We start from the raw sequence: 57,099 nt of genomic DNA on the forward strand, positions 1-57,099 counted from the left end.
CCGCCTACTACAACCTGCTCACCCGGGCCCGGGAAGCGGCTGGGCTGCATCCCGGCCTGATGCTGCGTGCCCTGCTCACCGCCGCTCACACCCTCATCTACACCGCCGCGATCGCGGCCGCGGTGGCGGCGATGGCGTGGTTCACCACCCCGTTCCTGCTGCTGGCCGTGTTACCGGTGTGGGTAGTCTCGCGGCGCATCAACCGCGACTGGCACCACCTCATGGCCGGGCAAGCCGAATACCGGCGCACCACCATCCATTTGGAACAGATGCTCACCGGCCGCGACCAAGCCGCCGAGATCCGCGCCTTCGCCGCGGGCCCCGAACTCCTGCGGCGCTGGCGACACACCCGCACAGATCTGCTGGCCCACCAGACCCGCCTCAACCGCGTCAACGCCTACCGCACCCTGGTCGCCCACGGATCCAGCCAAGCCATCACCCTCGGGATGGTCGCCGTCCTGGGCGCCCTCGCCTACACCGGCACCCTGCCCCTGGCGACCGCCGCCACCGTGCTCGCCGCGATCCAGCTCCTGTCCGGGCAATTCACCGCGATCGGGAGCCTGCTGTCCACCGTTGGCAAAGGGCGACTGTTCATCGCCGACATCATCACCTTCACCCAAAACCCCAGCGCCACACCGCCACTGCCCCCACCCCGACCATTCGGCTCACTGACCGCCCGCGGCCTCGGATTCACCTACCCCGGCACCGATACCCCCGCCCTCACCGATATCGACCTGGACATCCACGCCGGACAGATCATCGCCCTGGTCGGCTACAACGGGTCCGGGAAAACCACCCTCACCAAAATCCTCGCCGGGCTCTACCCGCCCACCACCGGACAGCTGCACCGCGACGGAAAAGCGGTGACCGACACCGACTTACCCGCACTACGGGCCGCCGCCACCATCCTGCTGCAACACCACATCCACTACCCGCTCTCCGCCACCGACAACATCGCACTCGGCGACCCGCACCCCGACCCGGCCCGTGTCACCACCGCTGCCGCACACGCCGGTATCGCCGACCAACTCGCCGTCTTGAGTCACGGCTACCAGACACCGTTGAGCAAAGAACGCAGCCACGGCATCGACCTGTCCGGCGGGCAATGGCAGAAGATCGCCCTCGCCCGCGCCTTCTACCGCGACACCCCGCTGATCATCCTGGACGAACCCACCACCGCCCTGGACGCCCGCGCCGAAGCCGACCTCTACAACCACATCCGCGACCTGTTCACCGACCACACCATCGTGCTGGTCACCCACCGCATGGCCAGCGTCCGCCACGCCGACCGCATATACGTCCTCGACCACGGACACATCACCGAAACCGGTACCCACCAACAACTCCTGAACCAGCACGGTATCTACGCCGAACTCTTCAACCTCCAAGCAGCCCCCTACCACGACCACCAGCCGCAGACGATCCCCACGAGGCTCGACGGGTCGTCGATCGCTACGACCGGTACATGAGATTTCAGGCGATCGCCGTGTCGCGTGATTCGGTCTCGGTGGCTCAGTCGGATTGGACGGATACAGTGCCACCGCCGGTGTGCGCGTAAACTGCGCCGGAGAGGCCCTGGACGGTGATGGTCCCGCCGCCGTTCTCCAGATGCGTGGCGGTGGCCCGGGGGACCTCCACTCGGTAGGCCACCCCGCCGCAGTGGTCGAACCATCCGGTGGAGTCGCAACCGGTTGCCTGGAGGGTGAGCTCGCCGTCGCGCACGGAGCGCGTGGTGTGCGGCTTGTCGTTGGAGTAGGTGTAGGTCTCGACCACCTTGACCGTGTGCTGGTCGGTGGCGACGATATCGATGGCGCCGCCGCGGTTTTCGACGCGGACAGCGGTCACCGGATCCGCCACATCGTAGGTCTGGGAATCCGTCTTCCTGTCCAGTCCGGAGTAGCCGCCGGTCAGAGTGAACGCAGCGACAGCGGTAAGGCCGTCATGGGCTGAGGAGCGGGGCAAGACACATCAGTCGCTCGAGATCATGAAATGCTGTGTGCTGTACCGTATTTCGCCGTAGCCTTGTAGTGATCGTCATGGCCCGCGGTACGCCGACAGGTCTTGATCGGCGTTGCCGCCTCTCTGTTCCTGAGCGAAGGGTTGAGGATAATGGCTACCACTGTGGGGGATCTGCGTAATCGTAAGCTCACCAAACTGTTTCGGATTCTGGACGCGGATGGCGATGGCGCGGTGTCGGTAGGTGACTACGAGCTGTTCGGCGAGCGGCTGGCTAGAGTTTCCGGCCAGACCGACGCGGCCAGGATCGCCGAGATGAAGGCGACGCTGAAGATGATCTGGGACGAGTTCCAGTCGAAGGCGGACGGCGACCATGACGGCATCGTCAGCGAGAAGGAGTTCGTCGAATCGATTGTGCGGCCGCAAGTCGGCGATCCGATTCGGTTCGCGCAGTTCGTGGGGCTGACCTGTAATCTCTTGTTCGGCATCGCCGATACCGACCACAATGGACGGATCAGCAAGGCCGAACATACCCGGATAGGCACGGAGGTGCTGCGGCTGAGTGATGCCGAGGCGGCGAACTCCTTTGCGAAGCTGGACTTCTGGAAGAAGGGCTACCTGACGATGGATCAGTACGTCATCGCCTATACCCAATTTCTTACCAGCGATGTGTCCCTGTCGAACGGTAATTGGCTGTTCGGCGACTTCTGAAGCCATGTGTTCGGCACATCACGATCTCGCGGGCGATGTCGTTGATCGCGCGAAGATTATGCCAGGCCGCGTGGGCCGGTCCTTCATCGAATTCGGGCACGATCAGCGTGGGCGGATTATGCGAACCCGCTCTGCCCGGCCATCGATCGGTGGCGCGGCCGCGCGTGGGACGACGACTACCGGCACCGGGGAGTGCCGCGCGAGTTGCGCACCACGCGAGCCGAGCAGTATCCGGGCGAACGGGCCGGTCCGGCTCGAGCCGATGGTGAGAATCTCGTTGGGCCCCCAGTCCACATCCTCGAGGGCCTCGGCCGCGGTGCGCCCGAATCCGACGGTGGATTCGACGGTGTCGGGTGCGTCGGGCAATTCCGCGATTCGCCGGCATGCGGCCGCGGTCGCTCGGCCCATATCGGAAACCCATTGCGCGGCAACGGGTATGTCACCTTCTGTGCCGAGGCGCGTGGTGTAGGGCGGGGGAATCCGAATTGCGAAAGCGGCGAGCCGCAGCGGCGCGCCCAGCTGGGCGGCGAGCGCGGCCGCCGCGAGTACGGACTCGATTTGTCCGTCGGAACCGTCGTAAGCCGCGGTGACGCGGTCGACGCCCCTGCGGCCCTGTGATCGAAAACCCTTGGGTGCCAGCGCGACCGGTACCGGTGAGCCGTGGAGCAGGCGGGACGGCACGCCGCCGAACGCCACATGACCGAGTGCGCTCGCCGACGAGGAGCCGACCACGATCAGGTCGGCATGGTGCTCGACGGCCAGGCCGAGCAGGGCCGCCGATATCGAACGGTCCTCCCGGACAACGTAACTCGTATCGATGTCATCGGGCATCGCGGCCCGCGCCGCGTCGAGCGTTTCGCGGGCTCGGGCGGTGGCCCGCGGTTCGGCACGGGCCGTGCCCTGCACGGGGACGACGGCGCAGGCCACCACGGGCTCGCCCGCCGACCGGGCGAGCATGGCCGCGAGGTGCATGACGGCGTGGCTCGCTCCGTCGGGCTGGCAGCCGGCGATCACCGTCATACGTTCTCCTGGACTATGCGCCCGATCCGGTCGTCTCGGCGCAGACGCGAATGCTTGATGCCGTAGAGGCAGTACCACAGCAGCACGATGGCGACCCAGGCGAGAAATACGACGATGGTCACCGCCCGCAGATCCCTGATGATCCACAGACAACCGAGCACCGACAGGACCGGGGTCACGGGATAGCCGGGAACCTTGAAGGACCGCGGCAGCTCCGGCGCGGTGCGCCGGAGCACGATCACACCGATCGATACGACCAGGAACGCCACCAGCGTGCCGATACTGGTCAACTCGGCGAGGAAGGAGATCGGGATCAGTCCGCCGAACAGTGCGATGACCGCACAGACGATGACGGTGTTGCGGGCCGGAGTGAGGGTGCGCGGGTTCACCTTGCGGAACGCCGCGGGGATCAGTCCGTCGCGGGACATGGCGAACAGGATCCGGGTCTGACCGTAGATGACGACCAGGGTGACGCTGAAGATGGAGACCACCGCGCCCGCCGCCAGCACCGTCCCCGGCCAGGTCGCGCCGGTGACGCGTTCCAGGATCGCCGCCAATCCGGCCTCCTGACCCTGGAATTCCGATGGTGATTGCGCCCCGATGGCGACCGCCACCACCGCGATGTAGACACCCGTGACGGAGACGAGCGCGATGAGGATCGCCAGCGGCAGATTCCGATGTGGGTTCTGCACCTCTTCACCGGCGGTCGACACGGCATCCAGGCCGATATAGGAGAAGAAGACGATCCCGGCGGCCGACATGACACCGCCGAAGCCGTGCGGCGCGAAATTCGCGAAGTGATCGTTGTGCCAGCCCGCGATGCCGACGGCGACGAACAGGACCAGGATCGCCAGCTTGACGGTGACCATGGCGACATTGACCTTCGCGGATTCGCTGACCCCGCGGACGAGCAGAATTCCGCACAGCACGACGAGTACGACCGCGGGCAGGTTGACGACCCCGCCCTGTTCGGGCGCCTGCGATATCGCCTGCGGCAGCCGGAAGCCGAATACGTTGTACAGCAGTGCATTCAGATATTCCGACCAGCCGACCGCGACGGCCGCGGCGGACACCCCGTATTCGAGGAGCAGACACGCACCGACCGCCATCGCCGGCATTTCGCCGAGGGTGGCATAGGCGTAGGAATACGACGATCCCGACACCGGGACGGCTCCGGCGAGTTCCGCGTAGCAGATCGCGGTGAGCCCCGCGACGACACCCGCCACGGCGAACGAGACGATCGTCGCCGGCCCGGCGACGGGAACGGCCTGGGAGAGAACGAAGAAGATGCCGGTCCCGATGGTGGCGCCGATGCCGAACATCGACAGCTGGATCACGCCGATCGAACGCGACAGCGCATCGGCGCCGGACTCGTCCGCCATCTGCTCGATCGGCTTGCGCCGCAGCAGTTGCCGGATCAACGCGCTACCACGTTCGCGGGACGTGCCGTGCGACACGGCGGTCACGCATCCAGATCGAGCGGAGCGATCTCGTCGTAGACGTCGCCCGGGCCGGGATTGCCCTCGGCGGTGCGGCCTCCGAAGTGGTGCATCACGCCCCACACGGCGTTCAGGGCCGTCGTCACCGCTCCCTCGGCCCATCCGGCGGTCCAGGACACGTCGTCACCGGCCATGAAGAAGCCGCGATACGTCTCGGGCAGGCGATCCTGCATGAAATGGGTGTAGAGGCGACGTTGATAGCGATAGTGCCCGGGCAGGTTGGCCTTGAAGGCGCCCATGAAATTGCGTTCGGTCTCCCACGACAGCGTGACCGGGTCGGCGATGATGTGGCCGCGGATATCCACGCCGGGGTAGATCTCGCCCAGCGAATTCAGCATCAGTTCCATCCGCTCGTGGGCATCCAGCGGCAGAAGTTTGCGCGAGTCGTCCGCCCAGGTATAGGACAGGCAGATCAAGCCGGGCCGGTGGTCGCCGAAGTCGAGTAGATAGGTTCCGCGGCTGGTCCGGTCGGTGAGCGTCATGCTCATCACCTCGCGGCCGGTGCGCGGGTCGATATCCTTCCAGAACGGCCGGTCGACGAGGACGAAAACCTTCGACGAACCCATGTAGTGCGTGCGCTCGATGGCCGTCCAATGGTCGATCGGCAAAAGCCGCTCGTCGGTGCGAATCGTATTGAGCAGCATCCATCCTTGGGCGGTGAATACCGCGGCCGGGAAGGTGTCGATGCGGCCGGAGGTATCGGTGATGGTGATGGTGCCCGGATGGGTCCGGCGGATCGCGGCGACACCCGGATGCGGCGTCGCATCCGCGTGCAGAGACCGCACCGAACTGCCCGTGGGCCAGTGCGCCGCGTCGTCGACGGGCGTATCCCACAACCGTTCCGGAAGCCGTTGCGCTCCACCGTCGATGCCGCGATGGTGATCGTCGGCCGCGGTGCAGACGACCCGCAGGATTTCCAGAATCGAGCTCGGGAAGTCGGTGTCCCAGCCGCCGGTGCCGAAACCGACCTGCCCGAAGATCTCCCGTAGTGCGAACGGGAATGCCGTTGACTGGCACAGGAATCCGTAGAAAGTCACGTCGTCGTAGCGCCGGACCAGATCGTTCCACAGCGGCTTGATCCGACCGGCGTCACGAGCGCGAATCGCCGCGTCCAATTCGCGCGCATCGGCGTACTCGTCGAGCGTCCGTGTCCACGCCCGCGCGACCTCGCCGTAGATGCCGGGCAGTTCGTCGAGCGTAGGCGCATAGTGCTTGACACCTTTCAGTTCGACCACGGTGCTGGGCGTCGCGTCGGCGAGCGGATTCGGGAATGGCGTTGTCTTCAAACCCATCTCGTCGAGGTAGTGGAACAGTGTGGTCGAGGAGGGCGGGAACCGCATCGCGCCCATTTCGGCGGTGATCCCGGGATATCCCTCGAACGGCAGTGAGCGCATCCGCCCGCCGATCCGGTCGGCCTCGTACACGACGGGTCGCAATCCCATCCGCAGCAGTTCACGCGCGATGAGCGTGCCCGACAGTCCGGCGCCGATGACGGCGACTCGTTTGCCGTGCGCCTCGGGCGGCACGGAACCGATGCCGCGTGGATCGCGCACGTAATCGTCGTAGGCGAACGGAAAGTCGGGGCCGAACATGGTCAGCGGCGGCGACCCGGCTTGATCATGAATGCCCTCCGGACCGATCGGGACCGTCATGCGCTCCTCCTCGTCATCGGGCGGTCACCGCGCCGCCGCCGTACAGATCGCCGCGTCGATCACGCAGATGTGTATTGATCTCCCGGCCGGTCGCGAGTGCGGTCGGATCGATGTCGACGATGAGCAGTTCCTCACCCTCGCCGGCGCGGGCGAGGTCGACCCCGTCCGGGCCGACGGCACAGGTGAGCCCGCAGTAGCGCAGGTCGTCCTCGACGTCGCAGCGATTGACGTACGCGAGGAAGATCTGATTCTCGTATGCCCGGGCGGGCACCAGGATCGTGCTGACCACCTCGAACGGCCGCATCAGCGCGGTCGGCACGAACAGCACCTCGGTGCCCGCGTCCGCGTGCGCGCGCACCAGCTCGGGAAACTCGACGTCGTAGCAAATCGCGAGCCCACAGGTGAATCCGCGCAGATCGAATTGCGAGACGAGCCGGTCGCCGGGTATGAACAAGCCACGGTCCAGCTCGCCGTACAGATGAGTTTTGCGGTAGTGAGCCAGGATTTCTCCGCGTGGGCCGACGACCTGGACTGCGTTGTATATGCCGCCCGCCGTGAGTTCCGGAAAGCCGTATCCGATAGCGATTTTCGCGCGTACCGCGATCTCGGTGATCGCGGCGAGCAGTGGGCCGTCGGCAGGCTCGGCGCGCGCCGCGGACAGGGCGCCGATGTTGTATCCGGTGGCCGACATCTCCGGTGTGATGAGGATATTCGCGCCCCTGCCCGCGGCCTGGGTCGCCGAGGCTGTGATCGCCGCGACATTCACCGCGACATCGCCGGATATCGCGGGGCCTTGAAACAGTGCCGCGCGCATCATGGCGATATCGATGCGGCGTCGGCGGGTCGGGCACGCACGCATTTCATCCTCAGCAAGGTGGCAGCTATCTGTCAACGCGGTCGGCCGAATCGGGTCCGTATCGAAGCCGTACAAGCAGAGCCGGTGCCATTTCACGTAGATTTCACAGCGACGACCGAGAGACGACCCGTCCGCTGCTCTATGGGGATGGCGAGAAAGGCGGCAATGTGTCGGCAACAGGGCGATCTTCCGCTGTCGGACCGGTGGATGCGACCAGGGTTCCGCGCTATGCGGGCCCGGCGACCTTCGCCCGCCTCCCGCGTGCCGATGAGGTGTCGCGTCCCGATGTGCTGGTCGTGGGGGTGCCGTTCGACTCCGGGGTGAGTTATCGGCCGGGAGCGCGGTTCGGGCCCGGTCATATTCGCGGTGCGTCGACGCTGCTGCGGCCGTACAACCCGGCTCAGGATGTGCACCCCTTCGGTGAGCAGCAGGTGGCCGACGCCGGGGATATCGCCGTGAATCCCTTCGATATCACAGAGGCCATCGCCACGATCGCCGGAGCATCCGAGCGACTTGCCGAAGACGGGGCCGCACTGGTGACGCTCGGCGGCGATCACACGATCGCGCTGCCGATCCTGCGCACGATGCGCCGATTGCACGGGCCGATCGCGGTGCTGCACTTCGATGCCCACCTCGATACCTGGGACACCTACTTCGGGGCGCCCTACACCCACGGGACTCCGTTCCGGCGGGCGAGTGAGGAGGGGCTCCTCGACCTGGAACATTGCCAGCACATGGGTATTCGCGGCCCGCTCTATGCGGCCGAGGATCTCGAGGACGACAGGACGCTCGGCTTTCAGATCGTGCGAGCCGACGACTACGAGGTCGACGGAATTCGCGGCGCCGTCGACCGGATGCGCGCCCGACTCGGCGACGGACCGGTCTACGTGTCGATCGATATCGACGTCCTCGATCCCGCGCACGCACCTGGCACCGGTACTCCGGAGCCCGGTGGGCTCACCAGCCGGGAATTGCTCAACACCCTGCGAGGCCTGCGGGGGTTGAATGTCGTCGGCGCCGATGTGGTCGAGGTCGCCCCGGCCTATGACCACGCCGAGATCACCGGCGTCGCGGCGGCTCACGTTGCCTACGAACTGATTTCGATCCTGGCGGCGAACCGTCGCTGACTCGGTTCCCGATCCGGCCACCGCGCGTCGTCCACGGTCATCGGCATCGGCGCGCCGCGGTCCCGGTGTCGATCGCCACTGCGGCATTACGGTGCGGTTCCACACATTCCCGTAAAGCATCAGCGAGTCTGGTCGATGACCAGGCAAGACCCGTCTGGTATGCGTTCAGTCGGTGCCGTACGGTTTCCATGACGCGGTGTCCTCGGTGCAGGGTGTTTCCCATGACGGCCTAGGAAAAGGGTGCGGTCCTCATGAGCGACGGTCAAACAGGTGGTTTTTCCGGGCAACGCCCGCCGTTCGACGACAGTGTCTGGGACGCGGTTACCTCGGCGTTCGCGGACCGCCGGGGATTGCGCGTGGCGATCACTGCCAATGGCATCGGGTTTGTCCTGATCGCAGTGCAGGTGTGCGCGCTGAGCATGCCGTGGGCGGGTGGGAAGTCCGACTTCGAGCATGACGTCGTTTTTCTGTGCACGATTGCAGCCGCCTACTTCGTCGTCGCCGTGACTATCGCTGTTTATCGGGGCGAGCGGCGGGCCGCACGGGCGTTCGGCTGGGTGCATCGGCGGCGGGAGCCGACCGCGCGGGAGCGGGCGTTGACGCTGAATTTCGCCCGGGTAGAGGCTCTGGACGAAGTCGTCGGCTGGTTGATCGGCGCGCTTCTGTTCGGGGCCCTGTTCACTGTGCGGGGGTATCCGGTGCTGTATGGGGTGCGGGTCGGTATCGTCGTCGCGCTCGGCGGGCTCACCGTGGGCGCTGTGTCGTTTCTGCTGCTGGAAATGGTGGCCCGGCCGGTGTTGCAGGTGGTCTTGTCCGGCGAGGTCGCACCCGCCGGCGCCGTGCTCGGGCTGCGCCGCCGCCTGCTGCTGGGCTGGACACTCGGCGCCGGCATCCCCCTGGTGATGCTCGGGACCGCGGCGATCGGCGATGAGAATACCGGGCGGACCGGGCTGCCGGTATCGCTGGGCCTCATCGCGGCGGTGGGCATTCTGGTCGGTCTGGCGGTCACGTTCGCGATGGCGCGATCGCTGATCGAGCCACTGACCGATCTGCAGGCAGCGCAGCGACGGGTACAAGCGGGTGATCTTGCCGTGCAGGTGGCGGTGGACGACAGCGGCGAGCTCGGGCACTTGCAGGCCGGGTTCAACCATATGGTGGCGGGACTGCGGGAACGGAAACGACTCCACGATCTGTTCGATCGACACGTCGGGACCCAGGTCGCTCGCTTCGCGCTCGCCGAAGGTGCGCGCGTGGGTGGTGAGCGGCGGCAGGCCAGCGTGCTGTTCGTCGATGTGATCGGGTCGACCGCGATGGCGCAGCGGCTCGCGCCGGAAGCTGTGGTGACCGTCCTCAACGACGTCTTCGCCGCGGTCGTGCGGTGCGTCGGCGCGGAGGGTGGGTGGGTCAACAAGTTCGAGGGCGATGCCGCATTGTGTGTGTTCGGTCCGCCCGCGGAGCACACCGGACATGCGGCCGCCGTGTTGCGGGCCGCGCGGGCGTTGCGGTTCAAGTTGGTTGCGCTGGCCGAACGGCATCCGGGCCTGGACACCGCGATCGGGGTGTCGTCCGGAATGGTGGTGGCCGGCAATATCGGTGCCGAGGACCGCTATGAATACACCGTGATCGGCGACGCCGTCAACGAGGCCGCCCGCCTCACCGAACAGGCGAAGACCGTGCCGGAACGAGTTTTGGCCGGCGAGAACACAATCGCCGACGCCGCGGATGAATCCTCCTGGTGGCGGCCGTATGAAGCGATGAAACTGCGCGGCCGGTCGACTCCGACCGAGACCTTCGTTCCGATACCGGTCCAGGAATTGTCCTCGCGCGAGCCCGGTACTCGAACTACTCGGTTCAATGGCGCGCTGCCTCGAATCGGTTCGTCGGATCAGGGCTCGAATCCCATGCGGTGATCGGCTTCATTCGACGCGGCCATATGCCCAGTGCGACAACGGCTTCGCGTGGTTCGAAGGTTGCGTAGACCAGCCGACCGAGCCGCGGACGACGGCGAGGATCGTGTGACCGTTGCGCTGGGCATCCGAGAGTCGTTCCAGCAGAACGAGTCCCCATGCCCTCGCCCCAGCCGGTGCCGTCGGCGGCCTCGGCAAACGCCGCCGGATTCCCGGGGCGTGCCACCTCAACGCTTCGTATTCAGGCGCTGTTTGCCAGAGGGTTTTGCAGAGCTCCGGCAGGAGGAGATGCGGCGCCGGCCCGTCCGCCGAATACTATGGCGATGAGCTGTGTTCGGCCGTTCACGTTCAGCTTTCTGAAGATCGAGTGAACGTGATTCTTGACCGTCGCCTCTGCGATGCAGAGCGTTCGTGCGATCTGTCGGTTGGAGAGTCCCTCCGCGATCAGACCGAGCACCTGTCGTTCACGTTTGGTCAATCCCGTATCGAGTAGGTCGATTTCGATGCGAGGCCGAGGAGCTCTACGTTCGATTCTCGTGGGGCCGATTCGGTGTGGCATTCGAGTCAGTGGATCCTTTTCTTGACGACGCGCCGAGTGTTCGAGTCTCTTCATGGTATCCATCAACTTTTCCAGTTGGTGATATGCTTCCAAAGCTAATTCGCTCGTCCTTGTCCCGGTTTCGTGGGGATTGTGTGATGACATCATTTCGGCTCGCCTTCGTTCTAGGGTTACGAGGATTGACCATCTTGCGCTGATATGCAACTGTGATTGGAGATGTTGGCTGATACATCCTTATTGTGAAGTTTTTCTTCCTACCATTCCGAGTCCGGGTCATCCACGGCAGCGTCCGGCGTGGCCGTTGCCGCGGCGAGCTGGGCGCGCCGCACTCGGACGTAGTCCCGGACTGTGGAATACGACAGCTCGGTCGCGCCGTGCTCTGCTGTCAGATGCGCCAGGATGCGTCGCGCGGTGTGGCGGTGCCTGCGCGGAACCGCGGTGTCGGCCAGCAGCATCGCATCGATCGCCGTCTTGAACGGGTCCAACCGCGGCGCGCTGCGTACGGGGACTTTCCGCGGTGGGGGTTCGGCGGTGGCCAACGCTTGCCGCACCGTGCGCCTGTGCACCCCATAGCGGCGGGCCAGCTCGCGGATCGATGAGGCCTCGATCCTCGCATCACGCCGAATGGCAGCGAACAACTCCAACCGATTCTTCATCAGGACACCTTTCTGCCACTCGAAGTCCGCGAAATGGAATCGACCCCCGGGGCCGAATCAAACTGTCATGGTGGAGCCGGATAAGGCCGACACAATCGTTCTGTTGCCGTGCACGGCCCCGATTCCAAGGGCATCGCTGTGCGATGTGAGCCTATCCGAGTTCGAAGTATCCAGATGGTTTGCGATATGGAACTTTCGGTCTTGGCCGTTTTATGCATTGGATGACGGTGCGCCGATGATTAGGTTGCAAATCGTGAAAGCTCTTATACAAGGCGAGGGTGCGGTCGAGCGTGTCGAGTGGTGGGAGGCTCTTCGAGAGGTTCATCGGCAGACCAGTGCGGCCCACGCGGAGTATCAGCGCGCCTTGGCCGACGGTCAGGTTTGCTACCTGCGTGCCAGCGAGGAGACCCTCTGCCGCATGATCGCCGCGCTGCGTGGGGCGCCTACCGCCGGAGTTCGCTACGGCCACCATGATCAGTTCGATCGTGTCAGGGCCGATCGGATCCTGGAACACCTGGCGTCCGCATGGCAGGCGCAAGATCGGAGTGTTGCGGATCATCCTGTCCTGGAGGAGATTACGGCGGAGATCACGGTGAGTGACACGTCCCATCCGCAGCTGAGAGACCATACGATCGCCGGACACCGGGTGGTCCCTCTGGCGATGATGCTCGACTGGTTTCTGCGGGCGGCGGTTGCTGCCGATATCCGCCTCGCGGAGCGTGTCCTGGTGCTGGACGACGTCCAGGTGCTCGCCAAGGCCACCGTGCCGGATCTGGGCCAGGCGAGCCTGGTCGTCCGCACTCGCCGGACGGAGCGGGAGAACCTGCTGATCACCCTGATCGATCACGACGGCAGGCCGCACTGCCGGGCCACGGTCCACTCGGAGGCCGGGACGATGCCGAGGGCGCCGCACCTCGGTGGAAATCCCTCCGGGCCAATGCCACTCGACCGGGACAAGGCATATGCCAGCCCGGCGCTGTTCCACGGGCCACAGTTCCAGGCGATCGCCGAGGTCGACGGAATCACGGCGGAGACGGCCGTCGGCACGTTGCTCGGGGTGCACCGGCTCGGCTGGCCTGCCGAGCCGTGGCGCATCGATCCGGCCGCGGTGGACGGTGTATTCCAGCTCGCTGTGCTCTGGGCCGAACAGGCGCTCGGCGCGGCGACTCTGCCTATGTCGATTCGTGAATGCCGATTTTCCGCAGTCCCGCCGGCCGACGAGGTGTTGCGCTGTGTGGTGCGAGCCGTCGCTGTCGACGAGGTCGACGCGCGCTGCGACGCCGTTCTCACCCGGGCGGACGGTTCGACCGTCGCAGAGTTCTCCGGACTGCAACTTGTCGTGCGTCCCCCGTTGACCTGAGCCATCATTCGCTGTTTTGGAGGACAAGGATGTCGTCGTTTCCCGTTGTTCCACCGATTGCGATTGTCGGTCGTGGCTGTGTGCTGCCCGGTGCGTTGAGCCCATCTGCCCTGTGGGAGCTGGTGATTTCGGGGCGGTCGAGCCTGGCCCATGTCCCGGACGGTAGGTGGGGGGTTCGGCCCTCTTCGGTGCTCATGCCGGGTGTCGACTTCGCGTTTCACGATATCGGTGGTTATGTCACTGGTTTCGAGGAGTCTTTCGATCCAACGGGTTTCGCGGTGGCGCCGGAGGATCTGTTCGTTCTGGATCCGGCTGTGCGGTGGGTTTTGGATTCGGTGCGGCAGGCGCTGGGTGAGGCGGGCGACGGTGTGCCGGGACCTGAGCGGCGGGGTTTGGTGCTCGGTAACTCGACGTTGCCGAGTACGACGATGGCGCGTTTCGCTGAAAGTGTGTGGCTGGGTGGGTCTTTGCCTGATCCGCGTGGCCGGTTCTGGCCCGGTTCGACCGTGTATCTGGTGGCGCGTGGTCTCGGGTTGGGTGCGGGGGCGTTCGCGTTGGATGCTGCGTGTGCGTCGTCGTTGTATGCGGTGAAGTTGGCGTGCGACCGGTTGCATGACGGGAGTGCGGATTTGATGCTGGCCGGTGCGGTGAACAGTGCCGATGATCTTTTCGTGCATGTGGGGTTCACGTCGTTGGCGGCGTTGAGTCCTACCGGTAGATCGCGTCCGTTCGATCGGGATGCGGATGGTCTGGTGCCTGCGGAGGGTGCGGGGATCGTGGCGTTGATGCGGTTGCCGGACGCTATCGATCGTGGTGTGCCTGTTCTGGGTGTGATTCGGGGGATCGGGCTCGGTAACGATGGGCGTGGGGATGGGCTACTCGCGCCTAATCGGGCGGGGCAGGAGCGGGCGATGCGGCTGGCTTACGGTACGGCTGGGGTTGCTCCGGGGTCGGTGTCGTTGCTGGAATGTCATGCGACCGGGACGGTGGTCGGGGATTCGACCGAGGTGCTCAGTACCGCGAGTGTTTTCGCTGGGTCTGTTGATCTGCCGGTTGGGTCGGTGAAGGCGAATTTCGGTCATTTGGTCACGGTGGCGGGTGTGGCTGGTTTGTTGAAGGTGTTGGGGGCGATGGAGGCGGGTGTGCGGCCGTTGACTCCGGGAGTGGCGCAGCCCCTTTCGGTGTTGGATGGGACGTCGTTGCGGGTGTTGCGGGAGAACGAGTCGTGGGTGGGTTCGCGTCGGGCTGCGGTGAGTGCGTTCGGTTTCGGTGGGAACAATGCGCATTTGATCGTGGATTCCTGGACGCATGCTCCCGACGACCTGGCCGCCACGCCGCCGAGATCCCCCAGAGCACGTGCGACCACTGCACGTGCAACCGGGGCGCAGGAGGCCGGGCCACGAGAGTCCGGGGTGCAGGAGGCCGGGCCACGAGAGTCTCGGGTGCAGGGGACCGGGCCGCGGGAGTCCGGGGTGCAGGGGACCGGGCCGCGAGAGTCTGGGGCGCAGGTTGCGGTGGTGGCGATCGGTGCCCGGGTCGGAGACGGGCAGGATGCCGCCGATTTCACCAGGGCGGTGCTGACCGGTGTCGCGTGGGCGGGGACGAGGGAGAGCGTGGAGGTGGAACTCGATGGGCTGCGGTTCCCGCCCGCCGATCTCGGTGCGGCACAGGCTCAGCAACTGCTGGTGTTGGAGGCGGCTCGTGAGGCGGCCCGTGACGTCGAACTGCCGCCCGAACGGACTCTCGTCGTCATCGGTATGGGCTGTGATCCGGAAGTCTCGCGATACATCGTGCGCTGGCGGGTGCGTTCCGGTGTGCCGGGTATTGATCCGGGGCTGGCGGATTCGGTTGCCCCGCCGTTGGATGCTGCTGCGGTGCTGGGTTGCTTGGCGAACAATGTGGCGAATCGGATCAGTTGGCAGTTGGATCTGTCCGGTCCTAGTTTCGCTGTCTCGGCGGAGGAGGCGTCCGGGCAGGTGGCGCTTCAAGTGGCCGCCCAGGCCATCCGGGCTGGTACGGCGGATGCGGCTTTGGTTGGTGCGGTGGATCTTTCCGATGAGCCGGTGCATCGTGCGGCGATGGCCGGACTGGGTTTGGATCGAGAACCCGGGGACGCGGCTGTGGTGATCGCGTTGAAGAACCTCGACCATGCCCGTCGCGATGGGGACCCGGTGCTCGCGATACTCGATCCCGACATATCCGGGGAGCCCGGGGTGATGGTGGGTCCGGAGATCTCTGCTCTGTTCGGTTCCGCGCATGCCGCAAGTGGTTTGGTGTCGGTGGCCGCGGCGGTGCAGGCGTTGCATCATCGGGCCCGGCCTGTCCTCGGCGGTCCTGCCCGGCCGTGGCTCGAGGGTGTATCCGCGCACGTGTCGACCGATTCGATCGGCGCCTCTCCGATTGCGCCGGGGAGGCCGGGGCTTTCGAGCGTGGGCATGCGGGCGTCGACCGATCCTGTTGGCGCCGAGCCGGTTCGGACCGGGTTGCGTGCCGCGGATGTGGTGGGCTGGCTGGCCGAGCCGGTCCCGCGGCCGTTTGTGTTCTCCGGTCTCGGCCGCGCCGAGGTTCTCGATGCGCTCGAGTGTGGCCGCCAATCACGGTGCGGGCCAGCCCGTGTGGTTGTTCTTGCCGCGGACGCGGATCAGCTGATCGAGCGGGCGAGCCAGGCGGCTCGGTGGTTGCGCGGGGACGCGGCGAAACCGGACTGGGCGGTGTGGCGGGAGACGCCGGTCGCAGGGGAGATCGCGTTCGTCTATGCCGGTGGCGCGGCTGCGTATTCGGGTATGGGCCGGGAACTGAGTCTCGCGTTTCCGCGGTCGGTCGCCGAGTTGATCGCCCTGTGTCCGCCGCTGCCGGAGGCGATTTCGTGGGTGTATGACGGGTCGTCGCGGCCCAGTGATGCGGTGTTGCGGATCTGCGGCGCCGCCTATCTCAGCCATCTGCACACCCACCTGACCCGGGACGTTCTGGGCATCGACCCGCATGCGGCGCTGGGTTACTCGTCGGGGGAGAGCACGGCGCTGACCGCGCTGGGGGCGTGGCCGGACCTGACGGAGGTGATCCGCGGTCTGCGCGAATCTCCGTTGTTCACTACCGAACTCGCCGGAGGGTTCGACGCGGTGCGCCGGGTGTGGCGGCGTGCGGGTATTCCGGGTGAGCGCTGGGCGGGACATCTGGTCGCGGCGACTCCGGATCGGGTGCAGCAGGTCCTGGTGGATGAGCCGGCGGTGCATCTCATGGCGGTCAATTCGCCCATCTCCTGCGCTATCGGTGGTGAGGCCGCCGCCTGCGAGAGGGTGCTGACTCGGCTCGATCCGGAGTATGCGGTGGCGTTGGATTACGACCTCGCAGTGCATGCGCCGGTGTTGGCGGAGGTTGCCGAGCAGTGGCGTGATCTACATGTGCGGCAGACCACGCCGGTGCCGGATATCCGCTTCTACAGTTGTGGCCGCACAGACTGGTTCACCGTCGATGCGGACTCGGCCGCCGATGCGAGTGTGGCCCACGCATTGAACGGTGTGGACTTCCGTGGCACGGTCGAGCGTGCGTGGGCTGATGGTGTGCGGATCTTCATCGAGCATGGGCCGCGGGCGATGTGCAGTGAATGGATCGGTGAAACTCTGGGTGACCGAGAGCATCTCGCGGTGGCGTTGGATGGCACAGGTCGATCCGATATGGCTCACCTGTCTCGGGCTGTGGCCGAATTGCTTGCTGCCGGAGTCGATCTCGATGACTCCGCGCTCTATGAGCAGCTGGCCCTGTGTCTGTGGGAGGGCCGCGTGGGTGGGGGAAGGGTGTTGCGGTTCAATGCGCATCCGCCCGCCATCCAACTACCCGCACGCGCCGCAGAAGCGATTGCGCCACCGATGGTCGACAGGGCCATCGCTCAACCATCCCACCCGGCTCCCGAGCCACCCCATCGGGAGTCCATCGGGCCGATCGCTCGACAACTCGTCAACGCACTGACTGTCCACCATGACAGCGTCAACCGGGCCCACCGCGACTTCCTCGCTCTCCAAAACGAATTCCAACACAGGTTCCTCGCCCACCGGGAGGCAGCGACTCGGCTCCTTCGAGAAGGTCCGCGAAAGCCGTTGTCACACCAGGAATTCCACGGACCCGCCCTCGATCGTAAGCAGCTGGAGTATCTCGCCACCGGACCCGTCTCGACCGTATTCGGCCCCCTGTTCGCGGCCCAGGACACCCATCACCGACAGACCAGGATGCCCGCGCCGCCGATGCTGCTCGCCGATCGGGTCCTGCGGATCGACGCGATACCGGGCTCGATGGGTACCGGGACGATCTGGACCCAGACCGATGTGCGGCTCGACTCCTGGTATCTCGACCCGGCCGGTCGGATGCCCGCCGGAATCATGGTCGAAGCCGGCCAGGCCGATCTGCTGCTCATCAGCTGGCTCGGTGTGGACCTGCTGAACCCCGAGGAAAGGGCCTACCGGCTGCTCGGCATGGAGCCGACCTTTCACGGCACACCCCCTGTTCCCGGTGAGACGCTGACCTTCGAGATCACCATCGACGGCCATGCCGAGCTGAACGGGGTTCGGCTGTTCTTCTTCCATTACGACTGCCGGGTGGACGGCGAGCTGCGACTGAGTGTCCGCGATGGCCAAGCAGGCTTCTTCACCGATGAGGAGCTCCGCCAGTCCAGGGGCGTGCTGTGGAACCCCGCCGACCTCGCGGCACCGGCGGAGCCCTCTGATCCGCCCGCGGTTCACGATATGGGGCGGACGTTCGGGCCCGAGGAAATCACCGCGTTCTCCGCGGGTCGGCTGGCCGAGTGCTTCGGCCCGCAGTGGGCGAAAGCCGGTGCGCACGTGCGGACACCGCGGCTGATGCATCCGGATCTGCGACTGTTCCACTCCGTCCCCGATTTCGACCTCGACGGTGGGCCGCACGGCCGCGGTTATCTGCGTGCGGAGCTCCCGATCGCACCCGAGTGTTGGTTCTTCGAGGGCCATTTCACCAACGACCCCTGTATGCCGGGGACGCTGATGCTCGAGGGCTGCCTCCAGACGATGGCGTTCTATCTCACCGCCCTCGGCTACACACTCGATCGGGACGGCTGGCGATTCGAGATCGTCCCGGACCAGAGCTACCGGATGCGGTGCCGGGGTCAGGTCACCCCGGCCAGTCGCGTCCTGGTCTACGAGCTGTTCGTCAGCCGGATCACGGCCGATCCCTACCCCACGCTGATCGCCGACGTGCTCTGCAGCGTCGACGGATTGCAGGCATTTCACGTGGCGGACATGGGGTTTCGGCTGGTACCGGACTGGCCGCTGGACCACTGGCGACATCTGGGCCCGCCCGCCGTGCAGGCGACGGGCACGCCGGTTGCGCTGTCGCTGCTGGGTGGGCTGGCCGGGCACGAGGAGGCCAGGCCTGTCGCGGTGGCCGACGATGGACTGGAGCTCGGGTACGCGTCATTGCTGGCGTGTGCGTGGGGTCGTCCCGTCGAGATGATGGGTGCCAGGCTCTCGCATCTCGATGGAACGACCCGCACTGCGCGGCTGCCGGGACCGCCATATCACTTCATGACCCGGATCACCGAACTCGCGTGCACGCCTGGTGAATTGGCGGTCGGTAGCAGGGTGACCGTCGAGTACGACATTCCGGCCGCGGCATGGTTCTGGCCAGAAGGCGGCGGCCACACCATGCCGTTCTGCGTCCTGCAGGAGATAGCGCTGCAGCCCTGCGGTTGGCTGGCGCTGTACACCAGCAACCTGCCCTCGGGTGCGACCGAGCTCCTGTTCCGCAACCTCGACGGGCACGGCACCCTGGACGCAGCGATCACCCCGGGGACGAAGACGCTGCGAACCGAGGTCGAGCTGGTCGACGTCTCCCGGACCGACGATATGATCATCGATTCCTTCGAGGTCCGGGTCTTCGCCGACGATCGCCGAGTTGTCCAGTTGCACAGTGTGTTCGGGTTCTTCCCGCCAGAGGCCTTCGCGCGGCAACCCGGGCTGCCGACATCGGAGGAGGACATCGCCCGGCTGGCGCTGCCCAGCGCGACTTCGGTCGACCTGGACAGCCTTCTGGCCGGTCCGCCACGGCTGCCCGGTTCGATGCTGCTGATGCTGGATCGGATCACCGGGTATTGGCCGGACGGCGGCGCGGCCGGGCTGGGCCGAATGCGTGCGGAGAAGACAGTGCACCCCGACGACTGGTATTTCCGTGCGCATTTCTTCCAGGATCCGGTCCAGCCGGGATCGCTCGGCCTGGAAGCGATGCTGCAACTGTTGCAGTGCTACATGATTCGCCAGGGCATGGCCACCGGCCTGTCCGAACCGTGTTTCGAGACATGGTTGGACAGCCGCCCGGTGACCTGGAAGTTCCGGGGACAGGTCATTCCCGATGACGGCGTCGTCACGGTGGAGCTGGAGGTCGTCGACGCCGGGACCGATGATCGTGGCCCGTTCGCGATCGCGGATGCCTGGCTCTGGGTGGGGGATCGGCGGATCTATCACGCGGAGAGCCTCGGCGTGCGGATCGTCGCGAGCCCTCGCTCCGGGACGATGGGAATTCCGGTCGAGGAGGTACTCGACCCGCAGATCGACACCTGGCTCACCGATCACCGGCCGATCTGGACCGTTCCGGCGCTGCCCATGATGTCGATGGCCGATCGGATCGCCCACGCCGCAGCCGAATTCGCGGGCAGGCCCGTCGTCGGATTGCGCGATATCCGTGTGCGCGAATGGCTGGTGGTCGATCGGCCGGTGCGGTTGAGCACACGGGTGGTCGCGGCGCCCGGTGATGTCGATCGACTGGAGGTCGAACTCTGGTGTCGCCGGGCGGGATCCGCCGCCGCCGAGCGGGTCGCGACGGGAACGGCCCTCGTCGGCAGCCTCGCGCCGCTCCCGCCGCCGCTGCCTCCCCTGCCCGGACTGCGCAGCGCCGAGCTCCCCTATCAGCGGGGGCATGTGTTCCACGGGCCTGCTTTCCAGTATCTGACCGAGCTCCAGATGGGCACGTCGGGGGCGGCCGGTGTCCTGGACGCTGGTTTGGGTGGTGTTCCGCGTGGCTACCTGAACCAAGGCCTGCTGGACGCGGCGATCCACGTGATTCCGCATACCGACCTGTGGATGTGGTCCGAGCGGATCGCGCGCGGCCAGGTCGGTTTCCCGTATCGGATCGCCTTCGCCGACCTCTACGAGGTGCTGCCGGACACGGGCCGGCTTCGGGTGGATGCGCGGTTCGCTGGATTCGATGGCGGCAACGACATGCTGCCGATGTTCGATGTGCGGATCTGCGCGGGGGAGCGAGTGCTGGTGTGCTTCAGGCTGGTTGAGATGCTGTTGCCGATGGGGCCGTTGGCTCGGCCGACCGTCGAGGAGCGGACCGCGTTCCTGCGCGATCGCCGCCATGTTCCGGGCTTCGGGTTGTCGACGTTCGACGATGGGGCGACTCACCTCAGTCGCGAGGACGTCGAAAGCCTCGACTGGTTTCCGAACGCCGTCACAGACCTGTACGGTCTGCCGGCCGAATGCCAAGGCACGCAACGACTTCTCGAGGTCGCCGTGCGCGACCACGTGGCCCAACATGCGGCCGTCCATCCCAGCGAGGTCCTGCCGTCCGCGGATTTGCGGTCGGCGCAGATCGGAAATCGCCCCGGCGAGCGCTATCTGCTGCGGGCCGAAGTATCCACTGGCAGCGTGACCGTCCGCTTCATCCAAGCGCCGACGAGCGCATGAAATCACTGACAATTCTGGCGAAATAGCCACGCGCGAGCGGAGTGTCATCGCACGTAGCTCGAAATGCTTATTGAGACAAGGGAATACGGGCCCAGACACTGGATAGGCCCACGGAAACAAATCTGGAGGTCGATCGCATGACGACGAAAGCGAAATTCGAAGATGGTTACCTGGACAGGTACGACGCAGCCGCTGCGCCGGATCAGGTGCAACTCATACAGAAATGGATACTGACGGATTCGCAGGGGTTGTTCGCCGAACTCCGCGCGCATCGGCCGATCCTGGTGACACCCGCATTCACCTTGGTGACGAAGTTCGACGATGTGACCGAGGTGCTGTCGCGGGAAATGGTGTTCAACAGCCGGTACGACCCGGCCCTGTCCACTGCGCTGGGCGGGCGGCACATCCTGGGCACCGACGGGGACGTCATCAATTGGCGGGAGCGGTCGCTGCTGCAGGTGATGCTCGCGCCCGAGGACGTGCCCCGGCTCCGGGAGGCAGCGGGCCGTTTCGCCGACGAAGCCTTGGACGAGGCGATGCCTACCGGCCGCATCGATGTCGCGGGTGGGTTGAGCCGGAAGGTGATGATCCGAATATGCATGGAGTATCTGGGATTCCGGGGCGTCGACCCGCATGATCTGTCGCATTGGATACGGCCCATCCTGGCCGATATGGTGACCAATCTCGGCAATGATCCCGAGATGCGGAAGGAGACCGAACGTGTCGGTGGGGATTTGATGAGCAGCGTGCGGGATCTGGTGGCGCAGCGGCGTGCCGGGGCCACCGTTCCCCATCGCGATCTGCTCACCAGACTGCTGCGCAGCGATATCGGTTCCGGGCTCGACATGGATGACGAGCGGATCGCGATCAACATGGCGGGCATCCTGCTGGGCTATGTGGAGAACGGCATGGGATCCGCGACGCATCTGATGGAGCAGCTGTTGAAACATCCGGAGCTGCCGCTGCGGGACGCTGCGGAAGACCCGCACCGATTCGACCCGTACGTGTGGGAGGCGTTGCGGCTCAACCCCTTCTTCAAGATGCTCTCCCGCAGGTGCGTGGACGATTACACCGTGGCGGCCGGAACACCGCGGGAGACCACGATCCCGGCTGGCACCATCGTGCTGGCGGCGCTCGAATCGGCGATGTCCGACGAGGATCAGGTGCCCGAGCCGACCGCCTTCCGGTTGGATCGGCCCGCCCATGTCCTGCGTCTGCATTTCGGCATCGGCCATCACGACTGTGTCGGCTGGCGGCTCGGCCAGGCGTCGGTTGCCGAGCCGATCCGCCGACTGTTTCTGCGAGATCCGTGGCCGCTCCCGGGACCGGAAGGCGAAATCATCAGGGGGCCCGAGGGTTTCCCCCGGCATCTGGTGGTCGGCCTGGGCAGGCGGCCATGACCACGCCCCGGCGCAGCTCGATCCGCTGATCGCCTACAGGTAAGCCGCAGGTCTACACACCTGCGGCTTACACCTCCACCGATCCTTCGGACAAGCCATAACCCGGACCGACCACCACCGAGTCCAGCGGCGGGTTCCCAACTGCCTCTTGACGTAGAGGACGTTGGAACCTGGTGATAGATACCGGTTGCCGTGAGGTAGCTGATGGTTAACTCTGCTCCGCGCGAACCTGTCGACAACTTGCCGAAAGGCAACGGTCTCGCCGGGCGACACGCCCGTGCGCAGGCACTCGCTGCCGCTCCGAATTACCATTTGCCGAAGATATGCTGTGGACATGACTCGTAGCTGGAGCACGATCGCTGCGTTGGTCGGGTTCGTGGCCATCACGGCTGCTTGCGGTAAGACGGAAAGTCACACTTTCGCGCCGTCGTTGGCGGATCAGACCTCAGCAGCCCCCGTATCGCAGGCTCCGGCTCGTCCGGCATTAGCAGGGCCAGCGGAAGATCCCGCAGCCACGCGGGATTACTGGACCGAGGAGCGGTTGGCCGTGGCCGGCCATCGCGACCCTGACCCGAGGTCTGCGGACTCCTCGGGTGGGATACCGGACAATCTGCGCCGCACCCCCGGTGCGGACCAGTACGGCTTGGCGCCCTGGCCTCAGTCGTTCGCGGACGACTCGCGATCCAAGGCCACCGGCATGCTCGTTTTCCACGATCCCAAAGATGATGACGACACCCATTGCAGCGCTTCGGTACTGGCCACCAAAAGCCATCGTGTCGTTGTCACGGCCGCGCACTGCGTGAGCAAAGGGTCAGAAAGCCGCTGGTACGACCACGTCGCATTTGTGCCTGCAGCTGGCGCCGTCGACAGTGCCCAAGCGCGACCGTACGGCATCTGGCCGGTCGAGCAAACCTGGATACCCGGCGACTGGTTCAACCCGAACAGCACCGCGACCACTGACCTCGCGCTGCTAGTACTGGCAGCTGGGCCGGATGGCAAGAATGTGCAGGACGTGGTCGGCGGCTTGGAACCTCGAATCAATCACGCGGGCGAGTCATTCCACGATCTGACCACCCTCGGATATCCGGCCGAACCTCCCTATTCCGGCGACGTGCTACAGCGCTGCGACGGCGACGGTACCGATGACCCCACGTTTCCGGGAATGATCTTCACCGTCAACTGCGCCCCGCTTGGTGGTGCAAGCGGCGGTCCCGCCACAATTCCCGACCCTGACCGACCTGGCAGCTTCTTCGTACTCGGCGTCCTCAGTACCGGCACTGCCCCTCCCAAAGACGCCGCGTTCGCTCGACTTTCACCGGAAATCTACGGCCCCCTGATCGAAAAGGTGGACTGATATCCGGTCGATAAGGTGAGTGGATCACATCCTGGCTCGGACAGGTCGACGTGAAGCACGGCAAGATCTGCGATGCCTTCACCGGTACGCTGCACGACGGTGCGAAGTGAAGGCATCGCTGAACCGTCCGATATTCGGCTATGTGCGCGCATTGAGAGGCCGTGCCTACCAACGGATTCAGACAGCCGACCAGCGCGCTACTCTGTGAAATCGGGTGGTGCCGGAGTTGATTTCAACCTTGCAGCGCCAAAGTCGTGCGTAGCCACCTGTGCCGCGGTGTACGCACCCGCGCAAGCGCGGCTCGAGCCCGCGACATCTACAAGCCGAGAGCGACAGGCAGAGTTCGTGATTCGGAGTTTGGTCTTCCATCCCTCGGAGTAGGTGTGACCCAGGATCGCACCACTACTCGTGGATTCGGGCCTGGGCTTGGGCGTGCGCGAGGTCGGTGAACTCCCACACGTGGGTGACCAGACCGTCTCGGACCCGGGCCCACACTGTGTAGTCGTTGCGGTATTCCCCGCCGCGTGTGAACTGTGCGGTCAGCGTGAAGCGGACTGCGGCCAGATCACCCTCGCCGATGACGTCGTGCACCTCGGCCCGCGCGGTGGACGCGTCGTAGAGCACGCCGAAGACTCGGCGCATGTTGCCGAGGACCTCCTCGCGCCCGTGTGACTCGTGCCGCATGATCTGCGAGGGGATGGCGGGGGTGATCCACCATGTGACGTCCTCGGCGAGGACTGCGGCGATCTCGTCGGGCTTGCCGGACGCTTCGGCGAGGCGGCGGACGATCTGTTTGGTGATGGTTTCGGTACTCATGTGTTGCTCCTTGGATCTCGGCCGAGGTTTCGGCCGGGCTGGTTTCGTTGCTGCTCCGGCGATTCGGTGCGCGGATTCAGGGTGTGAGGACCAGGCGGATGGGGTTGCCCTGTTTGCTGCGTAGCCGTTCGATCCCGAGGGGAGCGTCGGTGAGCGGGAGTGTGTCGCTAATGGAGCGGGCAAGGTCGAGGCGGTGGTGACGGACCAGGTTGAGGACCTGCAGGACGTCATCGGGCGCGCTGCCGAGGTGGCCATGGATGTGTTGCTGTCGGCTGCTGAAGATGAAGCTGTTGGGGATGGTCAGCGCGCCGGGGGCGAGTCCGACCAGAGTCAGGCTCGCGTGGGGCGCGAGGGCCGCGGCTGCTTGCGCGTGGACGGCGGGGACGCCGGCCATGTCGAAGGCGGCGTCGAGACCGCGTCCGCCGGTGAGTTCCAGGATCATCTCGACCAGGTCGGGCTGGGTGGGGTCGAGGGCGTGGTCGGCGCCGAAAGCCAGGGCGCGGCGGCGGGCCTCGCCGTTGGGGTCCAGGGCGATGATGGGGGCCGCGCCGATGGTGTGCAGCAGTTGGATGGTGTGGGCGCCGAGTCCGCCGACTCCCCACACGCCGACGGCCTGGGAGGGTTGGATCCGAGCGGTGGTGGTGATGGCCGCCCACGGGGTGGAGACCGCGTCGGGAATGATCGCGGCCTGTTCGAAGGGCAAGTCGTCGGGGATCGCGACCAGGTCGGTGTGGTTCGCGAGGGCGTATTCGGCCATGCCGCCGTCGAAGTGCACACCGCGGATCTGGATGTTGCCGCAGGTGCTGCGGCCGCGCACGCATTCGGCACATCGCCCGCAGTGGTTACCGCCCTGCAGAAGTACGCGAGTCCCGGGAGTCCATGCGGTGGGCACCCCGGCGCCGACGGTGTCGACGGTGCCCGAGACTTCGTGGCCGAGGGTGACCTTGTCGTGCGTGATGGTGGTGCCGCTCAGGTCGCCATCGATGAAGTGCACGTCGGACAGGCAGATCCCGGCCGCGGCGACCTTGATCCGAACTTGACCCGGACCTGGTTGGGGGATCGGTGTTTCCTCGACGGCGAAGGCGCGGGTGCGCAGGTTCAGGCGCGCGGCCAGCATTGTGTCGGACATAACTGAATTTCCTTGGTATGCAATCGGATTGGACGGTTTACCGGGACGGGTCCAGGACGAGCTTGCCGATGGTGCGGCGTGACCGCAGGTCTTGATGGGCGCGGATGACCTCGCTCATCGGGTAGTCTCCGCCCAGCTGCGGAGTGAGTGCGCCGGCCACGACGAGGTCGAACAGGTCGGTCATCGCCTCGGTCATCATCGGCGGGCGGCGGAAACAGTCCTGCAGCCAGAAACCGATCACGGCCTTGGAGCGCGCGATGAGCGCCCCGGGCGGTACCGGGGAACCGTTGGTTCGCGAGGCCGCACCGTAGGCCACGAGGCGGCCGAAACTGTCCAGGGCGTCGAGGGATTCGTCGAATACCGTGCCGCCGACCATCTCCAGCACTATGTCGACCCGCTGGCCGTGGTTGGCGTCCCGGATCCGCTCGGACAGGCCCTCGGGTGTGCCGTCGATGGCGATGTCGGCGCCCAATCGCACTGCCAGCTCGCGCTTTTCGGGGGAGGATGCGGTCGCGATCACCCGGCCCGCGCCCCACAGCTTGGCCAGTTGCACGGCCAGCGAACCGACACCGCCGGCGGCCGAATGCACCAGCACCGACTCCCCGGGTGTCAGGTGCGCGCAGGTGCGCAACATGTGCCAGGCCGTGGCGCCCTGGATGATCAACGCCAACGCCGCGGCATCGCTGACCCCCTCCGGCACGCCGAACGCCAAATGCGGCAGGACTACCGCGTATTCGGCATAACCACCGTCGGTCAAGGCGACCACGCGACGGCCGTCGGCGGTGTCGCCGACGACCTCGCTGCCGGGGACCATCGGCAGCCGCATCGGCGCGAGGTAGGAGTTCTCCGTCGCGTGGGTGTCGGCGTAGTTGATGCCGGCCCGATCGACCTTCACCAGCAGCTGCCTGGGCCCTGGGATGGGTTCGGGGACCTCGGTCAGCGTCAACACCTCGGGGCCGCCGAATTCGGTGATCTGTACCGCGCGCATCTACCTGCCTCCTGTAGCTTGAACCATCCTTGCGATAAGATGTACAGTACGACGTACGTTATAGATCGGTAAGGGAGAGTGACGGATGCAACAGGAACCGCCCGACGCGCCCCGGCGCCGCGCGACCCGCAACAGCCTCAGCCCGGCCGTGATCGTGACCGCGGCGCTCGCCGTACTCGACGAAGAGGGCATCGAGGCGTTCACCATGCGCGCCCTGGCCACCCGGCTCGAGGTCCGCCCGATGGCGGTCTATACCTACTTCCGCAGCAAGGACGAACTGTTCGACGCCGTCCGTGACGCGCTCCTCGGGCTATCCCTGTCCCCCGTCGAGGGAAGTTGGCAGGATCAGGTTCGGGCCATTGCCCGCCGGGTGCGGGAACAGATCCTGCAGCACCCGTTCCTGATCACACTGCTGCTCACCCGGCCGTTATCGGGTCGCGAAACCGCCGATTCGGCCGAGGCGATCCTGCGGGTACTTTCCGATGCCGGGTTCAACCGCGAAACCGCCGCCCGGGCCTACATCACGCTGCTCACCCACGTACTCGGGGCCGCCAGCTGGGAGATCCAGATGACCGCCGTGTATCAGGACCCCGACCGGCGCAGTCAGCTCGACACACTGCCCTCCTCGCGCTATCCCACCCTGACCGCGCTGGCACCCGAACTGAACCTGACCAACGGCGGCTCTGCCCAGTTCGAATTCGGGCTGGACCTGGTACTCGAAGGGCTGTCCCACAAACTGCGGGCCGACCGGGCGTAGGTGGTCGCGGTGTGGTCGGCGCCATCGTGCGGCTCGCGCATCGAGAACGTCACAGGCACAATCGGTTCGGCCGGTCTCGTTGTCAGCCTCGGGTGTGCTGGGTCACCGAGCGCGAGTGACCGGACAGTCGGTCGCCGCGGAAATCTCGCGCCGCATCATCGAACCGCTCGGGCGGACAGGCGACCTCACGCAGGAGCGCCGAGCGGCGGGTGCTCGAGCACGCGAGGCTCGTACTCGACCAGCTGGATGCGGCCGTCGAACGTGCGGTGCTCGATCATCTCGAGAGCAACGTCGGGATAGCCGTCGTAGATGCGTTCTGCGCCCGTGGCACCGGTGATCACCGGGAACATCACGACCCGGAATCGGTCGACGAGTCCGGCTCGTAGCAGGGATCGGCACAGGCTCAGACTGCCGATCGTGCTGAGCAGCCCCGAGCCACTCGATTTCATGGCGCGGACCGCCTCGACGGCGTCGTCGCGGACGAGCGTGGAGTTGGCCCACGTCAGTGGCTCCGCGAGTGAGGAGGAGAACACCACCTTGGACGCTTGCGTGAGCTCGTCGACCGACGCCTCTTCTTCGGGCCTGAACTCGTCTTGGCCATTGGGGACCTCACCGGCGGCGAAGCCCGACATGAGGCGGTAGGTGTTCGCTCCCATCAGGTGGGTAGCCTCGGGCTGCTCGCCGAGCCATGCGAGGTACTCCGGGCCCTCGAGGCCCCAGAACCCGGGCCATCCCTCTCCCGATGCGTGGCCGTCGAGGGAGGTGATGAAGTCGACGAGAAGCTCCGACATGGTGGTGTCCTTTCCTAGGGTGTCATGAGCTTTGACCGGCCGGGAGCCACAAACTCATCGGTCGCGTTGTGGGTAACGAGCAAACCCTGACGCCGCAGCCGATCGTCTCATCCACGGAGTGGGAGGCAGCGCGCCCAGCGCTGCTGGTCGAAGAGACGTCGAGACGTCGACCGTGCGTTCCGCCGACAGCTCCGCCCGCTCAACTCCCGGCCGTCGCCGAACCACATTGATGCGAGCCTGTAATCGGCATGTGCGCGCGTTGGGAGGCCTTGCCTACCAACAGATTTGGACGACCGACCAACGCGCGCGCAGCGGTATGAGAGCGCACTTGCGTCGACTGAAGTCAGCGGGGCTGGAACATCAGAACCCGCTTGATGTAGAACGACTTACGCTGATAGAAAGACGTTCAACGTCAACGAGAGTGCTGGTGTCCAGGTGGCACCAGCACTGTCAGGTACCGGGGTGCTGAGCCCCGCCCGTCCTCAGCCTTCCTCGAAGAAAGGGTCTCGGCCGGAACCACCGTCCCACCACTGATGGTCGAACTGGGTGCTCCGTCGGTATAGGTAAGCGTCAGCGTGCCTACGTCTTCGGGCTTGATCTCCGATACTGGAATCACTCCCAGATCGGTGGTTTCCGGTGTGGCCTGCTCGTCGGTCACGGTGTTACCTCCTCTTGGTCGGCCTGGTTGCCGACCGATACAGATGGCCCCATGACGAAGCCCATAACGAATCGAGATCGGCTGCGCCCCAACGCCAGCCGTACCGAGATGCATACAGACCGATTCGCCCGGTCGCCTGTCCGTGCGGATCAAGGGGGCGACTCCAAGGTCGTCTGCGCGAAGTCGCACGCTCGTCGGCTATATCGCTCACTCGATCTGGCTGTAGTCAGTGCGTGGGGTGGGCAGTCCGGATCACGCAGAACGCCTGACGCTGATAGATGGATGTTCGGCCGGGTCCGGCAACAAGTATTGATCAAGGCGTTGGCTGTCCTTGCGGATCTGCACGAATTCCACTGTGGCATTCCGACCACCGGCGTCGAATGCCTGGCGTACATGCGCTCGGTGTTACGGGCGGGTTCAGGTGGTGGAGGTGCCTCGGTCACGGTCGAGGATCCAGCTGAAGAGCAGGGTGAGGCTGTCGTGGCCGGGTCGGTGCGGGATCGATGTCTGTTGAGCCAGTGCGGGAAGCCGTAGTCCGTCCAGCGTCGCGAGGAGTAGTTCGGCGGTTGGTCGGGGCTGCGACGCTCCCAGTTCGGTCAGGGCCGCGGTGGTGAGATCGAGTAGCTCCCGGTTCCACTGTTCGGCGAGTGCGGCGAGTTCGGGCCGGCGGACGCACTCGAGGTACAGACTCAGCATGATCAGGGCCCAGCCGTCGGCGTCGTAGATCTGCGCCAGACACCGGTCGGCGAGTTCTTCCGCGGTGACGGAGCCGGGCGTGGTCTCGGCTCGCAGGGTGTCGATGAAGCGCTGGGTGTCGGAGACGTCGCGGCGCATCGCTTCAGCGCAGGTCGCCGCGATCAAGTCGTCCCGTGTGGCGAAGTGGTAGGTGATCGAGGCCAGCGATACGCCCGCGGCGGTGGCCACGGCCCGGATCGTCAGTGCGGGTAAGCCGTTGCGCCGGACCAGGTCCAGTGCGGTATCGAGCAACAGCTCGTAACGCTGTTGCCCCCGGACTCGCCGCCCGTCGCTGTGTTCGTGTGGCGCCACAGGTGTCCTGACTGCTGGTGCGGATGGGGCGTGCACCACACTCTAATAGGAAACAATAAGGACAACTGTATTCTAATATTCGAAGTGCTCGTTCCCGGCCCCCTCGTAACCGTCGTCATCGATCGGAGCGTGTCCTATGAGTGCTCGTCCTAATCGTCGTGTCGTGCTGGCCGGTCTGGGTGCCGCCGCTGCGGTCGGTGCCGGGGCTGCGGTGGTGGGGGTGAAGGCGGGTTCGCCGTCGAGTGCCCGGCGGTCGGCGGCGACGGTGCTGCACAACGGGGTGGTCTACACCGGTGTCGCCGGTCGGCCCGCTGCCCAGGCGGTGGCGGTCGGGCGGGACGGCACGATCCTCGATGTCGGTACGGACTCCGATATCCGCCGCTACCTCGGCCGCGATACCCATGCGGTGGATCTGCGGGGTGGGTTCGTGATGGCCGGTCTGCACGACGGGCATCAGCATCCGATCGCGGCGAGCGTGCAGCTGCACACGGTATCGCTCGCCAATGCGGTGCTGACGATCCCGCAGATCCGCGACATCCTGGCGGCTGCGTTGAATGCCTCGGCCGATCAGGAGCCCGACGGCTGGCTGCAGGTATCGGACTGGAACCCCGCCGGTGTGTTACCCGAGGGCACGGTGGTGACCAGACAGGATCTGGACTCGCTACCCACCCGCAGGCCGATCGTCGTCATGGGCAGCGACCTGCACAACGCCTGGGTGAACTCGCGCGCCCTGGCGACCGCCGGGATCACCCGCGACACCCCGGACCCGGCCGGCGGCACCATCGTGCGCGACGGCGCCGGGGAGCCGACCGGGCTGCTCAAAGACGCTGCCGTGGATCTGATCCGGCGTGCGATCCCCCCGATGAGCCCGGACCAGGCTCTGGCCGTGGCGGGTGAGGCGTTCGCGATGCTGACCGCCGGTGGGGTCACCACCATCTTGGACGCCGCCGTCGACGACGACGTCGCCAAGATCTACGGGGCGATCTACCGCACCGGACGCGTGAAGGTCCGTTCCCACCTGGCGTATCGGATCACACCGGACCACGCCGCGGACCCACACGCCGTGCTGGCCGACCTGCGGGCCTTCGCCGACCGATACGACGGGATCGAACGGTTACACACCGGGATCGCGAAAGTATTCCTCGACGGCGTGATGGAGTACCCGGCTCAGACGGCTGCGTTGCTGCAGCCGTATCTGGTCGACGGTCGGCCCGGTGATCATCTCGGCTCGCTCTACTTCGATCAGGACACCCTCACCGGCCTGGCGCTGGTACTCGACGAGGCCGGGTGGCAACTGCACGCACACACCATCGGTGACCGGGCCGTGCGCACCGCGCTGTCCGCCTACGAACACGCCTACCAACTCCACGGCGACCGCGACAACCGCCACACCCTCGCCCACGTCGAGCTGATTGACCCCGCGGATGTGCCCCGCCTGGCCCGATCGAAGGTGCTGGCGTGCCTGCAGCTGCAGTGGGCCCGCACCGACGCGATGACGACCACCTCGCTGGCGCCTTACCTGGGCCCGGAACGTCACGCGCGGATCTACCCGGCCCGCAGCATGTTCGACGCCGGTGTGCGGTTGACCGGGGGGACCGACTGGCCGGTCGACGCGTTCGGGCCGTGGCTTCCGGTCGCGCAGGCGATCACCCGCTCCGGACCCGACGGTCCCGCGCTGCACCCCGAACAGGGCCTGTCCCTGGATGTTTCGTTGCGCATGCACACCCTCGACGGCGCCTACCAACTTCACCAGGATCACCTCACCGGGACCGTGGAACCCGGCAAACACGCCGACCTCATCCACCTCGACCGCGACCTCCTGCAGATCCCGCCCAGCGAGATCAGCGGCACCAAGGTCGCCTGGACCATGATCGGCGGCGACATCGTCCACGACGCAACCAGTCCCGCCGCCCCGCCCGCCGCGGTCGCCGGGCACGACGCGCTCACAGCGACCGGTGCGCCCTGCACTCCCACCCGCTCACACGATGCCTGCGGACACTGACAACCACGCCGCGTGAGCCATCGACGGCACCGCCCGCCGCGATATGGCAGTCGACGCCACATAATCGGCTACCGGACGTTCTGTGCCGCGCTGCGTTCCGTTGTTTACGTCAGGATGCCGGACGGGAACAGGTCGGCCAGCTCGGCGGCTACTGCCGAGCTTGTCGCGTGGTCGGTGTCGACGATCAGGGCAGTGCCGCGGTGTTGACGCAAAGCAGTTGTCTCCTCAGTAGCACGGGTTGCTGTTCGGCTCTGCTGCCAAGCCGAGGCTTCGATCAGCGAATCACCCGCCAACCCGGGGCCTTGGCCACGACCACGCCGGGCGATCCGGTCGGCCAGCTCGCTCGGCGAGGCCGCCAGATACGCGGTGGTGACGAGTTCGTGGGAGAGCAGCTGCTGGTATCGATGCGGCACACCGCGCGCGACGAGAACCAACACCCGCGCTCCCGCACCCCGGTAACCACGCCACACCCGGACGAGGTTGTCCGCCTTGATATCCGGCGCGAGGCCAGACCCATAGAACCCCAACTGATCCACATCGATGAACGCGGCGGGAATTCCGCGACCCCGCAGTATTTGCAGGACCTCCCAGCCCACGGTCGACTTGCCTACTGCGGTCGGGCCGGCGAGAAGCAGAATCGCTGCCCGCTTCTCGGGTACAGGTTGCACCGATTTCGAAGCCGGCGACACCGGGTGCGATTGAGTCGCAGGTCGTATCCGGTCGGACAACGTCTCGACGACCTCGTCCAGCGACATGGTCGTGGTGTCCAGCGGCGAACCCACGCCACTGCGGTCCAGGGCATCTGCCACGGCCAGCACCTCGTCGACCCGTTCGTTCGCGGCACCGCGTTCGAGGTACCGGCGTCGCAGTTCCTCACGCCCGCAGTGCAGCCGGATCAGCGTGAACTCGATTTCCTTCGCCCCGCGCACGTAGGGATCGATGCCCCGGTGCGGATCGACCACGCCGGACACGATGACCTGTTGCGCACCGTGGCACCGGAATACGTCGACCACCTCGACGAGGTTGGTGGCCTTCAGTCTGTGATACTCCGGATCTGCGGTCGGTGCTGGCACCAACAGACCCAGCTGATCGATATCGACATACGCGACCGGACGACCGCCCATCCTCGCCCGCGTGTACAGCGCCCAACCCACGGTCGACTTGCCGACACCGGGCGCACCGGTCAACCACAGCACCGACACCAACCACTAACCCCCTTCGCATCCCTGGGCAAAACACCCACCATCCTCGACAGATCAGCGCGCCCGCTCAACCGATTTTCGGCACGCTCAGCATCCTCAATTCGGCTACTCACTCGCTCGGGCCATGGCCAGCGTTGGAGCAGTGAGCTGGCTTGGCCCGAGGGCGCACCGTCACGTCCTACCGCTCCGGGTCCCAGGCCACGAGCTGGTCGAGGAGACGTCGGTTGCCGTTGAGCTTCAGGGAGTCCAACGGAATACGGCCGTAGAAGGCGAGGACCAGCTCATTGGCCGTGCCTCGGGAGGAGGCGTCGGCCGCGTCCGAGTCCTCGCCGTCAGCGGTGGCGGGCATGGTGTCGGGTGTGGGCAGGCGGGCGGCCCGTGCGCCGTCGGCGGAGACCCAGTAGCGCCAGGAGCGGCCCTCGGTGGCGTGGTAATCGACGGCAGCGGGCTCGTGCGGCCAGGGGACCGTCGTTGTGCAGATGGTGGACAGGAACTCCTCGACACCGTCGAGTGCCACCTCGTCCGGCAGCGGCTGCGGGGCGCCCAGGGTGAGCTGGGCGTCGTAGGTGTGCACCGCGATCTCGTGGAGCTGGTGTCGGGCGACGGCACCGCAGGTCTGCGGCGACTGCGACTTACCCCACCACGTCCAGCAACCGCGATCCGGGCCGGCCTCCCGCAGTGCGTCCAGTAGCTGCTGCGTCGATGCGGCCAACCAGGCCAGCAGGGCCTCGCGCTCCTGAGGTGCGGCCGGGTCGCCCTGCGGTGCGGACTTGGCCGTGGCGTCAGGCCCTGCGGCGATGGTGGCGGCCCAGGCGCGGCGCCCCACGCCCAGGTGCTGCACCAGGTCGAACAGCGTCCACTCGGGGCAGGTCGGCACCTGCACGTCGAGGCTGGGCGCGGCGGCGACCGCGGCGCGGAAGGCGGTCGACCGTTCGTCGATCAGCCGCAGCAGATCGGGGAAGTCCAGAGTGTTTTGCACCCCGGATGTCTATCACTATGCTCCGGCACCGGACAGCGATTTTCATAGCCGCCGCGGCGGGCGCGCGGCACGGGCCGCGCGCCCGTGGATGAGGCGGTGTCCTCATCTTGAAACGATCAGTTAGTCGTCACTGGTCGGCGGGGGCTTGCTGAGGGTGGACAGGACTCGGATGGCGACCGTCAGTGAGATCATCTCGTCCGGTTGCTCGGCGGCGAGTCCCATCTCTGATGCCATCACGTACCCCTGCTCATCGCTTGCCAACGCAATGACCAGGCCATCATGGCAGCCACCCTGACAGACTCAGCAATCACGCACCAGAAGCCGAAACACACGCAGGGCGGGGGTTCACGGACACCTTCTAACGGCGGTTGTTCGCGAAGTTCGACAGCACTCAGCCGTCGTTCGGGGCAGAGTTGTTCGCGAATTTCGACGGCAGTCGGCCCGGGTCGATGGCGGCGTCGGGGCTCACGCGGTCTGTCACGATGTGATTCGTGATGGAGCGGGATGGGCTGGTGCGTGCTGCCGCGCGTAACAATGCGTCGTGGTGCGATGCGATGTGCCGGTCGCATGGGATAGCAGGCAGGCTCGACGCCACTATGTGGGCGAGTGGATGTCGGACGCCGCCGCTGTATCCGGATGCAGTGACGCTCAGCCCGCATGCGTCCGCCGAGGACATCCTGGCGCGGATCGACCACGAGATGCCCGGCGCTTCGGTCAAGGACAGCTTTGGTTGCCTGGACCTGAGCGGTGCCGGATTCGGCGTGCTGTTCGAGGCGCAGTGGATGTATCGACCGGCCGATCGGCCGTTGCCTGTCTCACTCGAGCGGGTGTGGACCCCGGTGAACAACGCCGACGAACTGGCGGTCTGGGCAACGGCCTGGGATCGGAACCAGTTGGCCGACAGTGTATTCCGACCGGAACTGCTGGCCGAAGAATCGGTCTCGGTGCTCGGCAGATGGGTTGGCGATCAAGTCGTCGCCGGGGCGGTTGTTCATCGCAGTGAGACGATGACGGGCCTGTCTAATCTGTTCTATTCGAGCATCGCGCCTCAGGACGCATGGGCGGAGTGTTCGACCACGATCGCCCGGCTGTGGCCAGGCCGCAGCATCGTCGGATATGAACGAGGACAAGACTTGGCTGCCGCCGTCCGTAACGGGTGCTCGTCTATCGGAGCATTGCGGGTCTGGCTCGCCTTGACCTAGCCGAAGGACAGCTGTCGGCCGATGGGTCCGCGGCCGCAGATCCGGATCGGACCGGGTACCCGGGATGCGGCCGGGATTCGGACGGTCTGTGTCCATCGGGCTTCCTCTGCTTCCACGTGTGAATCCGGTTCACCGTGGGGCGCAGTGCGTTGCGGCGCTGCGGTATTCCTCGTCGGTGACGTGTTCGCCCCAGGTGACGTCGTCGGTTTCCTGCATGCCGAGGTGGGTCATGAAGTGGTCGGGGGTGGCACCGTGCCAGTGCCATTCGCCGGGCGGGGTGTGGACAGTGTCGCCGGGGCGCATCACGATCACTGTGCCGTCGCGGGTCGCTACCAGGCCGATGCCCTCGGTGACATGCAGGACCTGCCCGACGGCGTGGCTGTGCCAGGCGGTGCGTGCGCATGGACTGAAGTGGACGGCGTACATCCGCGCCTGTGACGGGTCCTCGCCGCGGTAGAGGAAGTCGATCCAGACGTCGCCGGTGAACATTTCGGCCGGGGCCTTGATGGTCGGCAGTGTGGGCAGAAGCTCCATGGTTCGTCTCCTTAGGGTGTGCCGAGAACCCGGTTGGTGAATGAATTGGTGAACACGCCGTGCGGATCGAGCTCCTTACGGATCCCGATGAACGCGGCGTAGTTCGGGTACAGGGGGGCCAGCTCGTCATAGGAGAGGTCGAACATCTTGCCCCAGTGCGGCCGGGCCTGACCGTGCGCGGCGGCGCGGATGATCCGCGCTCCGGCGGTGAGATAGGGCGTGTGGTCGAGCCGATGGAACTGGACGAGGTCGATCGACAGATTGGGGCGCTGGTAGTTGTTGCTCAGCGTGATACTCCCGTCGCTGCCGACGAAGCGGAGCGAGACCAGGAAACCGGCGACGAAATCCGAGTGGTTACCCGGACCGAGCGCCCGGTGCAGCGCGGCCACCGTCTCGCGCCAATGCTCCAGCGGCACAGACCATTCCCCCTCGTTGTGGCGAGGCGGAAGGTGGCGCAGGCTCATGTGTCGGTAGCTCCAATCGACGGCACCTTCCCTGGTGCGACGTGTGGCAGCTAAGCCGCGCAGCGTCAGCGGCACCGACCTGCTCGGCAGGATCAGCGCCGACGCGTCGAGCAATGCTTGGGCGAGGTGGTACTCGAGGAGGGTGCCTCGCACCCAGGTGGCCACACGCTCGGCGGGACCAGGCTCCCCGGGTATCTCGGTCACCGGGATGTCGGTGACACACTCCACGGTGTCGGTATAGGGGAAGTAGTAGAAGCGGGCATACGGATGGGCGCGCGCGATTGCCTCACCGTCGGCGAGGAATTCGGTCATCGTCAGCATCCGGCTGACCGGGCGCACCGCGAACGCGTCGACCACCTCGAGTTCGACCTCGATGATGATGCCGAGCGCACCCAGACTCACACAGCAACAACGGAACAGTTCGGCGTCGGCAGGGTTGTCGCGCCGCACGGTCCGCACGGTTCCGTCGGCGCACAGCATGGTCAATGACATGACGAGCGAGCTGTATGAGCCGACATGGATGCTCGCGCCATGGGTGCCGGTGCTGATCGCACCCGCTACCGTCTGCTCTCGGATCGCACCGACCGTCACCAAGGTCAGTCCTCGCGCCAGCAGCTCGTTCAGCAAGGCGTCCAGGGTGATCCCGGCTTCCACCACGACCGTCCCCACCGCGGCGGGTAGGGCTGCCGCACCCGAGCCGGAGCCACTCGGTCGCGGCGCCGGAGCGGTGCGGTTGACCGACAGAATCCGGTTCAGCCGGTCGAGGACGACGATTCCCGCGCCGTCGGCGTCTGCCACCTGCGCGATGTCGTTGAAGCTGTGTCCGGATCCGATGACGCGTAGGTGCCGAAAGGGCTGTGCGCGGACCTGCTCGATCAGTTCGTCACGGGAGCGGGGACGGATGATCGTGGTGCCCGCGCTGGTCAGCGTGACCGCCCCGCCCCATGTCTTGCGCGGCCGACTCGTCACGTCCTGCCCCCGTTCGGCAACGATCCGGCTCTCGAATAGTCGTGCCATGAACCCACCTCCTTCAATACCTACGGTATTCAATACCGATGGTATTCAATGCCAGTAGTACTCTGAGGCGGTGATGGTGTCAAGGGCCGCAGTCTCGACCAGAGGAGGCCGCAGTGAAGATTGATGAATCGGCTCGTCCCGATGAGGACCGCGGTGACGTTGTGGATCCAGTCGTAGCCGTGGCGCCGCCGACCCGAATGAGACGGCCGCGGCGTGATGAGGTCCGACGTCGGCTGCTGGCGGCCGCGCTCGAACTGTTCACCGAGCACGGCTATGACCGCACCACGCTGGAACAGGTCACCCTGGCCGCCGGTCTCAGCAAGGGCGCTGTCTATTCCAACTTCGCGAGCAAGGACGAGTTGTTCCTCGCCCTGCTGGACAAGCAGATCGAGTCGATCATCGCGCGGACCCAGGGGGCAGTGAAGGTTCCCCATGACCGGGCACAGACCGCACAGCTGATCGGCCGACGCCTCACAGAGGCCTTCATCGAAGACCGCGACTGGCAACTGCTGTTCCTGGACTACGTCGTGCGTGCCGCCCGCGACCCTAAGGTCGGCGAACGATTCGCCCTACATCGCCGACGCATCCGCCGCATCATCGCCGACGCCGGGCGCGATATCTTCGGCGATGTCGCCGGACTCGATCCTGACGCTCTGGCAACCGCCGCCATCGCTCTGTCCAACGGACTCGCTATCGAACGTCTCACCGACCCCGCCGCCGTCCCCGACGACCTTTTCGGCCGCATCCTCCACCAATTACGATCCGCCCGCGAATGATCGTCCGCATTCGCATCCGCGGAGTCGAAGCGTTTTTGCCAGGCTCGAGGCCGCGGTACGCGGCATAGTGCGTCTGAGGAGGGTGCCTCGCGCTACTCCGGAAGCTTGGTACCGACCAGAGTCCAGGTGATTGATTCCAGGGTGAGGGCTGGGCGGCTCAGTCGTATGCGGTGAGGGATCGGTGGATGGGAGCGCCGATCTTGTCGTTGTGTCGGATGGCGACAGTTAGGGCGAGGATGCGTTGCGAGCCAGGGGAATCCGCGGCAGCAACATCGAATCCGGTGGCGGCACAGCCGAGTTGGCCCGGCTGCTGGACCGAGCCGGCGAGGGCGACGAGGTGATCCCGATCGATGCGACCATCTCCCTCGCCGACGGCGCCACCGCTATCGGCGCGGTAGGTGCACGAGGCACAACCGTCCTCGCAATCTGAGTGCGAAATGTCATCCGAATCATCCGGCGCTACGAATACGATGGTCGGCGCCACAGAGCGCCGGACCTCCCCCCGATGGAAGGCAACCATGTATCGCAGTCCACGCATCCTTGCACGAACTGCCACGACCTCGGTAGGCATCCTTGTCGGTACCACCGCGATCCTCACCGGAACAGCAAGCTCGACACCGGAATCAACGGCTGACAGCCATGTGGTAACGACAAAGTTCGATGTACCACCAAGAAATTGACGTCGAAGATTCGACTACCGAGAGGTGACGAATACCTGTGATGCGACTGTCTCGCGTGCTGACCGGCCTCGTGGCATCGGCCGTCATCGCTACGACCATGGGTGCTAATTACGCGTCGGCCAAAACCGGCAGTATGGCGGAAATCAATGACGGATTCTGTCAGCGAGTGAAGGTCGGAGGTATGCTGCCCGAATTCTATCAGAAATGGGCGAAGGCCCTGGACGACGAAACAGACACGTTCAAGCCGGCGGGTTTTCACCCATTTTACGAGACCCGAAAGGCGCTGTACGGTGACGGGGAGCTCACCGCGAAGACTGCAAAAATGTATTGTGAAGGCACCGGGGAATTCATGGAGAAATTCGAACAGCTCAAAAATAAGCATCGGACCGGATACAAGCCGGAATATGATACGGAAAAGGCTCGAGCCAACCATCTGAAGAAGAAGGAAGAGAAACTCGAGGCTCTCCTGAAGGAATATCCCGCCGAGTCGAGCTGATCGGCCACACCGAGATCGACGCCCGGCCCCGTTCACCGCGACGAACGGGGCCGGGCGACGAGGGTTCGCGTACTAGCCGATCCCAGCCAGCACCGGGTGCATGCTTGCCATGGCCATCATGCCGATCGCAGCGCTCGAGAACGGGACGATCCGCACCGGACCCATCAGTAGAAATGCGATGTGGCTGGTCACGGTAAGGACCAGAATGGGTGCCGTGGGCACGAGCCCCACAGCGCCGAGACCGAGGAGCAGCTCGGCGATTGTCGCCGCGACCGCCGCACTGCGGCAGGCGATGCGCAGCGACGGGGCGCACAGCAGTGCTGCGAGTCGGTCCGGATGTAATAACAACAGCGGCAGGAAATCACGATTCCCCGCCGCCGCTTGGACGCTGCCGTAGGCGAGATTGTCGAGTATGACACGACCGGAGCAGAACTGAGCGGAGCGCAGCTTACGCACCGCGGCAACCAAATACAGTTGCCCCGCGCAGAACGAGGCCAGGAGCATACCGGAGTTTGCCGGCACCTGCGGGAACGACCGGCTGAGCTCATGGACGAGCATGGAGGCGGCCAACATCGCGATACACAGAGAGGTGAAACGGGCGCTGCGCCGATCTTGCTGTGTAAACCAGGCAATGATGGCTGCGCAGCAGGCCGCACCGACCAACCCGCCGATCATGGGGGTGATGAGCGGAGTGGGGACCAGCCCGGCGGCTGCGGCCAGTAGTACCCAATTCCAGCGGCGGGCACTGACCCGCGCCCGGTCGTCGATCCAGCCCACTCCGCTGCGGTAGTCATTGCCGGTCAGCCGCCGCGGGCGCCGATTGTCGCGGAGGAGGATTCCCGCTTTCCAGGAACAGGCCAGCGCGAGGCAGGCTAGTGCGACCGTGGGCATGTCAGCCTGCGCAGAGTGTCTGCGAGACAGTCCAACTCGGTGCCCGCGGGCAGGTCGGCCTTCGTGAGTCGGAGTCGCAGTGGGTCGTAGCGCACGAAATGATTGCCGGCGCGCCCGATGATCAGTCCTTCGATCGGATGTGCGGGCCGAGTCCTCGCGAGCAGCCGGACGAGATCGGCCGCGGTCAAGGGATGGCTGTCAGGGGTGAGTCCCAGGTCGATGGGCCGGGCCGGACGTGGCCGATCGGACTCGATGATCCACAGGAATGCCCTGTTGGAATGCGAGTACATCGCCCACGAGAACCGCCGGTATGGGCTGATGGTGGCGCCCCAGGTCACGGAGACGCCGAGCGCGAGAACGGCGAGCAGCTCAGTCATGGTCGGCGCCGATTTCGTAGCAGGAGACGTGGTAGATGCTGGTCTCGGTCAGCGGACCGCGGCGCCAGTCGCCCCAGCGGTGCCGCAGCTGCAGTCCGGCCAGCTGGGCCATCAGGTCGAGTTCGCCCATCCCGGCGTATCGGAACGACACGTCGAAGCGGTGTACACACTCGGGCGTCGTGATCGAGTAGTGCGAGGTGTAACCCTGCGTCACACGGTGCAGGGTTCGCGAACGAATCACACGATCGCCGTTCGCCGTCGGTAGCGCGCGCTCGGCCGCGGCCGCGGGTCGGCACAACCCTTCAGGAAGGAAGGCGTCGAACATGAAGACGCCGCCAGGTCGCAGGCGGCGCGCGACGTTGTGCATGCATCGCAACTGGTCCTGCTGAGTGGACAGTTCGAAGAACGTGCCCGATGCCAGATAGATCAGCGAGAACGTGCCGGGCGCGGCGACATCGGCGAAGTCTCCCATGGTGATCGGAACGGCCGAACCACCGGGCTTGCGGCGCAGACTGGCCACCATTTCCGCCGAGCCGTCGACACCGTGGACGTCCACGCCATGTTCGCGCAGCGGCAACGCGATCCGCCCGGTGCCGATCCCGAGCTCCAGAACTGGCCCCGGCCCGGCCAGTTCGGTCAGCAGACCCACCGTGTCCGCAGCCATGGCCGATGCGCCGAACCAGGCGTCGTACTTGTCGGCGAAGACACGGGCGTACTCCGGGGCAGGTGCGTCGATCATGGATGTGGCTCCTGTGGGCTCAGCCGAGGGGGTGCGGCAGGCGATTGCGCGCCTCGGGGTGGGACGGGATCTGTTCCTCGTGATCGGGCAATCGTCGTGCGCCGGGCGCGACCACTCGACCGACTGTGGCGGGCTGGTCGGATTCCACGGCGATTCCGGCGATCGTGGTATCCACCCACACCACGTCCTCGCCGGTGTGATCGCCGAGGGCACCGACGAGATCGTGGTCGCGAACCGCCCCGACGGGGTCGCCGCGGAACGGGCGGTCATCGGAGCCGCGATCGGCGGGGCCGAGCAGGTGGTCGAGACTGTCCTGCCGGTAGAAGGTATGGACTGCGTGTTGTAGTGGTCCGCGCGGAGATTGGGTGCGGGCCAGGGTGTGTCGGCTGGACCGGGCGCTGGGGGTGCGCATACTCCAGCGCACCATCAGGGCCTCGTTGGTGGCGATCTCGGTGGCGCTGTCTATCGCGAGCTCATCGTCGTCGGCCGTAGCGCGGAGGCCGAAGCTCTGGTGGCATCCGGTGTACTCGGCCAGGCACACCACAATGCAGGCTGTTCGCGCGGGGCCGGGGATGAGAAGTATGGTGCGGACGAGTCCCAGTGCATCCAGTTCCGGCACCGTCTCGCACGAAGTGAGAATTGTGCGCGGGGCACCGTCGTACCATGCGCGCCAGAACAAATCGCGTTCGAGCACCTCGAGCAGACCGTGCCGGCGCGCCGACTCGACCGTGCGGTGCGCGGACAGGCCGGCCGAACCCGGGGACATCGGGGGCGGCCCACCCGAGGGCGGCCGGTGTCGCACGAACGCGGCGCACGCGGGCACGAGCACCTCGCGGTGGTCCGCCAGCGATACGCCTGTCACCCAGACCAACGGTCGTTCCCGGATGTCGGGCACGGTGGACAGTTCCGGCCAGGCTCGCGGGTCTATGGCCGGTGCGCCACGGCGGCGCAGAAGAACGAAAGAGATCTCGGGTGAGCATGATTCGGCTCGGCGGCCCGCGAGGACGTTGCTCATTCGTTCGCAGAGTTCGCCCCGCGCGCGGATCCGGACCTGCGGCTCGGCCGTTCCTGCCGCGGCTCCGACGAGCACATCCCCGCCGTGCTCGATCGGTCCGGCTGCCCGTGGTACTCCGGTGAAGGTGGCGCTGCGGGCAGCGACTCGTGCGAAACACAGGTGCGCGTATTGCTCGAACGGGTGTGATACGTGGATGGGGCCGAGGCCGAGGCCGATCACGATATCGGTTCCCGGATCGACTCCGCCGCGCGAAGAATCGACCCCGCCTCATCGATGACCGCGATCCCGGCGTCGGACAGCGCCGTGGCATGGGCGCGGCCGGTGCCTACCGCGCGCAAACCCTTGGCCAGCAAGCGATCACGGCGGACACGCACCGAGGCGTGCTCCTCGGCGCCACGCTCGAGGATGAGGTCGTACAGCCGGACGCATCGGGTGATAACCACGATTTGCTGGAACAGTCCCGACAGTGGGCGGGGGTCGGCGCGCAACGGGGTGCTGACCCGTTGCACGTCGGCGGTGAGGAAATGCGTTCTCAGGCAGGCGATATTGCATCGGTTATGGGTGGCCTCGTGCACCAAGGCTTCCGCGACCCGGCAGTGTGCGGGCAGGCTGTCACTGCCCACGTCGAATCTGGTGCGATTGAGGTAGACCGCGCCGTGGGTGGTGAAGTCGGTGAAACCATTGATGCTCGGTCCGGCGAGCAGTGCGAGCTGTCGGACAACGGTGGCCATCTCCGCGAACATCTCCGGCCATACCCGATGGATCAGCTCGGCGGCCGTATGTGCCAGTTCGCGGTGGCGTTGCGGCCAGTCCACGACGGTGGCCTGGGGTTCGATGCCTGCTCGGCGCGGGATCTGCGCCAGCGCCCGATGGACACTGTCGACCAGATGCGGTTCGGGGGGTGCCAGATCCACTTGCCAGAACGCGGCCAGCGGTGGGTGGGTACGTCGGTTGCTCGACTCCGCCCGGTCGAGAACGGTGGATAGTTCCGTATCGAATCCGGAAGTAGCGCAACAGTTGTCGACATCATTGCGGCTCCGTTGGATCCACTGCGCGGCGGCCACGAGACCCGGATAGCACCAGGACGGTTCTCCGCAACCAGCTCCCACATTCAATGCACGGTGAATCGCCTGCTGGGATGTCCGGCCGGTTACCACCTGCTCGAGCAGCGACCTTACGAGTCGGATCAGCACCAGTTGATCCACGGCGGCCGATTCGGCGTCCGGTAGGACTCGCACGTGTCTCCCCCTCCGTCATCCTGATGTATCGATCGCGAACCCGGCCGACGGGTGTGGTTTCCATCTCCCGCCAGCCGAGCAGGAAGGGCGGCTTCGTTACTCAGTCGTCCGGAAGGTCAATCATGAGGGGGAAGTTCTGCAATTCGGATTGCTCGACGAGTTCGATCTCTATGACCTCAATGTTGCTTTCGTCCATGTCCATTCCCTCCGGTCATCGGTCTGCTCGAGGTTGCACGCGATCCAGCGCGGGTCACGCTACCCGACGGCAGCCGGAGATCGCGTTGGTATAGCCGACACAGTGATCGCCTTCTTGAAGCTCCGGACAAATAGAAGAAAGGTTGCAACCGTCGCACATGTGATAGAACTCGGACATCGCGGTCGGTGTGTTCGAGTGTTGGCCTCGCGCAGGTTGATTCGTCTACTCCAGCACTGAAGCGCGAAGACTTCCTGAAGTTCGGCGAGCAGTCGAGGGTGTTGGCGGCGAAGGGCGCCACGGCCTTGCGATGGATGGCGGGCACCGGCTACCAGGACATACAGTTTGGTGCGGCTGAAGAGGTTCGATGATTTCGGTACGCCGGTACGAGCCTTTGAGGATAATTCATACTGACGAACGATTTCTATTTCTTACGAACTTGCACCTCTTATTTCCGGGCTTGTGCCCGGATGGTCTGACCACCAACACACCCACAAAAGAAACATGACACCGAAGGAGGCATGCGATGCCCATGTACACGTGCACTTCCCCCGCAGGCACGCTGGATGAACGGCAAAAGGGCGCAATCGCCACAGCGATCACGGAAATTCATCACCAAGCCACCGGGGCGCCGCGTTCTTTCGTGGACATCATCTTCTACGAGGTCGCACCCGGCGACACCTTTCGAGGCGGCGACCGCGAACCCGTGTCGTTCATCAACGGCAATATCCGCGCCGGCCGTCCGCAAGCTGTCGTCCAGGGCATGCTCGTGGACATCGACAATGCATGGCGGCAGATCGTCGGCAAGTCGACGGGAAATCTCTTCATCCATATGCTGGAAATCCCCTCCAAGTCCCTGATGGAAAACGGCCACCTAGGAGTCGAGCCGGGCTCGCCGGTGGAGAAACGGATAGCAGCGGAGGAGGAGCAAGCAAGGCGAGCGGAACCGGTTCGCCGGCCCTGACTGCACATGCCGAATTCGCCGGGAAAGCCCTTGTCCAACAGTCAATTTCGGTGACGGTTGACTCTCGGGGAGCTGCTCATGACAACTCGAAAGGAAGGTCTGTCGTGTCGGAAAACTTTGGAGATTTCCAAATGGGGGTGTACGCCGCCGCCGACAAGGGCGTCACCTCCCGTTTCCCTTTCGACTATCGATCGATCGAGCGGAAAGCGGCAGCGACACTTCCGGAGTGGGTGTACAGGTATGTGTCGGCAGCCGCCGGGGACGGGCGGACCCAGCAGGCCAACATCGACGCGTATGCACACTACGGAATCGTTCCCCGGATGATGGTCAGCCCGCCGCAGCGTGATCTGTCGATCGACCTGTTCGGTAAGCGTCTGGATTCGCCGATCTTCATGTGTCCGATCGGCTTGGTCGGCCTGTGTTCGCCAGATTTTCAGGGTGATGTGGCGGCCGCGCGAGCATCGGCCGCCACCGGCGTGCCGTTCACGCTGTCCACATTCTCCCAGGCCCCGATGGAGGATGTGATCAAACAGACCGGTGTCACGCCCAGCTTCTTTCAGCTGTATCTTCCCGGCGATCGGGAGCTGGCGGCCAGCCTCATCGGCCGTGCCGAGGCCGCCGGCTATTCCGCCTTGGTGGTGACGGTGGATACCTGGACTCTGGGGTTCCGGCCGTCCGATCTGGAGCGCGGAAACTTTCCGCAGTCCCGCGGCTACTGCATGGAGAACTACTACTCCGATGAGAACTTCACCAGGCATCTGGCCAAGCCGCCGCACGAGGATCAGCCGGCCGCGTTGGCTCATTACGCCAAGATCTCCGCCCACCCGTTGACCTGGGAGGATCTGCGCTGGATTCGGTCACAGACCACCCTGCCGATCGCGGTCAAGGGGATTCAACATGCCGATGATGCGCGCATGGCGATCGACAACGGCGCCGACGTGCTGTATTGCACGAATCATGGTGGCCGCCAGGCCAATTCAGGAATACCAGCCCTCCAGCTGCTACCGGCGGTCGTCGAGGCCGCCGGTTCCACTCCGGTCATGTTCGACTCCGGCGTGCGCGATGCGACCGATGCTGTCATCGCGTTGGCGCTGGGTGCGGCGGCGGTGGGGATCGGGCGGCCGTATGCCTACGCATTGTCCTACGGTGGGACAGAGAGCCTGACTCACTATCTGAAGTCTTTCCTGGCCGAATTCGATCTGATGTTGGCGATCTGTGGATTCACCGATATCGCCACCCTCAAACAGGCCGGCGTCGAACGCACACTCACGGCCGGCTGTAGATGATGAGCCTCCCGGTGAGTTAGGAGACTTCATCTCTTGGGACGGATGGAGTCGTGTCGAGGAGGAAGTATCCGGCCGAGTTATCAGGGTGTGATCACTACACGGCCGGTGATCTCCCCTGCTTCCATCCGGCGGTAGACGTCCATCATGTCGTCCAGACCGGATGTGGTGATGGCGGCGGTAAGTTGGCCGCGGCCCGCGAGATCGAGGACCTCGACCAGATCGGGCCGCGTTCCCCAGTAGACGGTCTGCACCGATACCTCGTACGCGGTGGCGAAGAATGACAGTGGCAGCGTGCCGCCCGCCAACCCGACCAGCGTCAGATCGCCCATACTTCGCGCGGATTGCGCACCGAGAGCCAGGGTTTGGGTGGTTCCGACGAAGTCCAGGATCACGTCCGCGCCGCGTCCGTGGGCCACGTCGCGGATCTGCGCGGCGGTGTCGTCGGCGGGGTCGACAGTGAGGTCCGCTCCGCACTTTTCGGCCAGCGCGCGAGCATCGGCACGGTTGTCGACGGCGATGATGCGCGCGGCGGTGGTGGCCGCGAGGATCTGCACGGCCAGATGGCCCAGGCCACCGACCCCGATGACTACGGCCGTACTTCCGGGCTGGAGCTTCGGCCATGACCGGCGGACCGCGTGGTACGGCGTGAGACCCGCGTCGGTCAGCGGCGCGGCCTGGACCGGATCGAGCCCGTCGGGCAACGGCAGCAGATAGCGTGCATCGGGAACCAGTACGTAGTCGGCCATCCCGCCGTCGAGGCCGAGACCGCACCCGCCTGCCGGGATCGGCGCCGCAACCGGGTCCTCACAATAGTTTTCGGCGCCGACCCGGCAGCGGGCGCAGGCGCCGCAACCCCATGCGCCGTGTACTGCGACAGGTAGTCCGATCTCCAGATCGGTGACGCCGTCGCCCAGGGCGTGCACCCAGCCGGCGATCTCGTGGCCCAGCGTGAATGCCGGATTCCAGGGCACTGTTCCGATATCGAAGTCCCGCATGAGATGCAGGTCGGAGTGGCACGCGCCGGAGCCACCCACCTTGATCACGACCTGCCCGGGACCGGGTTCCGGCTCGGGGATATCCATCAGAACCGGTTCGGACTTCCACTCGAGTAATCTCCAAGCTCGCATACCTCCAGCATTCCCAGTCGGCAATCCATGCGGCAACGCAGAATATGGCCTGGGCCAAAGGGTTTGGGCGGAATTCGGTCCAGCGGGCATTGGGTGTCACGTCAGATCAGGGCCCGGCGCAATGAATTCCTCATACGGCCGTGCCGGTACGAGGCGTACACCGCGCTCAGTCCGATCAGATCAGTAGGACACGCAGGCCTCACAGCACTACGGCGGCACATGCAGCTGGTACAGACGAGTCACGCGCCCATCCGAGATGGAAGAAACTCTCAGGCAGGGCATGCGACGGGCTATGGTTGTCGGCATGGCATCACCCGAGTTGTTCAGATCATCGGCGCCTCCGGCGTTGGTAGCTGCCTCGACTCCGCGGGCCATCCATGATGCCCTGGTCGGCGAGGAGCAGGCGGAGTTCGCTCGCCGCTACGGCCAGGAAATGGCGGCTGCGGCCGAGTCACTGGACCTGACAGGCGTGCTGGCGGTGCTGGCGACCTTCCGCGAGATAGCCGAAACCACCCAACGACACGGCGCAGACGACCATCTCCGGATGCTCGCGCAGGTCGAGAATCTCCAGCAGGGCCGCAGTGTGGCGACGATCGGTGCGTCCGAGCATCGAGCGGAGATCAACACCAAACTCGCCCGATAAGCCGGGTGTACCGCTACGAGATCGTCGCTGATGCGCGCGTACAGGTCGACGGCCTACCCACAGATGCATTGCTGCACTATGCCGAGCTGATCTCATTCCTCGAGTTGACCCCATGGGAGGGGCCTCCCTATCGCGACGACAAACCCGACGGCAGCATGCGCCGAATGGTCTTCGGTCCAGACGGTGGCGGTCTGGTCGTGTACGTGGTGTTGGAACAGGATCGCCGCGTGGTCGTGGTCAGCGTGACCTGGATCGGCTGATAGTCGAAACGCGTGCGTTCGAGGCGTTGCCAGTAGGAGCTGAAGGCAACTCGGGCCATGCCGGCAGAGCGCGACGTGCCGTCGTTGGAGACGTTCCGAACTGAGAGCGGCGATTCGCGAGGGTACCGAAGCCAGTAGACCTTGGGTTTCGTCCAGTTTTCTTGCTCGCGTGGCATTTTCGGCGAGGTCGAGAAACTTGTGCGGTCTGCGCTCGGACGAAGTGGGCGGCAGCCTTGGTGTGAAAGGGCCGATACAAAGGTTGCATAGCCCGGTGCGTTCAGGCGCGGTCAGACTGATGATGGCTCGTTCAACAGTTCGCTCGCCTCATTCGCGATCGGCGAAAGCGGGTGGGGCGGCGGGTAATTCGTGGCGTAATGATGCGCCGCGTCGGAGACTCATCATCGGAAAAGGGGTATACCGTGAGTGCGGACGCCAGTGTGAAGACTGTCGAGTCCCTTTATGAGGCCTTTGTGCACGGCGATGCGCCGGGCCTTCTGGAGAAGCTGTGGGATGACATCGACTGGGCGATGGAGACCACGTCCACCGCGATGCCGTGGTACGGCGTGCGGCATGGCAAGGATGAGGTCGCTTCGTTTCTCCAGCAGCTCGACTCGACGATGGAGGTGAAGGACTTCACTCCGGTCCTGTTCGCGGTGCACGGCTCCGATGTGCTCACCGTGGTGCGATTCCGGGCGGACAATCGTGCTACCGGCGTACCGGTGGCGATGGATTTGTACCAGCGGTTCACCTTCCGCGACGATAAGATCTTCTACTTCCGTAGTTCCGAGGACACCGCGCAGATGGTGGCTGCCTCGCATGGGGCCTGATTACGCGCCCACCATGCGGAGGGCAAGTCGGCAGTAATGATCGGCGATGGCTTCCGGGGTGAATCGTCCTTCGTCCCGGAACCATCGCGCGACATCGATGCCGAGTGAGAGTACGGCGATCGAGGTCATATCGGGATGGTCGATGTCGAACGCACCGCTCGCGTTACCGGCGTGCAGCACAGTCCGCACCATGGTGATGACCTCGCGGCGGATCGCGAGGACCTCGGCGCGGTGCTCCGGAGCGAGTGATGCCAGCTCGTAGCTCACGATGCGACCGAGGGTGTGATTCACCGCGTACTCGAGCACGAAGGCGCGAATCATGCCGGCCAGCTGCTGTGCCGGGTCGTCGGTGGCGGCGATCTGCTCCGTGAACAGCCGGGCGACGTGCCGATGGCCCTCGAGTGCGATCAGGTAGAGCAGATCCTCCTTGGATTTGTGATGTACGTACACCGCGGCCGGGCTCATGCCTGCCCGCGCGGCGATATCGCGAGTCGTTGTGCCGTGGAAGCCTTTGGCCCCGAAGGCTTCCGCCGCGGACGCGAGTAGTCGGCTCTTCGCATCCGCCGGGGCTTCGGTGGTGTCGGTCACAGGTCTCCTTCGCATATTCGTATTGACCAGTATGGCTACTGCGCGGCAAACTAAGCAAGCGCTTAGAGCTAAGCAAGCGCTTAGTCAGTGCCTGTCTCGCTGGTGTAGTGCGAAGGAGTTGACCGACATCATGACCATTGATTCCGAGCTGGATACCCGTGTGTTGCCGGCGCTCGATCTGAGTCGCCTGCGTGGATTTCTCGACGAGCGTATGCCCGGTCTGGTGCGGGGGGCGCTGGTCGCGCGCCTGATCACCGGTGGGCGCTCCAATCTGACGTTCGATGTCACCGATGGTTATTCGCGGTGGGTGCTTCGGCGGCCGCCCTTGGGGTATGTGTCCGCGACCGCCCACGACATGGGCCGGGAGTTTCGGGTAATGGGTGCGCTGGCCGGGTCTGCGGTGCCGGTGCCTGTGGTGCAGTGCGCCGACTCCGAGGTTCTCGGCGCCCCGTTCTATCTCATGAGCAAGGAACGGGGAAAGACGTATCGGTATGCGCGCCAGCTGATTTCGCTGGGAGGGGAGCGAACTCGCGAAATCTCGGAGCGACTGGTCGACGCTCTGGTCGATGTGCATGCGGTCGATTACGTCGCGGTGGGACTGGGCGATTTCGGGCGTCCCCGGGGTTATCTCGCCCGTCAGGTCGAGCGCTGGCGTCTGCAATGGGATGCGTCGACCCTCCGCGATGTGCCGGGTATGGGCGAACTGCATCGCCGGCTCGAGGACGCGGTACCGGCAGAGTCGGCGGCAACCATCGTGCACGGTGACTTCCGGCTCGACAATCTGCTGTTCGGCGGCCAGGATCGGGTCGGCGCCGTCGTCGGCTTCGAGCGGATCGGTGTTCTCTCCGAGCCGCTGGTGGACGCCGGGCTCGCGGCATTCGAGGAGGTGTAGCCATGCCGCTGGATCCGGCTATCGAGGGCTTCATGAAGCAGCTCGAGACCGACAAGACGACCATCACGGAGAAACGGGTGAGCAACAGGCTGCTGACGTTCGCCGTCTCCCCGAGGCCCCCGCAGGCGGCCGGTCAGGTTTCCGGCGGCATGGTCGCCGGGGTGCCGGTGCGGATGTACCACCCCACAACGCCCGGCCCGTTGCCGACGGTCGTCTACTTCCATGGCGGCTGCTTCGTTTACGGCGATCTGAACACCCATGATCAGATCGGTCGTCGGCTGAGCAGGGACACCGGCGCCGTAGTGGTCAGTGTCGGCTACCGACTCGCCCCGGAACATCTGTACCCGGCCGCGCACGACGATTGTCTGGCGGTGACCAGATGGGTCGCCGATCACATCGACGACTATGGCGGGGGGAATCTCGCGGTGGCGGGGGACAGCGCGGGAGCAAATCTGGCAGCGGCCGTCGCTCTCGGTTTCAGGGATGAGGGGCGAGCCTTGGCCGGTCAATTGCTCGCCTACGCCAACCTCGACCTCTCCGGCCGCCACTACCCGTCGCACGATGTCGGTGCGACCGGGCCGTTCCTGAATCCCGTTGAAGCCGCGGACTTCACCGAGCTCTATCTGTCCAGTGACCCCTCCGCCCGCGATCACGCCCCGGCCTCCCCGCTGCTGGCCTCGAACTTCGCGGGCCTGGCGCCCGCCGTGATCGCGACTTCCGAATACGACCCGGTGCGCGACGAGTGTTTCGCTTACTCCGATGCTCTTACCGTCGCCGGTGTGCCGGTCACTCTCCACGACTATCCGGGGCTCATCCACGGATTCCTCAGTCTGGTAACCATCTCCACGGCCGCCGCCGATGCCGCGGCCGAGGTGTACGCCGAATTCGCCGCACTGATCAAGGTCTGATCGGTCCGGCGCGGCATCGGGTTACCGGCGAACGATCCGGCCGCGATCGAAGTCGCGGCCGCCCCAGACACCCGATTGCCGGGTACTGCGGGCGAACTGGGCGCACGGGGCGCGGATCGGGCAGCGGCCACACACGATTCGGGCATAGGTGAAATCTTGCGAGGGGTACGGATGCCACGCGTCGGGGTGTGGATCACCGGCACATGCCGCCCGATGCCAGTCGAGCGGCGTTGCGGGCAGGAGTGGAGCGATGATCGGAATCGACTGTAGTGCAACGTATTCGACCGCCTTCGATTCAGTCCTCGGTGCCGCCGGTTTCGTCGACGGCAGCCGCGGCCACAGTTGCCTGGATCGGAAGGGAGGTGGGCTCATGAGATCGGCGGCATGGTCAGTCGATCACGCTGGAGCCGACCGCGAGCGCTGCGAGATAGGGCAGGCAGTAGGGGCCGTGACCGCTGTGGCTGGTGAGGACGAAGCGGGCCTGCTCCAGGCTGAGGAACACCGGCGTACGGTCGCAGTCGGCGAACCGCTCTGCCCACGACTCCCGGGCGCCGGGTGAACCGTGGGTGCGATGCCGTGTCCCCGTGAGTCGGGGTTCGATGCAGGGGGCGTTCGACCGGCGGCCCGGCAGATATCTGTCTCGGTAGAACGTCCCGAGGAATGATTTCATAAACTGATACCTTCGATTCAGCCATTTACTCCTCTCGCCTGTTCGTTGGAATCTTGCAAGGATCCAACCATGCGCAGACTTTCGGAAATTGCGCACCGCGACGTGAGGAGAACGACAATGGACAGAGAAACCTCGGTGCGCAACGCGATCATGACCGTCATCAGCGAGCATTTCGCAATTCCTCGGGATCGGATCAGGGCCGAGATGACTTTCGCGGACCTCGACCTGGATTCTGTGGCGTTGGTGGAGCTCGCTGTCGTTCTGAAGGAGGACCTCGGCCTCGATGTGACGGACGTGGACTTCCTCATGGAGGACAGCATCGGACGGCTCGCCGAACTACTGGCGGTCGGTCCGGCCAGATAGCTGGTGCTCGGAGGCCCCCGTGCCTCGTACCGTGGTCGCATTCGGTATCTCGCCGGCGAGATACATCGACTTGCAGGTCCGGCGGCGCACCTTTCCGCTGGTCGTCTTGGCTACCAAACCCGGCCCGCCGACGACCACCACATCGCAGGAGAGCAGGTGGTCCAAGCGCAGGCATTTGCGAACCGCGTCGGCGATCTCCTGGGCCGACAGTCCGGTCGAGTGATCGCTCGAGGTGTGCACGCTGGTTTCCGCGAAGACCACCAGTTGTTCGGCACCGCCGTCGGGGGGCGTCACGGAGAACGCCGCGATGCCGCCGGGCCGGATGTGCGGATGGCATCGGCGGACGCTTTCCTCGAGGTCCTCGGCATGGTAGTTGCGGCCGCGCACGATGATCACATCCTTGAGCCGGCCCGTGATGAACAGTTCACCGTCGGCGAAGAAGCCCATATCGCCGGTGCGCAGGTAGCCGCGGATATCCCGGCCGTCGGCGACTTTCGCGTAGAAGGTCGAGGCGGTCTCGGCGGCGCGGCCGAGATATCCGGCGCCCTTGGTGGGAGAGTCCACCCAGATCTCGCCCACGCGGTCTTCGGGGCAGGGCAGGTGCGTCTCCGGATCGATGATCCGTACGCGGGAGCCGGGTTTGGTGATCTGCCCGCAGCCGAAGTAGGTGGTGGTGCGCCGAGCCGCCTCTGTGTCCGCGGAGTCGAGCGGGACCACCTTGCCCTCGGCCAGCGCGTCGGCATCGACGGTGAGCCGCATCCGGCCCCAGGAGCTGACGCTGAGAGCGGCTTCGGCCAGACCATAGGTCGGACAGAAGGTTTCGGGGCGCAGGCCCGTGACCGCGAATTCGGCGAAGAAGCGGTCGATGGTCCGGGGCAGGATGGGCTCCCCGGCGGACATGACGACCTCCATGTGGCTGAGATCCCAGGCCCGCCGCTGCTGTGGCGTGGTGCGGCGGACCGACAGGTCGAAGGCGAAGTTGGGAGCGGGGCAACCGTTGGCGCCGACTCGCGACATCGTCTCGAACCAGATCGCCGGCGACCGGATGAAGTCCAGGGGCGATAGGAGGTGCATATGCCCGCTCCCGCTCAGCCCGTTGAGGATCACGGCGATGAGGCCGAAATCGTGGTAGTGCGGCAGCCAGGAAACTCCGACGGTGTGGGGTCCCATGCCGTAGTCGCGGGTGTTGGACTCCACTTCGGCGATCAGGCTGCGGTGCGTCATGACCACGCCGCGTGGTGTGCCGGTGGATCCGGAGGTGTACTGCAGTAGAGCGGTCTCGTCGATGCTCGCGGGGGAGTGCCACGCCCGTTCCGGATCAGGATCGGAGTCCTCGTGCCGGTCGGTCGGATACCAGGGAACCTCGGGCCAGCCGAGGCCGCCGCGGGTCGTCGCGCCCCGCGACACGGCCAGCTTTCGCAGGTCGTCGTAGGCGGTGCAGGTGAGTACACCGCGAGCCCGGCAGTCCCGTACCGCGGCAATGAAACCCGCTTCGTTCCCTCGGCCCTGACCGGGGACGGGCGGGAGCACCGGCGCGGGTATCACTCCGGCCATGAAACAGCCCACCAGGGCCGCGATGAACTCGGGTCCGTGCGGATAGGCCAGAATAGCGCGGTCCCCGGGCGCGAATCCGGCCTCGTCGAGAAGTCGGCGCACCCGGGACGCCTCGGTCGCCAAGGAATCCGGGGTGAAGACGTGTTCGTCCTCGCCCGCCCGATTCACAAAGGTGAACAGCGGGCGGTCCGGATGACGTTCGCGATCGGCGGCGAACAGATCGAGAATGGATTTCTCCTGCATCATGCCTCCTGAGTGCCGACAGTGGAATCGGTTGCGGCCGTGGTCATGTGGTGAGCGCGGCGCCGGCCGCGATCCGGGACTGGAAGTTGCGGGTGGACAGGCAGAGCAGCGGCCGCGCGCCTTCGAGTTTCAGCGCACGCAACTGCTGGGCCAGCGGTTCCTGGGAGGGCCCGATGCGCAACTTGGCCGGCATCGCTGGATGAGCCCAGACCCGGCCCTTGATATCCATCTGGGACCGCTGTACCTTTCTGCCGAGCCGCGAATAGAACACCAGGTCGCGGGCCGGATATGGCACAGCTGGGCCGAGCAGGCCTGCCATGCCGAGAACCTGTCCGTCGTCGGCGTACGCGGCGATCGCGGTCCGCAGTGGCCCCACCCGCACGGTCACATCACCGCGCAGCGACGGGTAGCCCCACACCTTCCGGTTGAGGTCGTCGACCTCGTCGGTCGTGACCACCATGCCGAGCGGGCGAAGGCCGATCCCACCCTGATCGGCGCTGCCCAGCAGCTCGGTGAGCGTGTGCCAGCCCGATTTCCAGGGACCGGGCACCACGAGACCGGCTGCGACACAACGAAATGGGGCGAGGCTGCCGTCGCGATGCTCCCACGCGAGCAGCGCCGCCAAGACCCGGCCGGGCGCGATCCGCATGAGTTTGCCCAGGTCTCTGCTGTCCGGCAATGCCGCGGCGGCCTCCGCGTCGGCGGCGAAGAAGGCTGCCAGTGCGCGGCCCTCGCTGCAGACGATCGGCAATCGGACCGGACCGGATGCGGTCGACACCGGGTGTGTCGGCACGGTGAGGAAGGGATAGCCGGGCGGCCGCGGCGGCTGGTCGTAGGTTTGGTAGAGCTGTGTCCTGATGACTTCGCCGCGGTAGGGCGTGAACTGCTCCTCGATGTAGTGCAGGGCTTCCGGCAGCAGATGTTCCAGGTTGTGGAGATAGTGGGCGGGGCTGTGGCATTCGGGGAACTGATGCGCGGGTTCGGTGTAACTCACCTGGTACCAGTCCGGGTGGAGATCGAAGCAGCTGCCCGCGCCCAGCCCGTCCAGGGATGGGACGATGTCGTGCTGATTGGTGATGGAGGCGACCCAGGTGCCGGGATCCGCCGGATGTTTGTGATTGACCGGGGAACCGACCGCGACGGCGTGGGTAATCCGGAAGCGGCGGCAGAAATCCTCCTCCTGAGTGAGATTCATGATCGCCGGACCGCCCGCGCTGTGTCCGATCAATGCGATCTGGGCGCCGTCGGGGATGCCGTACTGATCGATCGCGCTGTGCAGGGCGCCGCTGTAGGTCGATTCGTTCTTCAGCGTGGCGCTGAACGCGCCGACCAGATCCTGCGGAGACTCGTTGCGGGCTCGGCCCGGTCGCATTCCCGGCACCTGGACGACATATCGTTCGACACCGTCCTGGGCCGCGATCGTCTGGATCACGATGCGCCCGTCATTGCCCAAAACCACGATGTTGCCGAGGAATCCGAGCATCGAACCCTCATCGGCGAGGGCGGACATCACATGGGGACCGGCGTCGATGGGTGTGGCCCCGCCCGCCCCTCGGTCGAGCCTGGTCATCAGCTTGGTCGAGACCCCGAGAAGCAGTCCCGCGGTAGGTCCCGACTTCCCGGAGGCCACGCCCCACGCGGAGGCGTCGTTGAGCGGATTCTTGTCCTGCAGCGCCTTCACGCACAGGATCTCCGCGAACATCGGGGCCAGGCCACTGAGCCCCCCGACCGCCCCGCGGTCCTTGAACCACACCTGCAACGCCTCGATCGTCTCGAGTTCATGGCCCGCGAAGGCGGCGTCGATGAACCTGACCAGTTTGGGATCCTCGGTGAGTTCCGGATGAACCAGGCGCAGCGCCGCCAGCCGCAAACTCAGCGAGGCCACCATGATCTGGACCGCCAGGCTGTTGCGCCCGAACACCCCGCCCAGTCCCGCGGCGAGGGAACCGACCAGACCGCCGGTGAAGGCGAAGCCGAGCCCCTGCCGGTCGGTGAGCGCGTTGAGCAGTCGATATCCCACCGTCAGGCCGGTCTGCGGGGCGAGCAGCGGCGGCGGTCCGACCAGGGCCGTGGCCTGCTGAGAGATCGCGCGCACGGTTTCGGCGATCTGCACGAGTTCGAAGGCCGCTGCCTTGAGTCGTCGAATGTCCTCGTCGTGTTCCCGCTCGTGCGGCGAGATGAATCGCGGGGCTCGCTCGCGTCTGGATCGGCCGTTCGATCGGTCGAACGAGATTTCACCAGTGTCCATTGATATCTCCTGTGGGCTGGTGGAATGAAAAGCATCCAGCGGACACGCTAAATTAGCCGCGACTATTCGGTCAACGGATCGCGGCTAGGCTCATTGTCGCAGGGAATCAATCGACTGAGTCGAAGGTACTACGGTTGCGGCGAAATGAATTGCCGAGGTGTTGTCAACCCCTCTATTGGTTGTGGATCGAGTTGCCCGAGGCGCCGAGGAAATCTGTCGAATAGTGTGTAGAACACTATTGTTGGCTACCCGGGGGAAATGGTACTCGTGGTGAATTCCGGCGGAAAACGAACTCCGCTTCCGTTCCGAGATAAGGACGGTGGACCGATGATGGGTGTGCGCACAGCAGACCTCGAGCGGTGGTTTCGATGATTCGGTGGGCCAGCGATCTGCTGGCATGGATGGAACGCTCGCTGCCCCAGCTCGGCGACGAGTACGGCCCCTGGCTTATCCAGGAGCCGCACCCCGCCGCCGTCACGGCCCGCATCAGAGTCGACGTCGATTCCGCCTGCACCGAGTTCGTGCTCTCGGCTGTTCCGCTCGTACCGGTCGGCCACGCACACTGGCAAATCGCTACGCGCCGAACCGGTTTCACTCGGACGGGTCCGGATGCCGGTGCCATGGAAACGGCGATCGGATGAGCGCGACCCGTTGGTCGCGCAGCGGACCGGGCGGTCGTCGCCGGGCGCGGATCGTCGCCGGGATCCTCGGCCGATGGGCCGGGGACGGGGAGCTGGGGAGGTTGTCGATGCGGTTGCGATTGTCCAAA

At 65.6% G+C, this 57,099-nt stretch carries 51 protein-coding genes and 2 pseudogenes (1 of these 53 only partly in view); 24 read left to right on the forward strand and 29 right to left on the reverse strand.

Features of this window, described 5'->3' with window-relative positions:
• On the forward strand, positions 1–1,469 hold a 1,469-nt coding region (locus ACIA76_RS37305), incomplete at its 5' end, for an ABC transporter ATP-binding protein (protein ID WP_397159107.1).
• Between the two features lie 43 nt (positions 1,470–1,512).
• Here ACIA76_RS37305 and ACIA76_RS37310 read toward each other — a convergent pair.
• The gene (locus tag ACIA76_RS37310; RefSeq protein ID WP_397159109.1) at positions 1,513–1,962 is read right to left on the reverse strand and encodes a hypothetical protein; all 450 of its coding nucleotides are present in this window, start codon (positions 1,960–1,962) and stop codon (positions 1,513–1,515) included.
• Between the two features lie 147 nt (positions 1,963–2,109).
• Here ACIA76_RS37310 and ACIA76_RS37315 point away from each other — a divergent pair, with 147 nt between their 5' ends.
• Positions 2,110–2,667: an EF-hand domain-containing protein gene (locus ACIA76_RS37315; protein ID WP_397159111.1), complete on the forward strand. Its 558-nt coding sequence runs from the start codon at positions 2,110–2,112 to the stop codon at positions 2,665–2,667.
• Between the two features lie 102 nt (positions 2,668–2,769).
• Here the strand turns inward: ACIA76_RS37315 and ACIA76_RS37320 are convergent, their stop codons facing one another.
• The 4 genes from ACIA76_RS37320 to ACIA76_RS37335 all read right to left on the reverse strand — a co-directional run bounded on the left by ACIA76_RS37320 (position 2,770) and on the right by ACIA76_RS37335 (position 7,652).
• Positions 2,770–3,687, reverse strand: coding sequence for a universal stress protein (locus ACIA76_RS37320; protein ID WP_397159113.1), 918 nt, complete (start codon positions 3,685–3,687; stop codon positions 2,770–2,772).
• Positions 3,684–5,069, reverse strand: a complete 1,386-nt coding sequence (locus tag ACIA76_RS37325; RefSeq protein ID WP_397159303.1) for an amino acid permease — start codon at positions 5,067–5,069, stop codon at positions 3,684–3,686. The genes ACIA76_RS37320 and ACIA76_RS37325 overlap by 4 nt, the downstream gene beginning before the upstream one ends.
• Before the next feature lie 80 nt (positions 5,070–5,149).
• Complete coding sequence (locus tag ACIA76_RS37330) at positions 5,150–6,838, reverse strand: flavin monoamine oxidase family protein (RefSeq protein ID WP_397159115.1); 1,689 nt, start codon at positions 6,836–6,838, stop codon at positions 5,150–5,152.
• 13 nt (positions 6,839–6,851) lie between these two features.
• Entirely contained in the window at positions 6,852–7,652 is an 801-nt protein-coding gene (locus ACIA76_RS37335; RefSeq protein ID WP_397159305.1) for a carbon-nitrogen hydrolase family protein, read from the reverse strand.
• A gap of 245 nt (positions 7,653–7,897) precedes the next feature.
• Here ACIA76_RS37335 and speB point away from each other — a divergent pair, with 245 nt between their 5' ends.
• Positions 7,898–8,821, forward strand: a complete 924-nt coding sequence (gene speB / locus ACIA76_RS37340; RefSeq protein WP_397159117.1) for an agmatinase — start codon at positions 7,898–7,900, stop codon at positions 8,819–8,821.
• Between the two features lie 251 nt (positions 8,822–9,072).
• Positions 9,073–10,731 carry an adenylate/guanylate cyclase domain-containing protein gene (locus tag ACIA76_RS37345; protein ID WP_397159119.1) on the forward strand — a complete coding sequence of 553 codons (1,659 nt, stop codon included), beginning with the start codon at positions 9,073–9,075 and terminating at the stop codon, positions 10,729–10,731.
• Positions 10,732–10,809: 78 nt separating this feature from the next.
• On the opposite strand, the pseudogene ACIA76_RS37350 reads toward ACIA76_RS37345, so the two are convergent.
• The 3 genes and pseudogenes from ACIA76_RS37350 to ACIA76_RS37360 all read right to left on the reverse strand — a co-directional run.
• Positions 10,810–10,936, reverse strand: a pseudogene (locus ACIA76_RS37350) (beta-ketoacyl synthase N-terminal-like domain-containing protein); the annotation flags it as partial.
• Between the two features lie 33 nt (positions 10,937–10,969).
• Positions 10,970–11,206, reverse strand: coding sequence for a response regulator transcription factor (locus ACIA76_RS37355; RefSeq protein WP_397159121.1), 237 nt, complete (start codon positions 11,204–11,206; stop codon positions 10,970–10,972).
• Between the two features lie 383 nt (positions 11,207–11,589).
• Positions 11,590–11,943: pseudogene (locus ACIA76_RS37360) on the reverse strand (IS21 family transposase); the annotation flags it as partial.
• Positions 11,944–12,178: 235 nt separating this feature from the next.
• Between ACIA76_RS37360 and ACIA76_RS37365 the strand changes: the two are divergent.
• The 4 genes from ACIA76_RS37365 to ACIA76_RS37380 all read left to right on the forward strand — a co-directional run bounded on the left by ACIA76_RS37365 (position 12,179) and on the right by ACIA76_RS37380 (position 23,766).
• The gene (locus ACIA76_RS37365) at positions 12,179–13,303 is read left to right on the forward strand and encodes a polyketide synthase dehydratase domain-containing protein (protein ID WP_397159123.1); all 1,125 of its coding nucleotides are present in this window, start codon (positions 12,179–12,181) and stop codon (positions 13,301–13,303) included.
• A 29-nt stretch (positions 13,304–13,332) separates the two neighbouring features.
• Entirely contained in the window at positions 13,333–21,012 is a 7,680-nt protein-coding gene (locus tag ACIA76_RS37370) for a beta-ketoacyl synthase N-terminal-like domain-containing protein (protein ID WP_397159125.1), read from the forward strand.
• Positions 21,013–21,149: 137 nt separating this feature from the next.
• Positions 21,150–22,412 carry a cytochrome P450 gene (locus ACIA76_RS37375; RefSeq protein WP_397159127.1) on the forward strand — a complete coding sequence of 421 codons (1,263 nt, stop codon included), beginning with the start codon at positions 21,150–21,152 and terminating at the stop codon, positions 22,410–22,412.
• 334 nt (positions 22,413–22,746) lie between these two features.
• The gene (locus ACIA76_RS37380) at positions 22,747–23,766 is read left to right on the forward strand and encodes a trypsin-like serine peptidase (RefSeq protein ID WP_397159129.1); all 1,020 of its coding nucleotides are present in this window, start codon (positions 22,747–22,749) and stop codon (positions 23,764–23,766) included.
• A gap of 402 nt (positions 23,767–24,168) precedes the next feature.
• Here the strand turns inward: ACIA76_RS37380 and ACIA76_RS37385 are convergent, their stop codons facing one another.
• From ACIA76_RS37385 to ACIA76_RS37395, 3 genes are all read right to left on the reverse strand, one after another.
• Positions 24,169–24,582: a nuclear transport factor 2 family protein gene (locus ACIA76_RS37385; protein WP_397159131.1), complete on the reverse strand. Its 414-nt coding sequence runs from the start codon at positions 24,580–24,582 to the stop codon at positions 24,169–24,171.
• 76 nt (positions 24,583–24,658) lie between these two features.
• Entirely contained in the window at positions 24,659–25,711 is a 1,053-nt protein-coding gene (locus ACIA76_RS37390; RefSeq protein WP_397159133.1) for a zinc-binding dehydrogenase, read from the reverse strand.
• 37 nt (positions 25,712–25,748) lie between these two features.
• Positions 25,749–26,699: a zinc-binding alcohol dehydrogenase family protein gene (locus ACIA76_RS37395; RefSeq protein WP_397159135.1), complete on the reverse strand. Its 951-nt coding sequence runs from the start codon at positions 26,697–26,699 to the stop codon at positions 25,749–25,751.
• Positions 26,700–26,784: 85 nt separating this feature from the next.
• Between ACIA76_RS37395 and ACIA76_RS37400 the strand changes: the two genes are divergently transcribed.
• Positions 26,785–27,456, forward strand: coding sequence for a TetR/AcrR family transcriptional regulator C-terminal domain-containing protein (locus ACIA76_RS37400; protein WP_397159137.1), 672 nt, complete (start codon positions 26,785–26,787; stop codon positions 27,454–27,456).
• Between the two features lie 185 nt (positions 27,457–27,641).
• Here ACIA76_RS37400 and ACIA76_RS37405 read toward each other — a convergent pair whose 3' ends face one another.
• The 3 genes from ACIA76_RS37405 to ACIA76_RS37415 all read right to left on the reverse strand — a co-directional run bounded on the left by ACIA76_RS37405 (position 27,642) and on the right by ACIA76_RS37415 (position 29,952).
• Positions 27,642–28,247 (reverse strand): dihydrofolate reductase family protein, encoded by a 606-nt coding sequence (locus ACIA76_RS37405; RefSeq protein WP_397159139.1) that lies wholly within the window; start codon positions 28,245–28,247, stop codon positions 27,642–27,644.
• Positions 28,248–28,659: 412 nt separating this feature from the next.
• The gene (locus tag ACIA76_RS37410) at positions 28,660–28,905 is read right to left on the reverse strand and encodes a hypothetical protein (RefSeq protein WP_397159141.1); all 246 of its coding nucleotides are present in this window, start codon (positions 28,903–28,905) and stop codon (positions 28,660–28,662) included.
• Positions 28,906–29,322: 417 nt separating this feature from the next.
• Positions 29,323–29,952, reverse strand: coding sequence for a TetR/AcrR family transcriptional regulator (locus ACIA76_RS37415; protein WP_397159143.1), 630 nt, complete (start codon positions 29,950–29,952; stop codon positions 29,323–29,325).
• Positions 29,953–30,088: 136 nt separating this feature from the next.
• Between ACIA76_RS37415 and ACIA76_RS37420 the strand changes: the two genes are divergently transcribed.
• Positions 30,089–31,954, forward strand: a complete 1,866-nt coding sequence (locus ACIA76_RS37420; protein ID WP_397159145.1) for an amidohydrolase — start codon at positions 30,089–30,091, stop codon at positions 31,952–31,954.
• 104 nt (positions 31,955–32,058) lie between these two features.
• On the opposite strand, the gene ACIA76_RS37425 is transcribed toward ACIA76_RS37420, so the two are convergent.
• Together ACIA76_RS37425 and ACIA76_RS37430 are read right to left on the reverse strand one after the other, a co-directional pair.
• Positions 32,059–33,156, reverse strand: coding sequence for an AAA family ATPase (locus ACIA76_RS37425; RefSeq protein WP_397159147.1), 1,098 nt, complete (start codon positions 33,154–33,156; stop codon positions 32,059–32,061).
• Between the two features lie 178 nt (positions 33,157–33,334).
• A complete protein-coding gene (locus ACIA76_RS37430; RefSeq protein ID WP_397159149.1) occupies positions 33,335–34,135 on the reverse strand; it encodes a maleylpyruvate isomerase family mycothiol-dependent enzyme in 801 nt (266 codons plus the stop codon).
• A 491-nt stretch (positions 34,136–34,626) separates the two neighbouring features.
• On the opposite strand from ACIA76_RS37430, the gene ACIA76_RS37435 reads away from it, so the two are divergent.
• Positions 34,627–35,337 (forward strand): hypothetical protein, encoded by a 711-nt coding sequence (locus tag ACIA76_RS37435; protein WP_397159151.1) that lies wholly within the window; start codon positions 34,627–34,629, stop codon positions 35,335–35,337.
• A 129-nt stretch (positions 35,338–35,466) separates the two neighbouring features.
• On the opposite strand, the gene ACIA76_RS37440 is transcribed toward ACIA76_RS37435, so the two are convergent.
• Together ACIA76_RS37440 and ACIA76_RS37445 are read right to left on the reverse strand one after the other, a co-directional pair.
• Positions 35,467–35,871: a cupin domain-containing protein gene (locus ACIA76_RS37440; RefSeq protein ID WP_397159153.1), complete on the reverse strand. Its 405-nt coding sequence runs from the start codon at positions 35,869–35,871 to the stop codon at positions 35,467–35,469.
• An 11-nt stretch (positions 35,872–35,882) separates the two neighbouring features.
• Positions 35,883–37,352 (reverse strand): D-arabinono-1,4-lactone oxidase, encoded by a 1,470-nt coding sequence (locus ACIA76_RS37445; RefSeq protein WP_397159155.1) that lies wholly within the window; start codon positions 37,350–37,352, stop codon positions 35,883–35,885.
• Between the two features lie 113 nt (positions 37,353–37,465).
• Here ACIA76_RS37445 and ACIA76_RS37450 point away from each other — a divergent pair, with 113 nt between their 5' ends.
• The 3 genes from ACIA76_RS37450 (at position 37,466) to ACIA76_RS37460 (ending at position 39,304) form a co-directional block, all read left to right on the forward strand.
• Positions 37,466–38,128: a TetR/AcrR family transcriptional regulator gene (locus ACIA76_RS37450; RefSeq protein WP_397159157.1), complete on the forward strand. Its 663-nt coding sequence runs from the start codon at positions 37,466–37,468 to the stop codon at positions 38,126–38,128.
• 241 nt (positions 38,129–38,369) lie between these two features.
• The gene (locus tag ACIA76_RS37455; protein WP_397159159.1) at positions 38,370–38,558 is read left to right on the forward strand and encodes a hypothetical protein; all 189 of its coding nucleotides are present in this window, start codon (positions 38,370–38,372) and stop codon (positions 38,556–38,558) included.
• A gap of 305 nt (positions 38,559–38,863) precedes the next feature.
• A complete protein-coding gene (locus ACIA76_RS37460; protein WP_397159161.1) occupies positions 38,864–39,304 on the forward strand; it encodes a hypothetical protein in 441 nt (146 codons plus the stop codon).
• 72 nt (positions 39,305–39,376) lie between these two features.
• Here the strand turns inward: ACIA76_RS37460 and ACIA76_RS37465 are convergent, their stop codons facing one another.
• Genes ACIA76_RS37465 through ACIA76_RS37485 form a run of 5 tightly spaced genes read right to left on the reverse strand, consistent with a single transcriptional unit; the run spans position 39,377 to position 43,564 of the window.
• Positions 39,377–40,195, reverse strand: coding sequence for a hypothetical protein (locus ACIA76_RS37465; RefSeq protein ID WP_397159163.1), 819 nt, complete (start codon positions 40,193–40,195; stop codon positions 39,377–39,379).
• Positions 40,177–40,572, reverse strand: a complete 396-nt coding sequence (locus ACIA76_RS37470) for a hypothetical protein (protein ID WP_397159165.1) — start codon at positions 40,570–40,572, stop codon at positions 40,177–40,179. Before ACIA76_RS37470 ends, ACIA76_RS37465 begins: the two co-directional genes overlap by 19 nt.
• Positions 40,565–41,311 (reverse strand): class I SAM-dependent DNA methyltransferase, encoded by a 747-nt coding sequence (locus tag ACIA76_RS37475; RefSeq protein WP_397159166.1) that lies wholly within the window; start codon positions 41,309–41,311, stop codon positions 40,565–40,567. Before ACIA76_RS37475 ends, ACIA76_RS37470 begins: the two co-directional genes overlap by 8 nt.
• A 19-nt stretch (positions 41,312–41,330) precedes the next feature.
• Positions 41,331–42,545 (reverse strand): YcaO-like family protein, encoded by a 1,215-nt coding sequence (locus tag ACIA76_RS37480; RefSeq protein ID WP_397159168.1) that lies wholly within the window; start codon positions 42,543–42,545, stop codon positions 41,331–41,333.
• Positions 42,542–43,564, reverse strand: a complete 1,023-nt coding sequence (locus ACIA76_RS37485) for an aKG-HExxH-type peptide beta-hydroxylase (protein ID WP_397159170.1) — start codon at positions 43,562–43,564, stop codon at positions 42,542–42,544. Before ACIA76_RS37485 ends, ACIA76_RS37480 begins: the two co-directional genes overlap by 4 nt.
• 719 nt (positions 43,565–44,283) lie before the next feature.
• Between ACIA76_RS37485 and ACIA76_RS37490 the strand changes: the two genes are divergently transcribed.
• On the forward strand, positions 44,284–44,721 hold the full coding sequence (locus ACIA76_RS37490) for a tautomerase family protein (protein WP_397159172.1): 438 nt from the start codon (positions 44,284–44,286) through the stop codon (positions 44,719–44,721).
• Positions 44,722–44,825: 104 nt separating this feature from the next.
• Positions 44,826–46,007 (forward strand): alpha-hydroxy-acid oxidizing protein, encoded by a 1,182-nt coding sequence (locus ACIA76_RS37495; RefSeq protein ID WP_397159174.1) that lies wholly within the window; start codon positions 44,826–44,828, stop codon positions 46,005–46,007.
• A gap of 80 nt (positions 46,008–46,087) precedes the next feature.
• On the opposite strand, the gene ACIA76_RS37500 is transcribed toward ACIA76_RS37495, so the two are convergent.
• Positions 46,088–47,134: an NAD(P)-dependent alcohol dehydrogenase gene (locus tag ACIA76_RS37500; RefSeq protein WP_397159176.1), complete on the reverse strand. Its 1,047-nt coding sequence runs from the start codon at positions 47,132–47,134 to the stop codon at positions 46,088–46,090.
• Between the two features lie 304 nt (positions 47,135–47,438).
• Between ACIA76_RS37500 and ACIA76_RS37505 the strand changes: the two genes are divergently transcribed.
• From ACIA76_RS37505 to ACIA76_RS37515, 3 genes are all read left to right on the forward strand, one after another.
• Positions 47,439–47,777, forward strand: a complete 339-nt coding sequence (locus ACIA76_RS37505) for a DUF6247 family protein (RefSeq protein ID WP_397159178.1) — start codon at positions 47,439–47,441, stop codon at positions 47,775–47,777.
• 5 nt (positions 47,778–47,782) lie between these two features.
• On the forward strand, positions 47,783–48,037 hold the full coding sequence (locus ACIA76_RS37510) for a hypothetical protein (protein WP_397159180.1): 255 nt from the start codon (positions 47,783–47,785) through the stop codon (positions 48,035–48,037).
• A gap of 419 nt (positions 48,038–48,456) precedes the next feature.
• Positions 48,457–48,864 carry a nuclear transport factor 2 family protein gene (locus ACIA76_RS37515; protein WP_397159183.1) on the forward strand — a complete coding sequence of 136 codons (408 nt, stop codon included), beginning with the start codon at positions 48,457–48,459 and terminating at the stop codon, positions 48,862–48,864.
• Here the strand turns inward: ACIA76_RS37515 and ACIA76_RS37520 are convergent, their stop codons facing one another.
• Positions 48,865–49,452, reverse strand: a complete 588-nt coding sequence (locus ACIA76_RS37520; RefSeq protein ID WP_397159184.1) for a TetR/AcrR family transcriptional regulator — start codon at positions 49,450–49,452, stop codon at positions 48,865–48,867.
• A gap of 130 nt (positions 49,453–49,582) precedes the next feature.
• On the opposite strand from ACIA76_RS37520, the gene ACIA76_RS37525 reads away from it, so the two are divergent.
• Complete coding sequence (locus tag ACIA76_RS37525) at positions 49,583–50,344, forward strand: phosphotransferase family protein (RefSeq protein ID WP_397159185.1); 762 nt, start codon at positions 49,583–49,585, stop codon at positions 50,342–50,344.
• Between the two features lie 2 nt (positions 50,345–50,346).
• On the forward strand, positions 50,347–51,252 hold the full coding sequence (locus tag ACIA76_RS37530) for an alpha/beta hydrolase (RefSeq protein ID WP_397159187.1): 906 nt from the start codon (positions 50,347–50,349) through the stop codon (positions 51,250–51,252).
• A 21-nt stretch (positions 51,253–51,273) separates the two neighbouring features.
• Here ACIA76_RS37530 and ACIA76_RS37535 read toward each other — a convergent pair whose 3' ends face one another.
• Positions 51,274–51,624: a WhiB family transcriptional regulator gene (locus ACIA76_RS37535; RefSeq protein ID WP_397159189.1), complete on the reverse strand. Its 351-nt coding sequence runs from the start codon at positions 51,622–51,624 to the stop codon at positions 51,274–51,276.
• Positions 51,625–51,640: 16 nt separating this feature from the next.
• On the reverse strand, positions 51,641–51,922 hold the full coding sequence (locus tag ACIA76_RS37540; RefSeq protein ID WP_397159191.1) for a hypothetical protein: 282 nt from the start codon (positions 51,920–51,922) through the stop codon (positions 51,641–51,643).
• Between the two features lie 117 nt (positions 51,923–52,039).
• Between ACIA76_RS37540 and ACIA76_RS37545 the strand changes: the two genes are divergently transcribed.
• A complete protein-coding gene (locus ACIA76_RS37545; protein WP_397159193.1) occupies positions 52,040–52,285 on the forward strand; it encodes an acyl carrier protein in 246 nt (81 codons plus the stop codon).
• Here the strand turns inward: ACIA76_RS37545 and ACIA76_RS37550 are convergent.
• Positions 52,259–54,082, reverse strand: a complete 1,824-nt coding sequence (locus ACIA76_RS37550; protein ID WP_397159195.1) for a fatty acyl-AMP ligase — start codon at positions 54,080–54,082, stop codon at positions 52,259–52,261. The genes ACIA76_RS37545 and ACIA76_RS37550 overlap by 27 nt on opposite strands.
• Before the next feature lie 43 nt (positions 54,083–54,125).
• Positions 54,126–56,330, reverse strand: coding sequence for a hypothetical protein (locus ACIA76_RS37555; protein ID WP_397159197.1), 2,205 nt, complete (start codon positions 56,328–56,330; stop codon positions 54,126–54,128).
• A gap of 401 nt (positions 56,331–56,731) precedes the next feature.
• On the opposite strand from ACIA76_RS37555, the gene ACIA76_RS37560 reads away from it, so the two are divergent.
• Positions 56,732–56,971, forward strand: coding sequence for a hypothetical protein (locus ACIA76_RS37560; protein WP_397159199.1), 240 nt, complete (start codon positions 56,732–56,734; stop codon positions 56,969–56,971).
• On the forward strand, positions 56,968–57,099 hold the start of the coding sequence (locus tag ACIA76_RS37565) for a 1-acyl-sn-glycerol-3-phosphate acyltransferase (protein ID WP_397159201.1). The gene runs 1,674 nt beyond the window's last position; 132 of the gene's 1,806 nt are visible here — the first part of the coding sequence; the start codon lies at positions 56,968–56,970; its stop codon lies off the right edge, out of view. Before ACIA76_RS37560 ends, ACIA76_RS37565 begins: the two co-directional genes overlap by 4 nt.

The organism is Nocardia sp. NPDC051570 (assembly GCF_044454005.1).
Classification (GTDB): Bacteria; Actinomycetota; Actinomycetes; order Mycobacteriales; family Mycobacteriaceae; genus Nocardia.

What these genes read in the sequence shown, in the direction of transcription:
- ACIA76_RS37330 (WP_397159115.1), bottom strand. Translation starts at nt 6,838, where the DNA reads ATGACGGTCCCGATCGGTCCGGAGGGCATTCATGATCAAGCCGGGTCG.
- ACIA76_RS37380 (WP_397159129.1), top strand. Translation starts at nt 22,747, where the DNA reads ATGACTCGTAGCTGGAGCACGATCGCTGCGTTGGTCGGGTTCGTGGCC.
- ACIA76_RS37375 (WP_397159127.1), top strand. Translation starts at nt 21,150, where the DNA reads ATGACGACGAAAGCGAAATTCGAAGATGGTTACCTGGACAGGTACGAC.
- ACIA76_RS37420 (WP_397159145.1), top strand. Translation starts at nt 30,089, where the DNA reads ATGAGTGCTCGTCCTAATCGTCGTGTCGTGCTGGCCGGTCTGGGTGCC.
- ACIA76_RS37525 (WP_397159185.1), top strand. Translation starts at nt 49,583, where the DNA reads ATGACCATTGATTCCGAGCTGGATACCCGTGTGTTGCCGGCGCTCGAT.
- ACIA76_RS37545 (WP_397159193.1), top strand. Translation starts at nt 52,040, where the DNA reads ATGGACAGAGAAACCTCGGTGCGCAACGCGATCATGACCGTCATCAGC.
- ACIA76_RS37385 (WP_397159131.1), bottom strand. Translation starts at nt 24,582, where the DNA reads ATGAGTACCGAAACCATCACCAAACAGATCGTCCGCCGCCTCGCCGAA.
- ACIA76_RS37395 (WP_397159135.1), bottom strand. Translation starts at nt 26,699, where the DNA reads ATGCGCGCGGTACAGATCACCGAATTCGGCGGCCCCGAGGTGTTGACG.
- ACIA76_RS37325 (WP_397159303.1), bottom strand. Translation starts at nt 5,069, where the DNA reads ATGGCGGACGAGTCCGGCGCCGATGCGCTGTCGCGTTCGATCGGCGTG.
- ACIA76_RS37335 (WP_397159305.1), bottom strand. Translation starts at nt 7,652, where the DNA reads ATGCGCGCGGCACTGTTTCAAGGCCCCGCGATATCCGGCGATGTCGCG.
- ACIA76_RS37390 (WP_397159133.1), bottom strand. Translation starts at nt 25,711, where the DNA reads ATGTCCGACACAATGCTGGCCGCGCGCCTGAACCTGCGCACCCGCGCC.
- ACIA76_RS37500 (WP_397159176.1), bottom strand. Translation starts at nt 47,134, where the DNA reads ATGCGAGCTTGGAGATTACTCGAGTGGAAGTCCGAACCGGTTCTGATG.
- ACIA76_RS37345 (WP_397159119.1), top strand. Translation starts at nt 9,073, where the DNA reads ATGAGCGACGGTCAAACAGGTGGTTTTTCCGGGCAACGCCCGCCGTTC.
- ACIA76_RS37560 (WP_397159199.1), top strand. Translation starts at nt 56,732, where the DNA reads ATGGAACGCTCGCTGCCCCAGCTCGGCGACGAGTACGGCCCCTGGCTT.
- ACIA76_RS37475 (WP_397159166.1), bottom strand. Translation starts at nt 41,311, where the DNA reads ATGATCGACGCACCTGCCCCGGAGTACGCCCGTGTCTTCGCCGACAAG.
- ACIA76_RS37470 (WP_397159165.1), bottom strand. Translation starts at nt 40,572, where the DNA reads ATGACTGAGCTGCTCGCCGTTCTCGCGCTCGGCGTCTCCGTGACCTGG.
- ACIA76_RS37445 (WP_397159155.1), bottom strand. Translation starts at nt 37,352, where the DNA reads ATGGCACGACTATTCGAGAGCCGGATCGTTGCCGAACGGGGGCAGGAC.
- ACIA76_RS37555 (WP_397159197.1), bottom strand. Translation starts at nt 56,330, where the DNA reads ATGGACACTGGTGAAATCTCGTTCGACCGATCGAACGGCCGATCCAGA.
- ACIA76_RS37315 (WP_397159111.1), top strand. Translation starts at nt 2,110, where the DNA reads ATGGCTACCACTGTGGGGGATCTGCGTAATCGTAAGCTCACCAAACTG.
- ACIA76_RS37535 (WP_397159189.1), bottom strand. Translation starts at nt 51,624, where the DNA reads ATGAGCCCACCTCCCTTCCGATCCAGGCAACTGTGGCCGCGGCTGCCG.
- ACIA76_RS37365 (WP_397159123.1), top strand. Translation starts at nt 12,179, where the DNA reads ATGATTAGGTTGCAAATCGTGAAAGCTCTTATACAAGGCGAGGGTGCG.
- ACIA76_RS37530 (WP_397159187.1), top strand. Translation starts at nt 50,347, where the DNA reads ATGCCGCTGGATCCGGCTATCGAGGGCTTCATGAAGCAGCTCGAGACC.
- ACIA76_RS37400 (WP_397159137.1), top strand. Translation starts at nt 26,785, where the DNA reads ATGCAACAGGAACCGCCCGACGCGCCCCGGCGCCGCGCGACCCGCAAC.
- ACIA76_RS37505 (WP_397159178.1), top strand. Translation starts at nt 47,439, where the DNA reads ATGGCATCACCCGAGTTGTTCAGATCATCGGCGCCTCCGGCGTTGGTA.
- ACIA76_RS37465 (WP_397159163.1), bottom strand. Translation starts at nt 40,195, where the DNA reads ATGCCCACGGTCGCACTAGCCTGCCTCGCGCTGGCCTGTTCCTGGAAA.
- ACIA76_RS37320 (WP_397159113.1), bottom strand. Translation starts at nt 3,687, where the DNA reads ATGACGGTGATCGCCGGCTGCCAGCCCGACGGAGCGAGCCACGCCGTC.
- ACIA76_RS37405 (WP_397159139.1), bottom strand. Translation starts at nt 28,247, where the DNA reads ATGTCGGAGCTTCTCGTCGACTTCATCACCTCCCTCGACGGCCACGCA.
- ACIA76_RS37540 (WP_397159191.1), bottom strand. Translation starts at nt 51,922, where the DNA reads ATGAAATCATTCCTCGGGACGTTCTACCGAGACAGATATCTGCCGGGC.
- ACIA76_RS37550 (WP_397159195.1), bottom strand. Translation starts at nt 54,082, where the DNA reads ATGCAGGAGAAATCCATTCTCGATCTGTTCGCCGCCGATCGCGAACGT.
- ACIA76_RS37440 (WP_397159153.1), bottom strand. Translation starts at nt 35,871, where the DNA reads ATGGAGCTTCTGCCCACACTGCCGACCATCAAGGCCCCGGCCGAAATG.
- ACIA76_RS37370 (WP_397159125.1), top strand. Translation starts at nt 13,333, where the DNA reads ATGTCGTCGTTTCCCGTTGTTCCACCGATTGCGATTGTCGGTCGTGGC.
- ACIA76_RS37490 (WP_397159172.1), top strand. Translation starts at nt 44,284, where the DNA reads ATGCCCATGTACACGTGCACTTCCCCCGCAGGCACGCTGGATGAACGG.